The organism is Spirosoma flavus (genome assembly GCF_054778555.1).
In genome coordinates this window covers 1-56,651 of the sequence record NZ_BAAGZL010000009.1, presented here as the reverse complement: position 1 = coordinate 56,651, position 56,651 = coordinate 1, and the positions used below count along the sequence as shown (strand labels likewise).

Annotated in this window: 57 protein-coding genes (1 of these 57 running past the window's edge); 29 read left to right on the top strand and 28 right to left on the bottom strand. The window is 47.5% G+C overall.

The genetic code is table 11. The annotated features are described in order from the left end of the window. Positions 1-320, top strand: partial view of a serine hydrolase gene (locus ACYVF1_RS30045; RefSeq protein WP_461086015.1) — the end only. The gene continues 595 nt to the left of window position 1, outside the view; 320 of the gene's 915 nt are visible here — the last part of the coding sequence; the start codon falls outside the window, past its left edge; it ends in the stop codon at positions 318-320. A 76-nt stretch (positions 321-396) separates the two neighbouring features. Here ACYVF1_RS30045 and ACYVF1_RS30040 read toward each other — a convergent pair whose 3' ends face one another. Together ACYVF1_RS30040 and ACYVF1_RS30035 are read right to left on the bottom strand one after the other, a co-directional pair. After that, complete coding sequence (locus tag ACYVF1_RS30040) at positions 397-870, bottom strand: lipocalin/fatty acid-binding family protein (protein WP_461086013.1); 474 nt, start codon at positions 868-870, stop codon at positions 397-399. A gap of 28 nt (positions 871-898) precedes the next feature. After that, entirely contained in the window at positions 899-2,125 is a 1,227-nt protein-coding gene (locus ACYVF1_RS30035; RefSeq protein WP_461086011.1) for a DUF5009 domain-containing protein, read from the bottom strand. Positions 2,126-2,385: 260 nt separating this feature from the next. Between ACYVF1_RS30035 and ACYVF1_RS30030 the strand changes: the two genes are divergently transcribed. From ACYVF1_RS30030 to ACYVF1_RS30010, 5 genes are all read left to right on the top strand, one after another. Continuing rightward, a complete protein-coding gene (locus tag ACYVF1_RS30030; protein ID WP_461086009.1) occupies positions 2,386-2,745 on the top strand; it encodes a hypothetical protein in 360 nt (119 codons plus the stop codon). A 125-nt stretch (positions 2,746-2,870) separates the two neighbouring features. Then, positions 2,871-3,389, top strand: coding sequence for an RNA polymerase sigma factor (locus ACYVF1_RS30025; RefSeq protein WP_461086007.1), 519 nt, complete (start codon positions 2,871-2,873; stop codon positions 3,387-3,389). Next, complete coding sequence (locus ACYVF1_RS30020; RefSeq protein ID WP_461086005.1) at positions 3,373-4,158, top strand: HEAT repeat domain-containing protein; 786 nt, start codon at positions 3,373-3,375, stop codon at positions 4,156-4,158. Before ACYVF1_RS30025 ends, ACYVF1_RS30020 begins: the two co-directional genes overlap by 17 nt. A gap of 54 nt (positions 4,159-4,212) precedes the next feature. Next, positions 4,213-4,998: a DUF4097 family beta strand repeat-containing protein gene (locus tag ACYVF1_RS30015; RefSeq protein ID WP_461086003.1), complete on the top strand. Its 786-nt coding sequence runs from the start codon at positions 4,213-4,215 to the stop codon at positions 4,996-4,998. 18 nt (positions 4,999-5,016) lie between these two features. Further along, positions 5,017-5,718, top strand: a complete 702-nt coding sequence (locus ACYVF1_RS30010; RefSeq protein WP_461086001.1) for a DUF4097 family beta strand repeat-containing protein — start codon at positions 5,017-5,019, stop codon at positions 5,716-5,718. Positions 5,719-5,817: 99 nt separating this feature from the next. Here ACYVF1_RS30010 and ACYVF1_RS30005 read toward each other — a convergent pair whose 3' ends face one another. Then, positions 5,818-7,686, bottom strand: coding sequence for a beta strand repeat-containing protein (locus ACYVF1_RS30005; protein WP_461085999.1), 1,869 nt, complete (start codon positions 7,684-7,686; stop codon positions 5,818-5,820). A gap of 157 nt (positions 7,687-7,843) precedes the next feature. Next, positions 7,844-9,385 carry a M12 family metallo-peptidase gene (locus tag ACYVF1_RS30000; protein ID WP_461085997.1) on the bottom strand — a complete coding sequence of 514 codons (1,542 nt, stop codon included), beginning with the start codon at positions 9,383-9,385 and terminating at the stop codon, positions 7,844-7,846. A gap of 279 nt (positions 9,386-9,664) precedes the next feature. Between ACYVF1_RS30000 and ACYVF1_RS29995 the strand changes: the two genes are divergently transcribed. From ACYVF1_RS29995 to ACYVF1_RS29985, 3 genes are read left to right on the top strand one after another with little or no spacing between them, the layout of a single operon-like run. Further along, a complete protein-coding gene (locus ACYVF1_RS29995) occupies positions 9,665-10,981 on the top strand; it encodes a gluconate:H+ symporter (RefSeq protein ID WP_461085995.1) in 1,317 nt (438 codons plus the stop codon). Positions 10,982-11,010: 29 nt separating this feature from the next. Continuing rightward, on the top strand, positions 11,011-12,786 hold the full coding sequence (gene ggt, locus ACYVF1_RS29990) for a gamma-glutamyltransferase (protein WP_461085993.1): 1,776 nt from the start codon (positions 11,011-11,013) through the stop codon (positions 12,784-12,786). 45 nt (positions 12,787-12,831) lie between these two features. Then, positions 12,832-13,572, top strand: coding sequence for a hypothetical protein (locus tag ACYVF1_RS29985; protein ID WP_461085991.1), 741 nt, complete (start codon positions 12,832-12,834; stop codon positions 13,570-13,572). Positions 13,573-13,721: 149 nt separating this feature from the next. Here the strand turns inward: ACYVF1_RS29985 and ACYVF1_RS29980 are convergent, their stop codons facing one another. Both ACYVF1_RS29980 and ACYVF1_RS29975 read right to left on the bottom strand, forming a co-directional pair. Then, positions 13,722-18,830, bottom strand: a complete 5,109-nt coding sequence (locus tag ACYVF1_RS29980; RefSeq protein WP_461085989.1) for a putative Ig domain-containing protein — start codon at positions 18,828-18,830, stop codon at positions 13,722-13,724. Between the two features lie 335 nt (positions 18,831-19,165). After that, positions 19,166-19,534 carry a hypothetical protein gene (locus ACYVF1_RS29975; protein WP_461085987.1) on the bottom strand — a complete coding sequence of 123 codons (369 nt, stop codon included), beginning with the start codon at positions 19,532-19,534 and terminating at the stop codon, positions 19,166-19,168. A 369-nt stretch (positions 19,535-19,903) separates the two neighbouring features. Here ACYVF1_RS29975 and ACYVF1_RS29970 point away from each other — a divergent pair, with 369 nt between their 5' ends. Continuing rightward, on the top strand, positions 19,904-20,536 hold the full coding sequence (locus tag ACYVF1_RS29970) for a YciE/YciF ferroxidase family protein (RefSeq protein WP_461085985.1): 633 nt from the start codon (positions 19,904-19,906) through the stop codon (positions 20,534-20,536). Between the two features lie 163 nt (positions 20,537-20,699). Continuing rightward, a complete protein-coding gene (locus tag ACYVF1_RS29965) occupies positions 20,700-21,062 on the top strand; it encodes a hypothetical protein (RefSeq protein ID WP_461085983.1) in 363 nt (120 codons plus the stop codon). Between the two features lie 30 nt (positions 21,063-21,092). Here ACYVF1_RS29965 and ACYVF1_RS29960 read toward each other — a convergent pair whose 3' ends face one another. Continuing rightward, positions 21,093-21,473, bottom strand: coding sequence for a glycosyltransferase family 4 protein (locus ACYVF1_RS29960; RefSeq protein ID WP_461085981.1), 381 nt, complete (start codon positions 21,471-21,473; stop codon positions 21,093-21,095). Then, on the bottom strand, positions 21,466-21,705 hold the full coding sequence (locus ACYVF1_RS29955) for a hypothetical protein (RefSeq protein ID WP_461085979.1): 240 nt from the start codon (positions 21,703-21,705) through the stop codon (positions 21,466-21,468). The genes ACYVF1_RS29960 and ACYVF1_RS29955 overlap by 8 nt, the downstream gene beginning before the upstream one ends. A gap of 168 nt (positions 21,706-21,873) precedes the next feature. On the opposite strand from ACYVF1_RS29955, the gene ACYVF1_RS29950 reads away from it, so the two are divergent. Together ACYVF1_RS29950 and ACYVF1_RS29945 are read left to right on the top strand one after the other, a co-directional pair. Next, a complete protein-coding gene (locus ACYVF1_RS29950) occupies positions 21,874-22,422 on the top strand; it encodes a DinB family protein (RefSeq protein WP_461085977.1) in 549 nt (182 codons plus the stop codon). Between the two features lie 160 nt (positions 22,423-22,582). Beyond that, positions 22,583-22,990, top strand: a complete 408-nt coding sequence (locus ACYVF1_RS29945; RefSeq protein WP_461085975.1) for a RidA family protein — start codon at positions 22,583-22,585, stop codon at positions 22,988-22,990. A 28-nt stretch (positions 22,991-23,018) separates the two neighbouring features. Here ACYVF1_RS29945 and ACYVF1_RS29940 read toward each other — a convergent pair whose 3' ends face one another. Continuing rightward, positions 23,019-23,261, bottom strand: a complete 243-nt coding sequence (locus ACYVF1_RS29940; protein ID WP_223834022.1) for a DUF3820 family protein — start codon at positions 23,259-23,261, stop codon at positions 23,019-23,021. 29 nt (positions 23,262-23,290) lie between these two features. Beyond that, entirely contained in the window at positions 23,291-24,319 is a 1,029-nt protein-coding gene (locus ACYVF1_RS29935; RefSeq protein WP_461085973.1) for a S66 peptidase family protein, read from the bottom strand. A gap of 414 nt (positions 24,320-24,733) precedes the next feature. Here ACYVF1_RS29935 and ACYVF1_RS29930 point away from each other — a divergent pair, with 414 nt between their 5' ends. The 5 genes from ACYVF1_RS29930 (at position 24,734) to ACYVF1_RS29910 (ending at position 29,075) form a co-directional block, all read left to right on the top strand. Further along, positions 24,734-25,318, top strand: a complete 585-nt coding sequence (locus ACYVF1_RS29930; protein WP_461085971.1) for a glycine zipper domain-containing protein — start codon at positions 24,734-24,736, stop codon at positions 25,316-25,318. A 118-nt stretch (positions 25,319-25,436) separates the two neighbouring features. Next, positions 25,437-25,901 carry a YybH family protein gene (locus ACYVF1_RS29925; RefSeq protein WP_461085969.1) on the top strand — a complete coding sequence of 155 codons (465 nt, stop codon included), beginning with the start codon at positions 25,437-25,439 and terminating at the stop codon, positions 25,899-25,901. A gap of 149 nt (positions 25,902-26,050) precedes the next feature. Continuing rightward, positions 26,051-27,427, top strand: a complete 1,377-nt coding sequence (locus ACYVF1_RS29920) for a DUF4403 family protein (RefSeq protein ID WP_461085967.1) — start codon at positions 26,051-26,053, stop codon at positions 27,425-27,427. A gap of 235 nt (positions 27,428-27,662) precedes the next feature. Beyond that, positions 27,663-28,451, top strand: coding sequence for a 3-keto-disaccharide hydrolase (locus ACYVF1_RS29915; RefSeq protein ID WP_461085966.1), 789 nt, complete (start codon positions 27,663-27,665; stop codon positions 28,449-28,451). A gap of 117 nt (positions 28,452-28,568) precedes the next feature. Next, complete coding sequence (locus tag ACYVF1_RS29910; RefSeq protein ID WP_461085964.1) at positions 28,569-29,075, top strand: META domain-containing protein; 507 nt, start codon at positions 28,569-28,571, stop codon at positions 29,073-29,075. Between the two features lie 98 nt (positions 29,076-29,173). Here the strand turns inward: ACYVF1_RS29910 and ACYVF1_RS29905 are convergent, their stop codons facing one another. Then, complete coding sequence (locus tag ACYVF1_RS29905; protein ID WP_461085962.1) at positions 29,174-30,295, bottom strand: glycoside hydrolase family 18 protein; 1,122 nt, start codon at positions 30,293-30,295, stop codon at positions 29,174-29,176. Between the two features lie 237 nt (positions 30,296-30,532). Between ACYVF1_RS29905 and ACYVF1_RS29900 the strand changes: the two genes are divergently transcribed. Further along, a complete protein-coding gene (locus ACYVF1_RS29900) occupies positions 30,533-30,940 on the top strand; it encodes a VOC family protein (protein ID WP_461085960.1) in 408 nt (135 codons plus the stop codon). A gap of 72 nt (positions 30,941-31,012) precedes the next feature. Here the strand turns inward: ACYVF1_RS29900 and ACYVF1_RS29895 are convergent, their stop codons facing one another. After that, positions 31,013-31,234 carry a hypothetical protein gene (locus ACYVF1_RS29895; protein WP_461085958.1) on the bottom strand — a complete coding sequence of 74 codons (222 nt, stop codon included), beginning with the start codon at positions 31,232-31,234 and terminating at the stop codon, positions 31,013-31,015. 175 nt (positions 31,235-31,409) lie between these two features. Here ACYVF1_RS29895 and ACYVF1_RS29890 point away from each other — a divergent pair, with 175 nt between their 5' ends. Continuing rightward, the gene (locus ACYVF1_RS29890) at positions 31,410-32,741 is read left to right on the top strand and encodes an MFS transporter (RefSeq protein WP_461085956.1); all 1,332 of its coding nucleotides are present in this window, start codon (positions 31,410-31,412) and stop codon (positions 32,739-32,741) included. 100 nt (positions 32,742-32,841) lie between these two features. Here ACYVF1_RS29890 and ACYVF1_RS29885 read toward each other — a convergent pair whose 3' ends face one another. Further along, on the bottom strand, positions 32,842-33,258 hold the full coding sequence (locus ACYVF1_RS29885; protein WP_461085954.1) for a cupin domain-containing protein: 417 nt from the start codon (positions 33,256-33,258) through the stop codon (positions 32,842-32,844). A 100-nt stretch (positions 33,259-33,358) separates the two neighbouring features. Continuing rightward, the gene (locus tag ACYVF1_RS29880) at positions 33,359-34,684 is read right to left on the bottom strand and encodes a DEAD/DEAH box helicase (RefSeq protein ID WP_461085952.1); all 1,326 of its coding nucleotides are present in this window, start codon (positions 34,682-34,684) and stop codon (positions 33,359-33,361) included. Between the two features lie 120 nt (positions 34,685-34,804). Here ACYVF1_RS29880 and ACYVF1_RS29875 point away from each other — a divergent pair, with 120 nt between their 5' ends. From ACYVF1_RS29875 to ACYVF1_RS29855, 5 genes are all read left to right on the top strand, one after another. Continuing rightward, positions 34,805-36,133 (top strand): DEAD/DEAH box helicase, encoded by a 1,329-nt coding sequence (locus ACYVF1_RS29875; RefSeq protein ID WP_461085950.1) that lies wholly within the window; start codon positions 34,805-34,807, stop codon positions 36,131-36,133. Then, positions 36,099-37,277 (top strand): DEAD/DEAH box helicase, encoded by a 1,179-nt coding sequence (locus ACYVF1_RS29870; RefSeq protein WP_461085948.1) that lies wholly within the window; start codon positions 36,099-36,101, stop codon positions 37,275-37,277. The genes ACYVF1_RS29875 and ACYVF1_RS29870 overlap by 35 nt, the downstream gene beginning before the upstream one ends. 82 nt (positions 37,278-37,359) lie before the next feature. Next, complete coding sequence (locus ACYVF1_RS29865; RefSeq protein ID WP_461085947.1) at positions 37,360-37,569, top strand: hypothetical protein; 210 nt, start codon at positions 37,360-37,362, stop codon at positions 37,567-37,569. 6 nt (positions 37,570-37,575) lie between these two features. Continuing rightward, positions 37,576-37,728 carry a PIN domain-containing protein gene (locus ACYVF1_RS29860; protein WP_461085945.1) on the top strand — a complete coding sequence of 51 codons (153 nt, stop codon included), beginning with the start codon at positions 37,576-37,578 and terminating at the stop codon, positions 37,726-37,728. A 291-nt stretch (positions 37,729-38,019) separates the two neighbouring features. Beyond that, complete coding sequence (locus ACYVF1_RS29855) at positions 38,020-38,424, top strand: antitoxin YezG family protein (RefSeq protein ID WP_461085943.1); 405 nt, start codon at positions 38,020-38,022, stop codon at positions 38,422-38,424. A 1-nt stretch (position 38,425) separates the two neighbouring features. Here the strand turns inward: ACYVF1_RS29855 and ACYVF1_RS29850 are convergent, their stop codons facing one another. Next, the gene (locus tag ACYVF1_RS29850; protein WP_461085941.1) at positions 38,426-39,661 is read right to left on the bottom strand and encodes a multidrug effflux MFS transporter; all 1,236 of its coding nucleotides are present in this window, start codon (positions 39,659-39,661) and stop codon (positions 38,426-38,428) included. 157 nt (positions 39,662-39,818) lie between these two features. Further along, positions 39,819-41,189, bottom strand: coding sequence for an amidohydrolase family protein (locus ACYVF1_RS29845; RefSeq protein WP_461085939.1), 1,371 nt, complete (start codon positions 41,187-41,189; stop codon positions 39,819-39,821). Positions 41,190-41,301: 112 nt separating this feature from the next. Between ACYVF1_RS29845 and ACYVF1_RS29840 the strand changes: the two genes are divergently transcribed. Then, positions 41,302-41,961 (top strand): NAD-dependent epimerase/dehydratase family protein, encoded by a 660-nt coding sequence (locus tag ACYVF1_RS29840; protein WP_461085937.1) that lies wholly within the window; start codon positions 41,302-41,304, stop codon positions 41,959-41,961. Between the two features lie 2 nt (positions 41,962-41,963). Here the strand turns inward: ACYVF1_RS29840 and ACYVF1_RS29835 are convergent, their stop codons facing one another. Next, entirely contained in the window at positions 41,964-42,767 is an 804-nt protein-coding gene (locus tag ACYVF1_RS29835; RefSeq protein ID WP_461085935.1) for a hypothetical protein, read from the bottom strand. 121 nt (positions 42,768-42,888) lie between these two features. Here ACYVF1_RS29835 and ACYVF1_RS29830 point away from each other — a divergent pair, with 121 nt between their 5' ends. Next, the gene (locus tag ACYVF1_RS29830; RefSeq protein WP_461085933.1) at positions 42,889-44,760 is read left to right on the top strand and encodes a M1 family metallopeptidase; all 1,872 of its coding nucleotides are present in this window, start codon (positions 42,889-42,891) and stop codon (positions 44,758-44,760) included. A gap of 44 nt (positions 44,761-44,804) precedes the next feature. On the opposite strand, the gene ACYVF1_RS29825 is transcribed toward ACYVF1_RS29830, so the two are convergent. The 5 genes from ACYVF1_RS29825 to ACYVF1_RS29805 all read right to left on the bottom strand — a co-directional run bounded on the left by ACYVF1_RS29825 (position 44,805) and on the right by ACYVF1_RS29805 (position 48,415). Beyond that, positions 44,805-45,227, bottom strand: a complete 423-nt coding sequence (locus tag ACYVF1_RS29825) for an Hsp20/alpha crystallin family protein (protein WP_461085931.1) — start codon at positions 45,225-45,227, stop codon at positions 44,805-44,807. A 93-nt stretch (positions 45,228-45,320) separates the two neighbouring features. Next, the gene (locus ACYVF1_RS29820; RefSeq protein WP_461085929.1) at positions 45,321-45,545 is read right to left on the bottom strand and encodes a hypothetical protein; all 225 of its coding nucleotides are present in this window, start codon (positions 45,543-45,545) and stop codon (positions 45,321-45,323) included. Positions 45,546-45,549: 4 nt separating this feature from the next. Continuing rightward, the gene (locus ACYVF1_RS29815; protein WP_461085927.1) at positions 45,550-45,873 is read right to left on the bottom strand and encodes a hypothetical protein; all 324 of its coding nucleotides are present in this window, start codon (positions 45,871-45,873) and stop codon (positions 45,550-45,552) included. A gap of 165 nt (positions 45,874-46,038) precedes the next feature. Continuing rightward, positions 46,039-47,406: a histidine kinase gene (locus ACYVF1_RS29810; protein WP_461085925.1), complete on the bottom strand. Its 1,368-nt coding sequence runs from the start codon at positions 47,404-47,406 to the stop codon at positions 46,039-46,041. Between the two features lie 181 nt (positions 47,407-47,587). Beyond that, on the bottom strand, positions 47,588-48,415 hold the full coding sequence (locus tag ACYVF1_RS29805; protein ID WP_461085923.1) for a carboxypeptidase-like regulatory domain-containing protein: 828 nt from the start codon (positions 48,413-48,415) through the stop codon (positions 47,588-47,590). A gap of 443 nt (positions 48,416-48,858) precedes the next feature. Between ACYVF1_RS29805 and ACYVF1_RS29800 the strand changes: the two genes are divergently transcribed. Further along, positions 48,859-50,187, top strand: coding sequence for a hypothetical protein (locus ACYVF1_RS29800; RefSeq protein ID WP_461085922.1), 1,329 nt, complete (start codon positions 48,859-48,861; stop codon positions 50,185-50,187). A gap of 272 nt (positions 50,188-50,459) precedes the next feature. On the opposite strand, the gene ACYVF1_RS29795 is transcribed toward ACYVF1_RS29800, so the two are convergent. Genes ACYVF1_RS29795 through ACYVF1_RS29785 form a run of 3 tightly spaced genes read right to left on the bottom strand, consistent with a single transcriptional unit; the run spans position 50,460 to position 52,474 of the window. Further along, positions 50,460-50,807, bottom strand: coding sequence for a hypothetical protein (locus ACYVF1_RS29795; RefSeq protein WP_461085920.1), 348 nt, complete (start codon positions 50,805-50,807; stop codon positions 50,460-50,462). 20 nt (positions 50,808-50,827) lie between these two features. Then, the gene (locus tag ACYVF1_RS29790) at positions 50,828-51,382 is read right to left on the bottom strand and encodes an RNA polymerase sigma factor (protein ID WP_461085918.1); all 555 of its coding nucleotides are present in this window, start codon (positions 51,380-51,382) and stop codon (positions 50,828-50,830) included. Between the two features lie 9 nt (positions 51,383-51,391). Further along, the gene (locus tag ACYVF1_RS29785; RefSeq protein ID WP_461085916.1) at positions 51,392-52,474 is read right to left on the bottom strand and encodes a Gfo/Idh/MocA family protein; all 1,083 of its coding nucleotides are present in this window, start codon (positions 52,472-52,474) and stop codon (positions 51,392-51,394) included. Positions 52,475-52,913: 439 nt separating this feature from the next. Between ACYVF1_RS29785 and ACYVF1_RS29780 the strand changes: the two genes are divergently transcribed. Then, the gene (locus tag ACYVF1_RS29780) at positions 52,914-53,288 is read left to right on the top strand and encodes a DUF3244 domain-containing protein (RefSeq protein ID WP_461085914.1); all 375 of its coding nucleotides are present in this window, start codon (positions 52,914-52,916) and stop codon (positions 53,286-53,288) included. 110 nt (positions 53,289-53,398) lie between these two features. Here ACYVF1_RS29780 and ACYVF1_RS29775 read toward each other — a convergent pair whose 3' ends face one another. The 3 genes from ACYVF1_RS29775 to ACYVF1_RS29765 all read right to left on the bottom strand — a co-directional run bounded on the left by ACYVF1_RS29775 (position 53,399) and on the right by ACYVF1_RS29765 (position 56,430). Continuing rightward, complete coding sequence (locus tag ACYVF1_RS29775; RefSeq protein ID WP_461085912.1) at positions 53,399-53,695, bottom strand: antibiotic biosynthesis monooxygenase family protein; 297 nt, start codon at positions 53,693-53,695, stop codon at positions 53,399-53,401. A gap of 84 nt (positions 53,696-53,779) precedes the next feature. Beyond that, positions 53,780-55,936: a xanthine dehydrogenase family protein molybdopterin-binding subunit gene (locus ACYVF1_RS29770; RefSeq protein ID WP_461085910.1), complete on the bottom strand. Its 2,157-nt coding sequence runs from the start codon at positions 55,934-55,936 to the stop codon at positions 53,780-53,782. A 2-nt stretch (positions 55,937-55,938) separates the two neighbouring features. Next, entirely contained in the window at positions 55,939-56,430 is a 492-nt protein-coding gene (locus ACYVF1_RS29765; protein ID WP_461085908.1) for a (2Fe-2S)-binding protein, read from the bottom strand. Between the last annotated feature and the right edge of the window lie 221 nt (positions 56,431-56,651).

Sequence of the window (56,651 nt, the reverse complement as noted above, 5' to 3'; positions counted from 1 at the left end):
CCTACGACTTAATGGTCATTTTCGACAAAATAGCAAATGGGCAGGCCGTAAACCCCGAAGCGTCGCAGGGTATGATTACTACGTTGCTGGCCCAGAAACTGAACTCGGTCATACCGGCGAAAATCCCGAAAGACGTAAAAGTAGCGCACAAAACCGGCTCTATTACGGGCGTTCAGCATGATTCTGGTATCGTTTTCCTACCCGATGGCCGGAAATACGTATTGGTACTCATGTCAAAGAACGTCAAAGACGATGAGGCTATCGATGGTATTCTGGCTACTGTTTCGCAATGGATTTATGAGTACGTAACAGCACGATAACGTAGCGTTTATTTACGTTGGAGCCTTATAGAAAAGCGGCCTGCTTCTGCCATTTTGAACACCGACAAAAGCGTGATTAGTACCCGTTGTATAATTCGCGGATGGTATCGAGGTGTTTTGCCAGTCGGGGTTGTGCGGCCATTTGGACTTTGATATGCTTCAGGGTTTCGGAAGAGAGCTGCGGATTCCGGCTGATGATATCGACACCTTCGGGAGTAAAAAGCGTTTTTGAAAACCAGATTACCGCCCACTGGCCGTTTGGGTCGATCATCGCTACGTTCCATTTGCTACGTAGTAAACTCAGTAACCCTTTTCCCCGCCAGACGAAAGCCGTCGAATCAGACTCGTCCTGACAATCGTAACCCGTCAGCGTTTTCGTTTTGCCGTTTTTCAGGTATTTAACCTCGTCGAGTAATACGTTGCTATTAGCTTTTTTGTCTGTTCGCGAATACGTAAACGTCGGATTCAGTTTGTCGCCTTTGAGCCACATTGGAAAATTGGTGCTGAAAATAAACCACGTACCGAGTAAGGCAGGAATCAGATTGGTCATAAAAAGAAACGCTGAAGTGTACCGTTCTTTACAGTTTTAGTTTGATACGTAGCTTACCTAGCACCGCCGTAATCCCAATAATCACCATCGCAAAAAGCAGCGATTTAACCAAACCAATGGCACCAACTTTTAGGGAATCAGGCAGCGAAAAGCCCAATAACGAACCAACGCTGTAATAAACGTAGGGAATCAGGTAGCAGGTCAATGTACTGGTTCCTGCCGGTTTTATGAAATCAAATGTATGTGTTTTCCCCTGCAAATCGACCCACCAGTAAATAACGGCATAAACGATAAAGGCGATTCCGCAGCATAGGAAAACCCAGGTGGGGGTTGCCTGAATTTTTGAAATAATAAAATAATTTCGGGCCGCCACCCCCGCCAGCAAAAACACGATACCAATGCACACATAACGTAGCGGCAGCAGCTGGCGCTGATTTTTTTCAGATAAATACGTCAGCAGATACGTAGCAAGAACACCGGCAAACGTAAACGAACTAAACGCTCCGTTGCCAAGAATCCAGTCTTTCGGTCCGTCGGGCCAGATGGTTTTCAACCAGCCAGCGTGTCCGGCTAGGCAGACCAACGTAAAGACTCCCCAGGCCACAAACAGCAGCACAGGCGATTTGTGAATAAATAAGTAAACAATAGCACAGGTCAGGTACGTCCAGCCGATGAGCCCCAGAATACCCCACCACTGTGGCGTCATTCCTACCAACTGCCCGTTGGAATCACCTCGGTAACGTAGCGCCAGATAAATGAGCAGCGCAGCGCCAAGTACCTGTAAACCAAGGAATAACCACCGCATCCAGTCGCTACGTTTCGGATATTGATTCCAGATCAGGAAGAACGACAGTACCATCAGAATCTGAAACCAAGATTTACTCAACCCGGTCGCTGCTACATTCAGATCGGAAATATTAACGGTGAAAACGCCCATGATCAGCAGCGCAACCGAACGTAGCACGATATGGCCAATGAGCTGACCATACGTGTCGCCTTTGTCGAGCCGCTGCCGGATGGCGTACGGGATCGACATTCCTACGATGAACAGAAAACAGGGGAACACTACGTCGGAGAATCCCAGAAAATCCTGGTCGGCTTTGGAGTGTTCGAGCCAGTTCGGAATGCCGGTCAGCGTCCAGAAATCATTGACAAAAATCATCGTCAACATCGTCAAAGCCCGAAACACATCGATGGAAAATACCCGACTCGATGTGCGGTTCAACATACTGGTTTCTTTCTGTAGAGTTGTCATAACAGTAACGCGGACATGTTGTCCGCCAGTTAACATTGCGGACAACATGTCCGCGTTACGTTTGTCCGCTAGTGAACAAGGAATGTCCGGTTGCGTACACTTCTAAAAGCTGGCACAATCAATAATCCTTTGACAATCAAATAGTTAATTTTACTGGCACAATCGTTGGCATATAGTACTCGAACAGTAAACAACGCTACTTGAACGCAGTAAACAACGAACTTTCAACACTAAACACAAATACTACCATGTTACCTGTAATGACTAAATTCATCGGTTCGATTCTTCTGAGTGCTTCCATGCTAACGAACCCAACTACTCCCAAAGCACTCTCGTTCGAAGCCAGCGCTTTTGTGACGGTCAACAATCAAATTCGGGTTGCGGTCAATAAATCCCCCGAAAAAGCAGTTGCCGTTTTTCTCCGCAACAAAGAAGGTCAGATTCTTTTTCAGGACCATATCCGTAAGGCCGACGTGAATTATGCCGTGAAAATGAATGTAGATGAGTTGACCGATGGTGACTATGAACTGGAAATCAAATCGGCTGAAGGCAGCATCGTCAAACAAATTACGCTGGCTACCAAATCTAAAGCTACTAATCGGGTAGTTGCTCTGCAATAATTTTTAGTACGAATACAACCTGAAATCGGGTTTTTTGCCAGCAACATAGCAGTTGCAGCAAAAAACCCGAATTTTTTTTATGGACGCTGTAATGTTTTTCCCACTCAGTCGTCTATGCTATTGACATGGATGTACAAGCTTTCAAACAACGAATTCTGCCAGTTCAGGGGCGCCTTTTTCGGGTAGCGCAACTCTTTCTGCGTAACCGCGAAGAAGCCGAAGATGCCTTGCAGGATGTGATGTTACGGCTCTGGAGCAACCGCCAGCAACTGGAAACGTATCAGAGTCTGGAAGCACTGGCCGTACAGATGACCCGTAATCTGTGTCTCGACAAATTGAAGGCGCACAGTCGGCAGAAGATGGCCACCGACGGCGATTTACCTGAAGTACAGGCCTCAACCGCAACGCCTTATCAGCAACTCGAAGCCGCCGACAGTAACGAGCTGATTCATCGGTTGATGGAAGATCTGCCCGACCAGCAACGGTTCATTCTGCACCTGCGCGACGTTGAGGAATATTCATTCGAGGAAATCGAGCAACTTACTGGACTCAGTGTCAACAATATCCGGGTAATCTTGTCGCGGGCCCGGCAACGACTCCGCGACAGTTACACAAAAGCCAACGATTATGAAGCCGACTATTGAGAAGTTATTGGAAAAATATTACGACGGCGAAACCACGCTGGACGAAGAAAAAGAACTGCGGGCCTATTTTCAGCAGGACAACATTCCGGCGCATCTGCAAAGTCACGCCCCTCAGTTCCGCTACTTCGCCAATGCACGCAGCGAGCATCCGTCGCTTAAATCGATCAATGCGTTAGCCAACCGACTGAATGCCCCCGAACCGAATTGGGTCGTTCGGGCCGGGTCGTGGGGCGTGCGACTGGCCGCCAGCATCGGACTTTTGATCTTAGGATTTGGTGGAGGATTGGTATACAACCAATTGCGTCCATCAGCCGGAAAGGGCGCTAATTTCTCTTTCGCGTCAGAAACGGCTCCCGCCAAGAGTCTGAAACAAACGCTGGCTTTTGAGCAACTCGCCAAAACGTCGGCCAGCGAACGTATCGACGCCATTAACCAGAGCTACGAAATCACCCAGGCCGATCAGGAAATTACCCAGTTGCTGCTCAATACGTTGAATTTTGATGCCAATGTGAACGTGCGGCTGGCGGCCTGTCAGGCACTGGCGCGTTTCGAACGGGAACCCAGCGTGCGTGATGGCCTGATTCAGTCGCTGAAAGTGCAGACCGATCCGAACGTACAGATTACGCTTATCGACGTACTGGTGAGCATCAAGGAACGACGGGCCGTCGAAGAGATGCAGCGACTGGCCCAGAATCAGGAAGCGCTGGACGCTGTACGACTGAAAGCGGAAGAAGGAATCCATACACTGAACGAAAATTCACCATCGTAAAAAAACCATTCACCACTAAATATTTCATAACCAATTAATTACCAACAAATACTAATGAAAAAATCAATTTTATTGAGTGCCAGTTTACTCGTGGGTATCATCACGGCCCAGGCGCAGGGCAACGAGTACAAGACCAAACTGGCCAATGCTAAAGACCGAAAAGTGACCATTGAGATGGACGCTGCAAATCTCAAAATCGAAGGCCACAACAGCGATGAGGTGATTATTCAGGCCTCGTCGGGTTACGAAGCTCCTCCCGAACGAGCTAAAGGACTGAAACCCATTTATAACACGGCTACTGACAATACCGGTATTGGCCTATCGGTGACGCCGGAAGGGAATGGTCTCAAAATTGAAAAAGCGGCTCGAAAGCAAATCAAATACACGATTAAGCTCCCCCGTAAAGTGGCCATCCTGTATCAGGAAGTCAATTGGCATGGATCGGGTATTAACATCAGCAACATGGACGGCGATCTGGAAATACGTACTAACAACTCGCAGATTGACCTCAACAACGTAACGGGTCCGGTGGTAGCCAACACCATAAACGGCGAAGTAAACGTAACGTTTTCATCATTGAGTCAGGATAAACCGACGGCTATTTCGACCATCAATGGCCCTATCGACATTACGTTACCCGCAACTGCCAAGTCCGACCTGAAATTACGGTCTATTCAGGGCGAAATGTACACGGATTTTGATCTGGGCGTGAAAATGAACAAAGACGGCATGAACCGGGTGGGCGGTGGACGTAACATCGATGGGTCGACCAACGGCGGGGGTGTTGAGATGCAGCTCAAGACCATCAACAGTAATATCTACATCCGGAAACAGAAATAAACCCCTCCGTCTACTGTGATGAAAAATCTACTATTCCTCCTTCTAACGGCTACGTTGGCGTTGCCTTCTTTGGCCCAGCGTATTGTCCAGAAAACGCTGCCCGTTAGTAAAGACCAGATCGTGAATCTGAACCTGAAATTTGCGGATAGCATTCAGGTTCGCTACTGGGACAAGTCCGAATTATCAGTACGCATCGCCGTGACGATCAACGGTGGTAAACTTGATGATGCTTTGGTCGTAACCACTAACTCAATAGCTGGTGAAGTAAGTCTGAAGACCGATTACGATAAAGAGCTTATTAAGAAAGGCAAACCTGAAGACTGCCCCGACCAGAAATACTCGACCTGGAGCAATGACCGCGACGGAACACGTACCGTCGTGTGCAGCGATATAAATTACGTTGTATATCTGCCCCGGCAGGCGCAGCTCAAACTCGAAACCATCAACGGGAATATCGACATTCAGGGAGCAACGGCACCGGTTATGGCCAAATCCATCAGTGGGTTTGTCGACATGAGTTGGCCTAAATCGAAAGGTGCCAATGTGGAGATGAAAACCATTACGGGCGAGGTATACTCCAATCTGGATATCGCCTTTAAGGGTAAAAAAGAGAGACATTCGCACGTAGGTTATCTGCTGGAAGGCACCGTACAGGGCGGTGGTCCAATGGTACGTCTCGAATCCATCAGCAACGACGTATTTCTGCGAGAGCAGAAATGAGTGATGAGAGATGATAGCTAAACGGTCCGCCGTAGCGGCTTGCCGACGCACTCAATAAAAACTTGCGTCGGCAAACCGCTACGGCGGACCGTTTAGCTATCATCGTTTAATTTTCAACTCCTGCTCGATACGTAGCAATCTCTGGTCGTAGTGCTCCCGCATAGCCTGGATTTCTGCTTTCTGTTTCTGGTTTTCTTTTTCAAGCTGAATGCTGTAGAGGGTCAATTCCTCAATCTTTTTGAGCAACGTAGCATCCATCTTCGCTACGTCGATACCCTGCTTTACTACGTCCTCAGCCGCCGGTACGTCCGGTAAATGTTTGTGCTGGTGAACGTAACGCGCTACCTCCGATAATTCTTTGAGCTGATACGTATCGTCAAAAACGTAGTCGCTCCATTCACTACTATTTTTGATAGCCACCTTCACCTTTTCGGTCAGAATTCCTCCTTCCACAAACAGTTTGTAGCCTGCTGGAATGCGTGCTACGTTAGTTCCAATGATGACCGCGTCGTTCTGAGTACTCTGCAAAAAACCACCGTTACGTTGCCAGAATGACTCCACCACACCTTCCCGCGCCGAGCCGTTCAGACTGCCCAGCACTACGTCCCCTTGACCGTTCACCGTCAGAAACTTGGTCTGATTCACCACACTTGCCGGTGAACCACTCGTCAGATTTGTCAGCCGCAAGCCCGACTGGTTAGCACTGCCTTTGGTAATTTCCAAGGTATTAGCCGGGGCCGAATTACCAATGCCTACGGTAGAGCCCGGTGCTCCCAGAATTACGGAGTTGCTGGTGGTAACGATGGCGTTCACCCCGATGGCGGTCGAGTTGTTGACCGTAGGGCCGCCGGTGCCAGCCTGGAAACCAATGAAGGTGTTCTGCGTGCCAGCTCCGTTGCCCGCATAGTTAGCGGCCCGTCCGATGTAGGTGTTGTTCTGTCCCGTCGCGTTGCCATAGCCGGAGCCATCACCAATAAACGTATTGCCTAGCCCAGAGGTGTTGTTGTAGCCTGAGCCATTGCCAATGAACAGGTTATAGGAACCGTTGCTCTGATAACCTGCCAACTGGCCCATAAACAGGTTGGCGATACCAGTAGTATTGGAGTAGCCTGTCTGAGAGCCGATAAATACATTGGCATTGGCCGTGGTGTTGTTATAACCCGCCCGGTTGCCTACAAACACATTGCCTGCCCCGCTGGTATTATTGACTCCAGTCCCATAGCCGGTAAAGGTGTTCTGATTACCGGTATTATTTCGGTTACCAGAATTGGAGCCAATGAAGGTATTATCGGTGCCAGAGGTGTTGCTTTTCCCAGCGAAAGAGCCCAGAAAGGCGTTGGATATTCCAGTGGTATTTTCACGACCAGCCTGAAAACCGACAAAGGCGTTGGACGTACCGGTTGTGTTGGTATAGCCTGATTCTGAACCAATAAATGTATTTTGCAAAGCCGACGTATTGGAGTAACCCGCCCTGTAGCCGATAAATGTGTTATTATCACCGGAAGTAAGTGCGCGGCCAGCATTACTTCCTAAAAAAGCATTGTACCGCCCGGTAGAACCAGTCTGAATATTACCCGTACCAGCTCCATTTCCTACAAACGTATTTTCCATACCTGAGAAGAAATACGCGCCTGCTGATATCCCCAGATAGGTATTATTGGTACCAGTTGTGTTAAAATAACCGGCACCACTTCCTACAAACGTATTATTACTCGCGGTGTTAATTATCCCCGCTGAATAACCGATAAATGTATTATTATCGCCTGTTTTCGTATCATTACCGGCCGTATAGCCAATCATTGTGTTATACCTTCCTTCGGTCATGTCGTACCCGGCACCCGGCCCCAGCAATGTATTAAATAGACCCGGAGCCGAAGAATTTCCCAGGTTGACAATATAATTATTGAAACCGTATTGGGCCATAGCAGGCGTACTTCCTAGCAGGAATAACAGATAAATGACTCGCATAAGGCTTGTTGGCTTAGATTAACTTATTGATTAGTAGCAACTAAAGTAGGTATAGCCTAACCAAATATCAACCTGAGCAATGCCTATTTAGGCTACGGTAAAGCGCGTACTTAACGATGAGTACTTTTGTAGTGAACGACCAATCATCGTTCATTACTTAATTCGACTGCGTTTGACCGATTCGGATAACTGTTCCGGGAGAAGACAGATTAAGCGTGCCCTGAATGGTGAGCGTTTTGGCGTTTCCGGTTGAATTGAGCTGCACCCGATGCCCAGGACTGATGGTAGCATTGTAGAGTACACTAGGTGTTAAGCCACAGGTCCAGGTAGCGCTGGCAGTCCAGCCGCCGGAATTTACGGATTCTACGCGCCCATCGGAGGTGGTAACTGGAAGCTGGACGCTGGCAATTTTATTGCGAATCTGATTGCCCGGCAACGGACCAAAGCCATTCGCAAAGTTGACACCCCGGTTCGTGTTGTAGCAATAGCTCATAATAGTACCTCCGTTTACCGGCGCGGGACCAGCCGTACAGGGACCATTTTCGGGATAGGCGCAGTTGTCTATCGGACCGCCCGGCCAGCCGCACCAGTGCGTATGATGCGAACTAAAGTTGTGGCCTAGCTCGTGCGCTATCGCATTCACTTCCCAGGAAAAAGTCGGATAAGGCGCAGCGAAGGCAGGATTGAGTCCTCCGTTGAGCGAATACGCAGTCGATTTATCGGAAAGACCATTATAGCCATCCGCCAGACCACCTCCAAGGTTTCGGCTGCTCATTAGATGCGCTATCTGGCCCGGAAAGCCATTCCCAAAATTACTCCAGTGACTTTTAAAAGCCGCTAAAGTTGCTGCGGACGTAGTGGCGGTACTGTAGGGGTCGGTTGTGTTCCAGATATACAGTTGTGCCAATTGCACGTAAACATTTTCGTTGCGGTATAACGTAGTGACCTGATTGAATACAAAGAGTATATCCTCGGTCAAATCTGCTACGTTGCCGCCATAAGATTGGTAAAGTGCATAATCAGCTTCGAGATAGATACCCACGTATTTTACGCAGACATTGGATTTCGTCATCTTTTCGCCGGGAGACGCCAGTAACACTGACGTGCCTTCATCCGCTACGTTACAGGCAAATGGGCGAACTTTCGTTTGTACAGCCTGCTCATTGTACAGCACGTAATCGGTTAGCAAATCCGCTCTTTTTCGTTGCTTCGTCAGAACCCGGTTGCCGGTGCTGTCGGAAATTAACCCTACTACGTTTTCATCCGAAAAAGCCAGGGCCACCACCGAGCGGGGATTATTTTTAATCATGCCCTGATAATACGTAACGTGGCTGGCTTCAAACCGAAACGTAGTGTCAGGCGAGTGGGTCACTACGTTGAAGCCGGGTGCAAAAAGATTTACAGGCACTAGTTCCAGCTCCAGACTACCCTGAGTAGTTGGGAGTGATATTTCCAGCAATGCCCGTTTCTGACTGCGAATGAATTTTAATACATTGATATTGAGCGTTAACCTGTCGATGCGTTGGGTTGTATCCAGGGCGTTCGTGAGGGCTTTGGTGGTTCCGTTAGCCGTAAATAGATTCGTGAACGTATCGGTTTTACCCATCGTTCGGGCCTGTGCGATGGCTTTTTCGAGTGGTCTTTCCTGCGCCCATCCCACGGCCGACATCAACCACAAACACAACAGCACAACGCGCATAAATTTCTGAAGTAACAAGTTAACCATCAACCGAACGCAACTACCAGGGCTTTTTCATATCTACTGCAAAACACAACAATTTACCATACTTTTCCGGCATATCAACGGAAGATTTAGGGAATGGGTAGACGTAGTGAATCAATGGGTCTATTCTTAAGACTTGATTAACCGATGAGGTAACATGACCCTTCCTTCGCCTTGCCCCCGCCCTAGGCTTTTCGCTGGCATAGTAGATATTCCAAGAATTGCCATTTGCCAGATAGGTTGTCTTTGTTTTCCATGTCGTTACTGATTACGTTTCTCGGCATTCTAGCGCTGATTGTGCTCATTTCTATTGTCCGATTGCACACATTTCTGGCTTTTCTGGCGGTGTCTATCAGCGTTGGTCTCGCGTTGGGGCTCAAGCCACTGGCGATTGTGGATGCCATTCAGAAAGGCATTGGCGGTACGTTAGGGTCGATTACAGCCATTATCGCACTGGGAGCTATGTTGGGCAAACTTGTAGCGCAAAGTGGTGCAGCCCAACGTATTGCCGTGGCAATTATGGATATAGTCGGAACCCGTCACGCCCGTTGGGCTTTTCTGGTTACGGGCTTTATTGTCGGATTGCCGCTGTTTTATTCGGTGGGATTTATGCTGCTGGCTCCGCTGGTCATTACGGTAGCTTACCGTTACAAACTTCCGGCGTTGTATATCGGCTTACCGATGTTGGCCTCGCTATCCGTGACGCAGGGTTATCTGCCGCCCCACCCGGCTCCACTGGCTATTCTCAAACAGTTCAATGCCAGCATGGGGCTCACCCTTTTCTACGGCATTCTGGTTTCAATTCCAGCCATTCTGGTTTCAGGAGCCCTGTTCGGCGCTACGTTGAAACGCTACACGACATTGCCAAATCCAGCATTTATCGCCCCCGATCTCAGCGACGAACAGATGCCTTCCACGGGCGTGAGTTTTCTAACGGTGCTGTTTCCGATTCTGCTCATCGGCCTAAGTGCGCTCATCAGCCCGTTTCTCCCTGCCGATTCTGTAAGTCAGCAGATACTGCTTTTTTTGGGTGAACCGATTGTAAGTATGTTTTGCGCGGTTGTGCTGGCCATGTTTACGTTAGGACTCTGGGGTGGCAAAACTACGACTGAAGTTACTACGTTACTGGGCGATGCGGTTAAAGATGTTGCCTTGCTTTTTCTTATTTTTGGTGGGGCCGGTGCACTGAAGCAGGTACTTACCGACGGTGGTGTTAATCAGGCAGTTGCCGACCTCATGCACGGCTCGTCGTTGCACCCCTACGTACTGGCCTGGGGCATGGCGGCCCTTATCCGTGTCAGCGTGGGTTCATCGACTGTTTCGGGCATCACAACGGCGGGTTTCATGGCTCCCCTGCTTACGGTGTCGGGGGTAGAACCGAATCTGATGGTGCTGAGTATCGGTGCGGGGAGTATGATGTTTTCGCACGTGAACGATACGGGTTTCTGGCTATTTCGGGAGTATTTTCAACTGTCGATGGTCGATACGCTCAAAACCTGGTCGGTTATGGAAACGCTAGTTTCAGTGTCGGGATTGTTGGGTGTGCTGGTGGTGGATTGGGTTATTCGCTAACCCGGTTAGGTAAAGTCACCCCGAACATAATGAATACAATGAAAAAAGAAGCTTGCTACTACGTGTCAACCCGTTCCTTACGTCTGCCTTTTCTTTTATTGTTATGGGTTGCTACGTGCGCTTACGGGCAAACGACCGGCAAAGGCGACCGGATCAGCGGGGCTAATTTCGCTACACGCAGCCCAATTCTGGGTCGTCATGGGATGGTTGCCACCAGTCACCCGCTGGCGACGCAAATTGGGCTCGATATACTGAAACAGGGCGGCACAGCCGTTGATGCGGCTATTGCGGCTAACGCTGCATTGGGTGTCGTGGAGCCGAACAATGGCGGGATTGGTGGCGATTTATTTGCCATTGTCTGGTCGGCAAAAGACAAGAAATTATACGGACTGAACGCCAGCGGACGCTCACCCAAAGGACTCTCCTATGATTCACTACGTTCAATGCTGGGCACTCGCCAGTTGCTGCCCCTCTACGGTCCATTGTCGGTTTCGGTACCGGGTGCGGTTGATGGGTGGTTTCAGCTTCACCAACGCTTTGGCAAGTTACCCATAGCAAGTCTACTGAAGCCGAGTATTCAGTACGCCCGCGAAGGGGTGCCCGTTCCGCAGGTGATTGCCTTTTCCTGGCAGGTAGCTGCTCGCCGACTGGCTGAAAGTCAGGCCATTGTCGGCGAGTTCGGCAATTTCCAAAAGACATTTCTCATTGACGGCAAAGCGCCCGTCGAAGGCCAGCTCTTTCGAAATCCTGACCTGGCTGCTACGTACCAGAAAATTGCTACGGGCGGACGTAACGCTTTTTACACGGGCGCCATTGCCGATACCATCGATCGCTACGCTCGTCGGGCGGGGTTATTTCTACGAAAAGTTGATTTAGTTGCCCACCGCAGTACGTGGATTGAACCCGTTTCGGTCAATTATCGGGGTTATGACGTATTCGAGTTACCCCCAAACGGACAGGGGATTTCGGTGCTGCAAATGCTGACTATTCTGGAAGGATTTGACCTGAAAAAACTAGGCCATAACTCTGCCGATTACCTGCATTTGTTGGTTGAAGCTAAAAAATTAGCGTTTGAAGACCGCGCCCGTTATTACGCCGATCCGGATTTTGCCAAAGCCTCAACCCAATGGCTGCTATCGAAAGAATATGCCGCCCAACGCCGTAAATTAATTGACCCAACCAAGGCTTCGGAACGTATCGATGCTGGCGAACCCGCCCTTCGTGCTGGCGACACGGTGTACCTGACCGTAGCCGACCAGGAAGGCAATATGGTATCGCTGATTCAAAGCAACATGCTGGAATTTGGCAGTGGCATGGTACCAAATGGCCTAGGTTTCGTATTTCAAAACCGGGGTACCAGCTTCTGCATGACGCCCAAGCACGCCAATGTTTATGCGCCGGGGAAACGTCCCTTTACGACCATCATTCCCGGCTTCGTTCTGAAAAATGGAGAGCCGTTTTTAAGCTTTGGCGTGATGGGTGGCGCTATGCAACCACAGGGCCATTTACAGGTTTTGTGCAATATTATCGACTTCAATATGAATGTGCAGGAAGCTGGCGATGCCGCTCGATTCAGCCACTCTGGCAGCAGCGAACCTACCGGCACACTCATGACGGATGGCGGTAAACTAGCTTTAGAAAGCGGCATCGCGCCAATGATACGTACTGAACTCGAAAAACGCGGTCACCATCTGACTCCAACCGATTTTTTTGGTGGTTATCAGGCCATTCAATGGGATTCTCAAAACCGCATTTACTGGGGCGCTACCGAAATGCGAAAAGATGGCCAGGCGGCTGGCTATTAGCCAATACATCATTTCTGTAACTTACCGGCTGATTAATCCGAACAAATGGCGAAAAAACCTACGTCTCCAGCCTCAGCAACAAAACCTGTCAGTAGTTTTGGGAAAGTGTATGATCTGCTTCGTGAAAAGTGGCCGGAATACGTAATAGAAATCCTGGTTATTATTTTCAGTATTACCATCTCGTTTGCATTTGACGAGTGGAAAGATGGACGGCAGAAAAGAGAAACCGAGCAAACGTATTTGAAAGGTCTTTACACTGACATTCAGACGGATATGAACCAGCTAAACGAAGTGATGGACGAAACACGGCAGGTCATACAAAGAGCCAAAAATCTCACCGAGTTCAATATACAGCGGCCAGATGCTACGTATAAGCAGTTGACCGATGACGTTCGGTTTGTGTTTAAACGTCCTCGTTTCATTGCCGAAGACGCTACGTTCGCCGATCTGAAGAGCACCGGCAATATGCAGGTAATCAGCAGTCTACCTCTCAAGAAAGCCCTCTTCGATTATTATAAACAGTATGAAACCATTATTCGGGTCGAAACTGCGGAGTTAGAAACTACGAATGCAATCGTTGGCCCTTATATCCTGAATCGGATTTCACTGGGCAAACCAGCAGATAATACATCCAAAACAGCCTTGGCGTTAATCACGAACGACGTAGCGTTTCAGAATACAATATTGGTTCGGCGCACCACGCGTGAAGAGTTACTCCATGATTATCAGGAAACTGCTACATTAGGCAAGCAAATTTTAGCGTTAATCAAAGCTAAACTGGAGTAGCGTTAATACAGTCTCACTACGTTCATAGGAAATAAACGTACCATTCAATTATCTAAAAAAACCTATCCCCGCTCAGACTGAATTTAGCCAAGCGGGGATAGCTTTTTTAATCAGGCGTTTAGCCCTCAAATCACAAACACAAAATCTGTTTACGGTTTGATGATCTTCACAGTTTTCACCTGATTTTCTGAACGAACCTGCAAAATCAGCACATTCTGACGCGTGTTGAGCGGCACACTCACCTGTTCTACAGCGCCTGCCTGCTCAATTACGTTCTGGTGCAACAAACGCCCTTGCGTATCGACCAATCCAAGCTGCACCCGTTGGCCAGCAACACCCCGAATTTCGACCTGAGCCGAGTGTCCGGTAACCGGATTTTCCAGCACCGTCACCATCAGACCTGTCCCCTCTTCGGCAATGCCCGAGCGTGTGCTTGCGTTACAGGCTGCTAACCAGTTATACGCATAACTTGTCTGTGCATTACCCTGCTGAGCGCGCAACTGAATCGTCGCATTGTCGGTATAGAGTTGCAACTGATAAGGCCCCGACGCGGTTGTAGGCAACATCTCATTCACTACCGAGAAACTTACCGGATTTCCGTTCAATCCATTGTATTGGGGATTGAAGGTAATCGAACGACGGTTTGCGCTTATGGTCACACAACTCAGCGTCTGCACGCCAGAGATGAAGAAACCGCTAGGCGCATTGGCCGGATTGACCGTCAGCGAGAAAGTCGCGCTTACACTCAATCCTTGCGGGTCGGTGGCTGTCACGGTCACGTTGCTCACACCCGTCAGGCTAGGTACACCGCCAATCTGATTGGGTTGCGTGAAATTTAGGCCGGCTGGTAATCCACTCACACTCAGCACCAGACTATTTGGCGTCTCGTTATCAGTGAAGGTATTTTGCGGAATGGTATAGCCAAAACCCTGACCAACTACTGCCACCTGATTCGTCAGCGGCTGATTGACGCGAGGGGCCGTATTCGGCATCGGATTGGAGCAGGCTGCCAACCAATTGTAGCTGTAGCTCACTTCACTTGGCGTATTGTTCTGCTTAGCTTTTAATACGATCACCGGATTGTCGTTGTACAACTGCAACGAATATGGTCCCGGCTCGGTAGTTGGGAACAACTCGTTGACTACCGAGAAACTGATGGGTTGCCCGTTGGTACCACTATAAACTGGTGTGAAGCTGATAGCGTAACGGTTAGCCGAAATCTGCTGACAATTGTTGGTCGTTACCGACGTAATTGTGAAAGAGCCAGTAACCGGGGGCGACAGAATCGATATGAGGAAATCCGTACTGGCCGATAGCCCACCAGGGTCAGTAGCCGTCAGAGTTACGGTAGTAGCACCCGTTTGAGAGGGCGTTCCCGAGATTACACCATTCGCCAGCGTCAGTCCAGCCGGTAAGACACTGCTGGTGAGCGTAAGAGAATTAGGTGTCTGGGCATCAGTGAATACCGCACTCACACTCAGATTGAAAGGTTCACCTTGGTAACCCTTGAAATTACCAGGTGGATTAGCTACAGTTGGGGGCGTATTGGCAGTGGATGGAGCAATTACGCTTAACGAGAAAATACTGATCGCACTTAGTCCTTGTGGATCAGTGGCCGTTACGGTTACTGAGCTCACCCCTATCAGACTAGGTACACCACCTATCTGATTGGGTTGAGTAAAGTTCAAGCCCGCCGGTAACCCGCTAACACTCAACACCAGACTGTTAGGCGACTCATTATCCGTGAAGGTAGTCTGCGGAATGGTGTAGCCAAAAGCCTCGCCAACTTTGGCGATCTGATTACTCAAAGGCTGGTTGACCCGTGGCGGTGTGTTCGGCATGGGGTTAGAGCAGGCTGCCAGCCAGTTATAGCTGTAACTAGCCTCGCCCGGTGTACTCCCCTGCTGGGCTTTTAACGTAATGACAGGGTTATCGGTATACAGTTGCAACGTATACGGCCCCGGTGCGGTAGTTGGAAATAACTCATTGACCACCGAGAAGCTAATGGGCTGTCCGTTCGTGCCGACGTATTGGGGAGTGAAGTCGATGACGTAGCGATTCGCCGAAATCTGCTGACAGTTATTGGTCGTTACCGACGTAATAGAGAAAGGACCAGCAGGACTTGTCTGCACGACCGTTATGGAAGCTACGCCCTGACAACCACCGGTAGTTCCTGTAACAGAGACTACTCCAGGCGTATTGACCACAATCGGGTTGGTACCAGACCCGGTTGACCACAAATAGGTTGTTGCCCCGCTAGCGGTCAGCGTAGCACTTTGGCCGGCACCGATGGTTAGCGAAGGGTTAGCTGTGATCGTTACTGTTGGCACTGAGCTATCCTGCACAACCTGCGCTGAAGTTGTCGTCGTACATCCATTCCCCGATGTTAACGTAACGGAGTAGTTCCCTGCCGCTGTAGCTGAGATTGAGGAGGTAGTGGCTCCGGTATTCCACAGATACGTTCCCGTACCGGTAGCACTCAGGCTCACCGACGACGTAGCGCAGCTTAACGTAGCACTGGTAGGCGAAATACTCACCATGGGCACCGAGTTGTCCTGCACAACCTGCGCTGAAGTTGTCGTCGTACATCCATTCCCCGATGTTAACGTAACGGAGTAGTTCCCTGCCGCTGTAGCTGAGATTGAGGAGGTAGTAGCTCCGGTATTCCACAGATACGTTCCCGTACCAACTGCGCTTAGACTTACTGACGACGTAGCGCAGCTCAACGTAGCACTAGTGGGTGAAATACTCACCGTGGGCACCATGTTATCCTGAAAGACTTGGGCCGAGGTTGTTGCCGTGCAACCGTTACTGCCCGTCAAAGTAACAGAGTAGTTGCCCGCGGCTGTGGCGGAGATGACGGACGTAGTGGCACCCGTGTTCCACAGATACGTCCCCGTACCGGTAGCACTCAGGCTCACCGACGACGTAGCGCAGCTCAACGTAGCACTAGTGGGCGAAATGCCCACTATGGGCACTGAGTTGCCCTGAATAACCTGAGCGGAGGCAGTAGCGGTACAATTGTTGCCTGTTGTCAACGTAACCGTATAAGTGCCCGCTGCCGTGGCCGAAATGGAAGGCGTAGTAGCTCCGGTGTTCCATAGATACGTTCCCGTACCGGTAGCACTCAGGCTCACCGACGACGTCGTGCAAGTTAACGTCGTACTACTTGGCGAAATACTCACGGTGGGTACTGTATTATCTTGGAGAACCTGGGCCGAGGCCGTCGCTGTGCAACCGCTACCCGTCGTTAACGTGACAGAATAGGTATTGGCCGCTGTAACGGAGATGGTTTGCGTGATGTCTCCCGTACTCCAGCGGTACGTTCCCGTACCGGTAGCACTCAGGCTTACCGACGACGTAGCACAACTCAACGTAGCACTACTTGGGGTAATGCTCACGGAAGCTACCGTGCTGGTTTGTGTCACCTCAACGGATGCCGTATTCGAGCAGCCGCCCGAGCTGGTAACCGTCACGCTATAAAGGCCAGGTGAGTTCACGGTGGCGGTGTTACCCGTACTTCCGCCAATCTGAATAGCCCCGTTACTAAATGCGTAAGTATCTCCGGAAGATCCGCCACTCGCCGTTAACGTAACGCTTGTTGCGGAGCAGGAAAGCGGGCTGCTGGCCGACAGAGAAGCACTGAGTGCACAGGGAATGACGACATTGAATTCCCGGCTGAACTGAATTGGATAGCTCTGCCCGGCATTGACCGAAAATGTTATGGTTAATGAATTGGCATTACTTACGGCCACAATGTTGGCCACGTTTCCTGTTCCCGAGGTCGTCGATATCGCGCTCGTCGGGCCAGCAACGCTCCAGGAAACTATAGAAGATGTACCTGCATTGAGCGAGAATGACCCCGAGTTCGTTACAACGTTCTGACCATCAACTATCGGTTTTACGCTATTCGTAGTAATGTTACCCACGTTAGTAGGATCCAGCCAGTTGCTCAACCGGGTCGATGCCGTACCTCCACCTGTCCAGGATGTAAAGAAACGGCCATAATAATCAGATCGGTTCGCACCCGTCGCACTACAAGTAGAAGGTCCGCCATAAAGCTGGCCAACAACACGCCGGTTACCATCAAACAGAGGAGAGCCAGACGAGCCTGGTTCTGTAACGCCCTTATCATTCCAGTACGCATGTAAGCAGCTAGCTCCTCCATAGGTAGCGATTTCAGTATCGGCATTCGTAAACGATATCTTTTTAACATCGCCTGAAGGATGATGTATACCGAATGAATTGCTGACATTTCCACTGGCCCGGTTCCAGCCGAGATACGTCCCACTCGCGTTGGCAGGAATCTGCTGCTTTAGCTCCCTCAGCGCTACATCTGAACCACCATAACTTGACAGGATATCTACACCATTCATGGTAACCACCTGAGCAGGTGCCGATGTTGGTGTACAATTTGGACTTTGGTATTTGAATCGAACCAACGTATTAACACCAATTTGGCAGTGATTAGCTGACAACAGAAATGAACGAAAACTCTGACGGCTATCATTCAGGATCGACCCAGTACAAAACGCACTAGCATCCTGAGCAAGGAGAATAACGACTCCATCTCCAGAAGGTTGATAGTCAGGGAAGCAAGCCATATTGACATTACAACTGCCCGATTCATTAAGATTTGCCTGAACTTTGAATACGTCTCTGTACCCATGGACCACGCTACGCAGGTGTATCTGACTGGCCGATGGCGCATTGAGCGGCTCACGGAGTTCCAGAATCATGCGATCACCCTGAATCAGATCAGTCCAGAACTCGCTACCCTGAGCATTTTGCTGCTGGGTAATCGGCCCGATTCGCATCGTTACCTTAGGGTCGTAGAGATAAAGTTCTGCTCCTGGTATTAATTGAAACTGATCAAAAATCAGGTTAATTGAATACGCTCCTTTCCCGTAAATCTCATAGCGATAGATCCGGTTTGTTGATGTTATGCTCACACCAGCCACCTGGAGTAGGTTGATATTGACGGGGATGTTGGCACCAAATCGGTAGGGGCCATCTGCTTTGCTTCGTTGAATATCGGCTGCCAGGTAGCTGGCAACGTCTACGTCTGGCAGGGAAAAAGAATTAATTGGGCTGGTCGGTATCAGCTGACTACCCGGCGCAAATCGCTGCGTAATTATCTGCGCTTGTGTTAACTGAAGCGCGCTCACCAGGGTCAATAGCAAGCCAGTCAAAAAAAGACGGGTCGTTGACCGTTGAGAAATTTTGGAAATGAAAGTAATCGGTACATCCTGTTTCATGGGCGAATAAGTTCAAAATGTAATCACTAAAAGCTAACTGCTTTTCAGTTAGCCACTGAGTTAAAAGAAGCTGATTATTAAACTAGTAAATGAATATTCACTAATTTTTGAAAAGAGTAAATATGAAGGTATTTACTTTTCTTAATGATACAAAAATATCCAGAAAAACTGGCAGAATTAGCTTTTCTGGATATTATGAAATCATTACCCTGATAAAGGTGCATAGAAATAGCCCACAACCTTTCAAGATAGAAGGCTGACAAAAAAAATTCAGCAGCTACGTATTATTGATTGAGTTGGGGTTTCGACAGTGTTCGTCTAAAGCCCCAACTCCCTTAGGTGAGAGAAATTTGCCGACTCAGTCGTCGGTTATACAGATCGAGTTGCTCGTCGCTACCGCTATTTTCGCTGTTTTCTAAAGCTGCCAACGCTACTTTAGAACGGTCGCGCTCGGCAGCCGCCTGCGCTTCAAAGGCCATTTCCTGACGTAGATAATCGACCGTTTCCCGATACTGATTTGTTTCATCGACGAGCAATAGTGTCAATTCACGCGCGTATGTTTCGTTGTCGGACGACACCAGCAAGTTATTGAATTGCCGGGCAAAATCGCCGTAGGTATACGGCTCTGTTCCCTTATCGACTGATATCTGAATCTGTCGGTACGACTGGGATACAAAATATAAAACCTGATTTGCATTACTCATTATTGACAAATTCGCTGTGGTTGGCTGCTGTACCAAATAAAAAAAGGCCTGCTAGTTACGTATTTATCAATTACAGGCAAAGCCAAAAGAATGTTCGCTGAACGTAGCGTTTTCTATCAAAATGGAGATAATACGTTCAGCGCTGCTACGTATTGCAGGCATGACAAGTGAAAAACTGCTACACAATTTGTAGAGAAAAGTAAACAGAAACTCAAGCATTACTACGTTAAAACACTCACTATCAGAGCTTGGCACGGATTTGGCTCCGTAAAATAGCATCACGCTACTGCCTATACTACGTCCCATCCCATCTTTCTACCAACGTAGCGTTTCAGATTTCTTAGTTCTCAGTTAAAAACAACAAACATCATGACAACTTTGGCAGAACGAATTTCAAGCTTCTTCAGCGGAAACGATTCCACGACTGACGAAGGCTTACGTGACTTGTTTATCAGTGAATTAAAAACTGCCTACTACCTTGAAAAACGTGCCGTTCATGCTCTAGCCGAGCAGGCCCAGGCCAGCACCACCAGTGAGGTGGGTAACCTCTTTCGCCAGCACCAGACCGAAAGCGAAACACAGGTAGAACGGCTGGAGGAGATTTTTAAAATCATCGGTATCAAAACCGAAGAGCACACGTCTGATGCTATCGACGGTTTGATAAACGACGCCCGACACGTTATATCCATTACGCCCAAAGGGTCGCTTACGCGCGATGCCGGACTAATTATTGCCGCTCAAAAGGTTGAACATCTGGAAATTGCTACGTATGGGTCGCTGGTAACGCTAGCCCGTGTGCTCGATTTCACACAATCGACTGAATTACTGGAGAAAACACTTCAGGAAGAAAAAGAAGCTGACAAAAAACTAACGATGATAGCTGAGTCTTTCATAAACGACCGATCGAAAGCAGAAGAAGACCAACATGCTGGTAGTCATCATGCTAGTCGTCATGAAAGCCATACTCCCGACGTTACGTCAGGCGGCCCGTTAGGAGTTTGATACGTTCCAATTTGCTTCTATCGATAAACCCAGCTACCGATGACGTGGCTGGGTTTATTGGTTTGATACGTTTCGTTGCCCATCGCCGTCCAGTAAGAAAATCATACGCTTCCCTATTGTGTGCTGCTACTTTTACGGCCATAACTAAAACACACAACTACTAATGGCAAACGAAAAAACAGTTCTTGATGAATGGGCGGTAAAAGATCTGGAAGACGGCTCTTCGCTAAAAGTTACCGTTGTTAGCTGCACCGAACTGGGCAACCAGTCGCTGCCCGGCCTTCAGGTATATTACATGGGCCAGATCATTAATTATGAACCACTTGCGGTTGAGCGATTAGCTTATCAGGCATCAAAGAAAGGTGTTACTGATTATCTGCTCGAAGATTATTCCTGGATGTTTCATAATGATCAGTTCATCAAAAATTACCTGGTGATTGATTCTCCTTTAAAAATAAAAGTAGAAGTAAAAACGCGCTCATCGAAGGTTATCAGCAAAACCTACGATCTTCCTTTTGACGTCTAGCACCCTCTAAGCTTATAGCTGCTTTTCTGACTAAGCGGCCTGTCCTCGAGTCGCAACACTCGACAAAAATTGCTCGATTCGGTCAACGGAATGATTGACATCCCAGTGCTCACGAACCATTTTTCGGCCATTAGCCGGTAAGCGTTGAGCCAACTTCGGATATGTAAGAATTTTTTCCAGCGCCTGAGCAATTTCGCCCGTGTCGCGGCTGGTGAGCAGGCCGTTATAATTATTACGTACCATTTCACGCACCCCGCCTTCTCCAACCAACACCACGGGCAACCCGCAGGAGTTTGCCTCCAGCGGAGCGTAGCCAAATGGCTCTAGTGCAGATGTATACAACAGGCAGGTGGCCGTATCGAGCAATTGTATCAATTCTTCGTGCGGAACGTACTGATGCAGCTCAAACAAACACTACAACCAGCTCTTTGCTTAATGCATGAAGCGCTTCCTGGTAGCCTTTTCGGGCAATATTGCCCACCCAGAACAGCGGGGGCCGCAGGACTTCTGGAATTCGTGCGATGGCCCGGATGGCCAGATCCGGTTGTTTGGGCGGGTTAAATGAACCCAAACCCATCACAAATGGCTGACGAGGCTGATCGAACCAGGGAAACATGGTCTGGTCAATACCTATATAGGTCAAAATCCAGAAACAATTAGCGCTCCAGATGCTTTAACAATCATATTATGTTACTAATTTCAGTTATAAATTTACAAATTTTATTGATTTTACTTTTCGTCAACACTAAAATCAGAACGTAGTAGCTTTAGTAGTCTTTTTTCTTTAGTCTGCAAACAAACTACTATCAGGATGACCACTACGTTACGTTTCCGATTCATGTCTGCTCTCCTGGCCCTATTCTGGGCCCTGTCAACGGCTCAGGCGGCTGGCCCCATGACTACCGTGTCGCAGCTAACTGCCGACTGGCAACGAGCCAAAGACTACACTAAAGAGTATCTGGATGCGATGTCTGAAGATGGTGTTAACTACAAGCCAACACCCGAAATCCGGAGTTTCGCCGATCAGATGCTGCACCTGGCTAATGCGAACTACAATTTTGCAGCTGCTGCCAGTGGCAAAACCAATCCTTTTCAGGGCAAGAAGATGGAAGAAATGAGCGAGCTTAAAACGAAAGCCGCGCTCACAAAAGCCGTTATGGACAGCTATGATTTTATGATTGACGCCGTCAAAGGCATGACCGATGCGCAATTGGCCGAAAACGTGAAAATGGGCCAGCGCGAAATGACCCGCGAGGTAATCCTGGCTAAAGCATTTGAACACCAGACGCATCACCGCGGTCAGACTACCATTTACATTCGCATGAAGGGCATTAAGCCTCCCAACGAAAAGCTGTTCTAAGAATTCTCGACGAAAATGGGCGTTTGTCTTATTCGCTGATAAGGATAATACAAACGCCCATTTTTCATTACGTAGCATTTCGCCTTAACAAGACCAAAATATTGGTTGTTAAACAAGTATCTGTTAATCAGTATCCTGCTTAAAACTAACCTCTACGACTATGAACGCAAACTTGGAATTTCTAAACCCGGACGAATTACTGAAAAATCCTGCTTTCTCTCAGGCTGTCATTACGAAAGGAAATGGGCGTACAATTTATATTGGCGGGCAAAATTCCATAACTAAAGACCTGGAAATTATTGGCAAAGGAGATATTACATTACAGACCGAGCACGTGTTAAAAAACATTGAAACAGCTTTAACCGCCTGCGGTGCTACGTTAGATGATTTGTTTAAGTTGACCATCTATATTGTACAAGGTCAGGATATTCGGAAGGGTTTTGAAGGCGCTCAGAGCTTCTTGAAAAAATTAAGTAATCCGCCCATTATTTCTGGAATTATTGTGGCAGGTTTAGCCAACCCGGATTATTTAGTTGAAATTGAAGCTGTTGCTTATAAAAGTGAGTAATGAAGAACGAGCTTTTTACTACGTAGCGTTATCGCTTTTCAATACGTTGTAATTCATCCAGCAAATATTCCAGCCCATTCAACCGGATTTCGTACATGGTTTGGAGCAGCATACCAAGCTTGCCCGCCGGAAATCCTTTTTGCACGAACCACTCCAGATACGATACCGGCAAATACCGAATCAACTGTCCCTTGTGTTTCCCAAACGGCATCTGATAACGTAGCAACTCCTTCAGCAACTGCGGGTTGCCCATCTGTTGATCTTCATTCATAAGTCAATTTTGTTAACGTAGCAGACCGATTATCCAACGGCTGATTCCAGCAGACGGATCGTGCCCGACGTAGCGTCGATTTCGGTATCGATGCCCAGTGGAACGGTAAATTTATCCTTGATGTGACCAATCATAGCACCCGAAAAAGCGGGTTTGCCCAGCGGTACGATATGCTCCGTTATAATATCTTCCATAGTTAGCGAGCCATACCCTCCGCCCGTAGGTTCGCAGTCAGTACATTTCCCGAACACAAAACCGGCTATTTGGTCAAGGATTCCCGCCAGCTTGAGGTGCGTCAGCATCCGGTCCATCCGGTACACTTCTTCGTGTGTATCTTCCACAAACAGAATCGTATTTTTCCAATCGGGCAGGTACTGCGACCCAATCAGATGACTCAGCACCGTTAAGTTACCTCCTACCAATCGTCCGCGGGCCAGTCCTGCTTTGATGGTCGTAATACGATCCTGCGTTTGCGTAAGATTATCGCCCTTGTTTACTGGATTTCGCATCGTTACCTGCTCTCCTTCCATCAACGTCCGCTTAAACCAGTCGACAGTAAAGGCGTTGAACGTAGCAGAACCGACGGGGCCGTGCACAGTTACCAGTCCAGTTTTAGCGTAAATAGCCAGCAGTAACGCGGTGATGTCGCTATAGCCAATCAGTAGTTTTGGATTGCGTTGAATTAACGAATAATCGAGCAGCGGCAGCAGCCGAGCGCACCCCCACCCACCGTGAATGGCCATTACTGCTTTCACACTACGGTCATCGAAAAACGCGTGCAGATCAGCCACTCGGTCGGCATCCCGCCCGGCCAGATACCCGTAGCGGTCATAAATATGCGGCCCCAGTTTAGTCTGAAAACCCAGCGCCTGTAGCGATTCCTGTGCAATCAACACGGTTTCGCGACTGAAAGCCGGTGCCGCCGGACAAAATAAACCAATGGTATCGCCCTGCCGAAGTCGGTCGGGTTTAATGACAGGCGGAGGAGTTTGACTGGCAGCCAGCGACACCAAAGGCGACAGGCTGGCAACCTGCAAAAACGAACGACGTGAAGGCATCAGGCAAGTAACGTATCAATCATGGATGCAGAAATATAGCCGAAAACAACCGATTGGACAAACAGCCAGTGATACGTTGCGTGCCAGTTTAGGTTGTCGCTGTGAGATTTTATGTGACTCCGCAACGGTAAATTTCATTACGTTGAAAAAAATCTATTGTCCTAATTCCTCGACCGTTACTAAACGAAGAGCATGCAAAGCGCCTAGCCATTTTAACGGTTTTTGCTTGTGCTTAACCGTTAAAATGACCACTTTATTCTATAAAAGTAATGCGCTGATGATTGACAATTTAGAAGACAATCCGCCCATTTTTCGGCGATAGCAAGCCATACAAGCACTTTTCAACTAAACCTTTCTGGCTAAACGTTGTCTTATTATCGTTAATGCAAGTTTTAACCTAACTGAAAAAAGACGATGAAAACGTTCCATTCTTTTGCCGCACTTCTGGTGTTGACGGGCTTCATCATTGGCTTTTCAACTGAAGTTCAGGCCCAACGTGGCTGGAGTCCACAAGCTAAAGGGGCTGTTATCGGGGGCGCAGCCGGTGGTGCCGCAGGTGCCATTATTAACAAACGAAATCGTGTGGTGGGTGGCGTGATTGGCGGTGTCGTAGGTGGTGCCGCTGGATACGCTATTGGAAAACATAAAGACAACAAAAACAAAGAAGCCGCTCGTGTAGCTGCCGCCCGCGCTGCTGCCGAACGGGAACGCGAAGCTGCAATCGCCCGACGTGCACGAGAACGGGAGGATGCAGTTGCCGAGAAAGACCGGGCTGTTGCAGCCGCCGTTGAACGCGAACGTGCGCTCCATGCCAAAGCCAATGCACCGGTAGCTGCGGTTGCCGCCGTAAAACCAGCAACGGCCAGTGCTACGTCGGCTGTACCTTCAATGCTGGCCACCAGTACGTTATCGCTTGATGCGCCATTCCTGCCAAATGCTACCTACGGTGATCAAAACACGGCTTATCCCTCGTCGGAATACAGACGGAAAAGCTGGTAATACGTGAGACCCCGACAGGCTCTGGCTGTCGGATTAGCGCCAGCAACTTATCGACTAACTACAATCTATCCGGCAGCTAGAGCCTGTCGGGGCCACTAACCACTGTCCAACTTTTGTCATGAAAACCACGAAACTCATCCTATATACCTTGCTGTCGACGGCTCTGTTTACGGGCTGCACGAAACAGGAAGAAGCTGTTAATATTCAAGCGTTGAATCAACAGTTTATTGGCGCCTGGAACAGTAAAAACGCCGATCAGATTATTTCATTTCTGGCCGAAGACGTACATTTTCTCCAAGGAGAAACGCACTTCAACGGAAAATCAGAAGTAGCCGAAAAATGGGTGCGCGCTACGTTACCCAGTCTGAACGACCTGAAAACGAACGTAGTAAGTTCCGCTACGGACAATCAGACGGCTTACGAAGCCGGTACGTTCTCCGTTGATGTACTTCCTGAAACGGGTCAGCAAACGCGCGGTTATGGTGAAGGCAACTTTATTCTTCTCTGGAAAAAAGGGACTGATAATGCCTGGAAACTCAGCTACGCCCAACTGGAAGACCTGCCAGTACATATTAAACAGTAACTATCTGACTACCAATACGTATCGCCCCGTAACCAGCGCTGGTTACGGGGCTTTTTTTTGTAAAAGACTGGTAACGTATCAATCGATGAAACATACGTGGGTTAACGAGAGTTAGGCCATGTATACCATTCATTGCGACACTTTTTTTCATGAAACGATTGCTATTACCTGTGTTAACTGGTCTGTCATTGCTGTTGCTTCAATGTCAGAAAAAAGAACCTCGCGCCCCCGCAGCCACTGGATTTGACCCGCCAATTCAGGAGCGAGTTTCCTACGTAGCTGGCTCTATTACGTTCCAGTTGAAAGAATTGCAGGATAAAATCAACCGCGAACTCGACCCGGTTCTGATTGGAAAAAGTAACGAAAAAGGCGAGAATAAAGGCATTCTCTCCTTTCGGGTAAAACGCCTTGGCCCCGTTAAGGTACAATACGCTGACAATCAGATAAGTTTGTCGGCACCGCTGCAAATGTGGCTGACGAAGCCGTTTAGTAAGGATACTACTCCCCCCAAGAAGCAGTTCAGCGCCTTACACGTCAATTTTAAATCGCCAATTTCTGTAACGCCCAATTGGCGGCTCGCCAGTCGAACCAAATTCGCTGAATATCGCTGGATCAAGGAACCCGATATCCGGTTGCTGGGTAAGAATATTTCGCTGACGAACATGGCGCAGAAAATCCTTGAAAAATACCAGTCATCTATTGAAACTGCCATTGATTCAGCGCTTTACAAAGATTTGCGACTCGACCGGATGGTCCGTCCCATTTGGCACGATTTACAGAAACCGTTACTCATTGACAAAGACTTTGGATTATGGCTTCTGCCGACGCCCATTAGTGTTGCAGCCAGTAACGTAACGGGTAATGCCAAGTCGTTAACTACACATTTGCGAATTGCTTTCAATACTAAAACTGAAATAAAGCCAAAGACGCCGTCGCATCCGGAAACGCCGTTACCACAGTTACAGAAACGGGAAAAAGTTGACTCAACGTCAGAATTATACGTACTAAGTTCGATTCCGTACGCCGATATCAACCGGATGCTAGCCATCCATATTGGCCGGGAGCCCCAAAAAATGGCTTTAGGTACTGTTACGTTGAAAGGAGCCACTGTTTACGGCGGTCAACGCGCGCTGATTATCAAAGCTCAAGTTGATGGGCTTCTTAATGGCACGGTATATCTGAAAGGTCGCCCGATGTTTGATACAGCCAGCAATACGCTACGTATCAACAATCTTGATTTTGACGCCGAGACAGGAAGTTTACTGTCAAAAGACACGGGCGCAATCTGGCACGAAGGTCTTCGTAAGATCCTGGGTGAATTAGTAACAATCTCTTTGGGTGATGAGATTAAGCAGCTTCCGCAAATGATTGATAAAGCGTTTGAAAAAGGTAAGCCCGGACAAAAAACTGATCTGGGAATTCGGACCTTTAAATTTACACCCGAGAACGTAGCAATACGGCCTGAGGTGATTCAGGTAATGATTCGGGTACAAACGAAAGTAGGGATTCAGGTAAATAAATTATAAGGTACGTTAGCTGCGCTTTTTTCGAATTGCTACCATACGTTTTCGCGTGTAGCCAACTGTATTTTCGGTGGGAGTTTTCTACGTCAAATTGTTAACATACTACGTCTCGTGACGTGGCTAAAAACCGAATAACGTAGTGATTTATTGCTACACGAAGCAACCTTCATAGGTAAATGAAACGACTCAGTGGCTTATTGGGGCGTACTTTATTGAATTTTTCAAACGCTGTTTCAGAATGTCTTATATCCCCAAATCTACCTCTCTGTTCCGCGCTTTTTTGCCCGTTGCGCTGGGTATTGCTACGCTTACCCAGACCGTTGCTCAAGTGGGCGTCGGTACCAAACCAGCAAAAGGCGCCGAAGTACTGTTCGATGGCTCGCGCAAAATGCTCGACGAAAAATGGACCTACTGGCAAGGACCGCGGCTGGCTGCTACGTTGCCGATCAAGTGGCAGATTGAAAAAGACCCCGCCGGTTCCGGCACGGTTATGAACACCAACGACCCTGCGGCTGCGGGCGGCAAATACGGCTCGGCTGATATTGTAACGAAAGAAGCCTTTCGAGATTTCCGGCTGCACATCGAATTTTACATCAGCAAACCCGGCGGTAATAGTGGCGTTTACCTACAAAATCGCTATGAAATTCAGGTACTTGATGGCGATAGTACAACGCACGGCCTGGCTGCGGTTATTAACGAAACGCCCTCGCCCTATTATGCTTACAATGGTGTCGGTAAATGGAATGCTTACGATATTCTGTTTCGGGCTGCCCGCTTCAAGGATGGAAAGCGCGTTGAACCGGCTATGGTAACGATGTATTTCAACGGCAAGAAGGTTCACAAAAACCATAAAATCAGCCAGGTTTGGGGCGGGCCTAACTCTGGTATTGATGGCGGGAATGATGGTGGCAAAGGCATCACCGACACGCCCGGCGGTCTGAAACTGCAAGCCGAAGGTCACGATGTTCTTTACCGCAACATCTGGATTCAGAAGCAGGATATCAAGGAGGCCAATACTGATTTTTAATAAATAATATTCGCTTTAGGCTTAAGTGCCCACTTTTTTGCCTGTACGTTCCAACTCTTGCCAGATAGATACGGTCATTATACTGTCAACATAGTCAATCACTAAACAGAAAAAACTATGAACATGGTAAAAATGACCGGTCGATTAGTCCTGACCGCTGCCCTTGGCCTGAGTCTGTTCGCTTGTAATCAGTCGAATGTTCAGCCTGATCAAACATCGCCAGCACCGACTATACAGGCGATGCGTGCAAGTATGAGTTCACTGGAAGGAAATTGGGTCTTAACCAACTACAAAAACGATCCACTGGCCTCGGCCCAGCAAAACCGCGCTACGTTAAGCTTTCAGAATCAGACGGGCGATGAAATGCAGATAGGTGGCCGAAGTTTCATTAATCATTACGGTGGTACGTTTGAAGTTGATGAACAGAAGGGCCTGATTGTCTCGACCGATGATATTATTTCGACGTTAATGGGTGGTTCTGAAGCCGATATGAACGCCGAAAATAAATACCTGGACCGCTTGTCGAAAGCTAAATTTTTTGAGTTGTCAGGTACGAATCAGTTGACGTTATACGTCGGCACGAAAGATAGCCCTACCGAGGTTATGTATTTCACGCGCAAATAATGAACGTTTGATAACTAATTATCCCCGGATCGACTGCTTACGCTACGTATCCGGGGATATGTGTTTCGGCTACTTTTCGATTGCCACTCTGTTATCGTTTACCGCAGATCGCGGTTTATTTCATTGAGCAGATACGTATTGGGGTCGTTGAAATACTCCCAGAACATAACACCCGCCATGTCTTTCTTTTTAACGTAGCGGCATTTTTCTTTCACCGATTGCTCATCATCGTACGAAACAAAGCGTTTCAGGCTGGCATTATACAGATAAGGCGCCCGTGCATGTAGATCCCAGTAACGTTTATAGGCTGGATTAGTGAGCAAACTGTCTCTGATAAACGTGTATCCCCCACCCCGTTCAACTTTCGCAATTGTCCGTGGAAGGAGTTCAGGATCATCATTTTGCAGTTGCCAGGCCCGCCCGTAGAACGCAATTCCCAAAACTAGCTTTTCGGCTGGTACACCTGCTTTCTTGTACAGCTTCACAGCATTATCGCCCGAAGACTCATTCTCAATTTTACCCGTCGGGTACAGATTTGTGTGATGCCCCGCCAATGGCCCACCGGTAAAATGGTCGTAGGACATGACGTTTATGTAATCGAGATACTGTTGCGCCTGCCCCATCTGGGTGTGCGTAAAAATTTCGGCGAAACCAGGCAGGGCGGTTGTCACTACGTATTCTTTGTTCGTTTGCTGCTTGAGGATGTTCAGTTGCTCACGTAACGACTTGAACAGTAGCGTAAAGTTTTCGCGGTCTTCGGGTCTGAATACGTTGTCTTCGCCTTTCATACCCGGATATTCCCAGTCTATGTCAACCCCGTCGAGTTGGTATTGCCGAACAATATCGACCGCTGAAGCCGCAAAAGCTACTCGTGCCGTATCGCTCAACACGGCATCAGAAAAGTTCTCGCTCCAAGCCCATCCGCCAATGGAAATCAGGATTTTAAGATCAGGATTTCGGGTCTTGAGATTATACAGATTTTTCAGATTGGTTGTGTCGGTAGCCAGGTTATGCAGCCACGCACGATTCTTTCTGACATCGACAAAAGCGTAATTGATATGCGTCAGTTTTTCCACCGCAATTAAATCTGTGTTTATCAGACCCCGGAAACCACCTACATAAGCGATAACAACCGGTTTAGTTTTCGGATCGGGTTTAAAGCCAGCGATCAGCCCGAACGTAACAAATACAATGCTGAGGAGAACAGATAATCGAATCATCAAACGAAAAGGTTTAGACAAAAAATAGCCGTTACATAAAGCAAAAATCGGCTTAAAAATAGCGTCAGAAATCAGAACGATACGTATCAATTTGACCATTCAGGCGCGTTTCACTACGTCATTTTTATCCCACAAAAAAGTTGTCGGAATACTCCTCCTTATTGTCGCAATTGGCCATCTGCCGATTGATAGAGCAGTTGTACCTTTGTCATGTAAACAACTAAACAACAATTACTTATGGCAACCAAAATCTTTTTAAACCTGCCCGTTAAAGACCTTAATCAATCTGTTGAATTCTTCACTAAACTCGGCTATTCGTTCAATCAGCAGTTCACCGATGAGAAGGCTACATGCATGATTATCAGCGACGATATCTACGTAATGCTGCTGGTGCAGCCCTTCTTCAACAGTTTTACCAAGAAGGAGACTGCTGATACGTCAAAAGTCTCGGAAGCAATCATTTGTTTATCCGTCGAAAGCCGTGAAGCTGTTGATGAAGTAGTTCGTAAAGCCGTTGCGGCTGGAGGATCAACAATCGAAGAAGCTGACGACCAAGGTTTTATGTACAGTCACGGGTATCAGGATCTGGATGGACATCTCTGGAACATACTTTATATGGAACCAGCAGCGGTAAATCCGGCCTAATCAAAAATACATGACGTAGGATGTATGATGTATAATCGCTGTAGTTATACATCATACATCCTACGTCATGTATTATTGATTACGAATAGTGAGCTTGTCTACTTCCAGCTCACCAATCCGTAGTTTGCCAATATATCCTCGCCCTAGACGCAACTGTCCGATAGCCAGTGCGCCAATTGCAACAGCACCCATCGCTACGGCACCAACAGCCAGCGCGCCAACCGCCCATCGACCAACAGCTACCTGCCCAATGGCCCGTTTTCCTAACCGGAGTGGAAATTTGAATCGTTTCATAGCTTTTTTAAGGGAAAACTTATCCTTCACGGGTAAGGTTTTATAGTTTTATTGTGTGGCCGAATAAATTCCTGCTTACTGAAATTCAGTACGTTTAGTCAATCTCATCCACCTAGGCTGCTACGTTTTGACGTAACAGTTTTTCTGTATTCGGGTGGAGACAAACCCCAGGTCAATGAAAACCTTTTATGCTATTCTGGCCAATTCGCTGGCCGCATCGCTAACGAATAACTTTGTCTGGTTTGCCGTTACGTTCTGGGTGTATCTGGAAACCAAATCGGTGGTTGCTACGTCGATTATGGCCGGTATTTACTCAGGAACAGTGGCGCTTTCTGGTTTCTTTTTAGGCTCACTTGTAGACCGTTACAAGAAAAAAATAGCGATGATGGTATCCAGTATCGGCTCGCTTGTTTTGTATGGTGTAGCCTATATTATTTACGTTACCACTCCCGAAAAGATATTCTCCAATCCATCCAGTCCGATTTTGTGGACTTTTGTCGTCTTATCGCTCATCGGTGCGATTATCGGCAACATTCGATCAATTGCTTTATCTACGCTTGTTACAGTATTGATTCCCGAAGGCGAACGGGACAAGGCCAACGGCATGGTGGGCACCACAAATGGCGTTTCGTTCCTGATTTCGTCGATATTCAGCGGACTTGGTATTGGTTTTCTGGGAATGTCGTGGACGCTGGTAGTAGCAATCGGCTTGACAGTGCTGACGCTGGTACATCTATGGCTGTTGGCAATTCCCGAGAAAGGCATCGTTCATGTTGAAGGACAAACCAATCACATCGACATTAAGGGAACGATACGTGCTCTAAACGGCATGCCCGGCTTATTTGCGCTCATCTTTTTTAATACGTTCAACAACTTTCTGGGGGGCGTTTTCATGTCGCTTATGGACGCTTATGGATTATCGCTGGTGACGGTGCAAACGTGGGGTATTTTATGGGGCGTATTGAGCCTGGGGTTCATCATCGGCGGGCTGATTGTCGCGAAAAAAGGGTTGGGTGCACAGCCGCTACGTACCCTTTTTCTGGCCAACATCGTGATGTGGACCATCTGTGTTTTCTTCACCATTCAGGCATCGATTGTCCTGTTGGCGATAGGCATGTTTACATATCTCTGTTTGATTCCGGTAGTCGAATCGGCTGAGCAGACGATTGTTCAAAAACTGATTCCGCCCGAGCGTCAGGGCCGCGTTTTTGGCTTTGCGCAAAGTATTGAACAGGCTGCTTCGCCCATAACCGCCTTTGTGATTGGTCCCATTGCACAGTACATTTTCATTCCCTTTATGACAACCGGAGCAGGCGTAGCACTCATTGGCGATTGGTTCGGCACCGGAAAAGACAGAGGTCTTGCTCTTCTGTTTACGGTTACCGGCATCATTGGGCTCATCGTTACGTTGCTGGCGATGAAATCGGACGCCTATAAAACCCTGTTAACCAACTACCAAAACGCCAATAGTGACGAGCCACAGCCTGAAACGCTGAAGATGACTTAAAAATGTTATAGAGTTGTAAGGTTATAGGATTGTAAAGTAGGGGGCACATCCCATAAAACTTTACAACCCTATAACCTTACAACTCTATAACATTTTTAAGCTATTTCTCAAGAACTGACGTCGGCTTACCAGGTTCGGCCACGAAGAAGACTAGTAATTTGGCGGGATTTGTTGGGTGCGTATTCCGGGCTGAACTGTGCAGGCCATTGGTGAATTCATAAAACGTATCACCTTTCTTGTATATATGGGTTTTCCCCTCGAAAACTGATTCAAGTTCACCCTCCAGAATGTAGCCAAACGTTGGGCAGGGGTGGCGGTGCGAAGGCGACGCACTATTGGGCGGATAATCAACAATAAGCATCTGCACTTCCCGATTGTCGATGCCTTTTTCATTCAGCAATTGCTGAAGAATAATATTTCTGCTCACTTTCGACGGAGCCGAAGCCGCACTATGATCATGTTGTGCAAAGAGCAGTGTGCAGGGAGTTAAAAACAGGACAATAAGTAATGTTTTCATCTGAAATAAGGAGGAATAGGTAGTATAGACAGAAAAAGGTTTTATCTGGCAATAATAACGTAACAACCGCCTGATTACAAATCGAGTAACATTACTTAACCTACCGAGCTACGTCGATTTTATACTTCTTACCCTTCATTTTTTCGTCCTTTATCCGGTTGAGCAACGTAGTGACTTTTTCGGTTTTCACAGCGGCAAACGAGATGAAATCCTTTACTTCAATTAACCCCAGATCACCTTTCTCGAGCTGCCCTTTCTGACTGAAAAAACCGACGATATCGACTTTATTGAGCTTGTTCTTTTTGCCACCACTGATGTACAACGTAGCAAAATCCGGTGGTTTAGGTAGCGTTAAATTATTAGTTGGGAGTTCCAGAATTTCAACCGAATTATCCAGATAAGACGGGCGCGGTTCATCCTGATGCAGAATTACGTAAGCCGTTCCTGACGCCTGCATGCGGGCTGTCCGGCCGTTGCGATGAATAAACTCATGCGGATGTGCGGGCAAGTGATAATGTATTACGTGTTTCATCTCCGGAATATCCAGCCCACGCGCGCCTAAATCCGTCGTGACCAGATACCGGACGCTGCCGTTCCGAAACCGGATCAGGGCCCGTTCGCGGTCGTCCTGTTCCATACCACCGTGGTAGAACGTAGCATAAATACCTTTTTCGGTCAGCAACGTACTGGTACGTTCGGCCGCTTCGCGATGGTTGCAGAAAATTAGTGCCGCTTCCGAATTCAATGAGCAAAGCAACCGAAACAACGTATCGATTTTGTCCTTCGCTTCCGAATAAATCAACTTGACAGCTAACTGGGACGGTACGTCTTTTTCGGGCGTAAATGTCAACGTAGCCGGATTATTGAGCCGGATAAACGGCGGAATACTAATACCCGACGTAGCAGAAACCAGCACCTGTTTTCTGAGATTCGGCACGTTTCGGATTATGAACTCCATTTCATCCTGAAAGCCCAGTTCCAGTGATTTATCGAACTCATCAAGCACGAGCGTTTGTATCCCCTCCGTCGAAAAAGTGTTACGTGAAATATGGTCCGTAATACGTCCGGGCGTACCGATGAGCAAGGCGGGTGGACTGCTCAGATTCTTTATCTCAGTCTCCATCGGATGCCCTCCGTAGCACACATTGACTTTATAACCTGTCGCCATCTTTCTCCAGACCTGCTCAATTTGCATGGCCAGTTCACGAGTTGGTGTCAGGACAAGGCATTGCACCGACGTAGCAGCGGGCTTAAGAAGTTGGAGAACAGGCAGGAGGAACCCGATGGTTTTGCCGGAGCCCGTTGGGGCTATCAGGAACGTATCATTGTTCTGGTCAATGGCTTTCTGAGCGGCCTCCTGCATTGGGTTCAGAACCGAAATGCCCAGGTTTGCCAGAATTTGTGCTTGCTGCTGTTGGGATATCATGCCCTAAAAGTAAGGCGTTACGTTCATTTCTGGTTAGTAAAGAATTAGCTGAAGCAGGTTTTAAGAAACGAGTTCGTGGAATAGCCGTACCTTCGTAACTTGGTAAAAACAAGAGAGGCCATGACGTTTGAGGAGTTGAACCTGAATAAACCGTTGATCAATGCGCTGAATGATCTGGGATATACTACCCCCACAACCATTCAGCAGAACGTATTTTCGGTGGTGATGTCGGGGCGCGACGTTTGCGGACTGGCACAAACGGGTACCGGAAAAACGCTGGCGTATCTGCTTCCCTGCCTGCGCCAGCTTCAATTTTCGAAAGAGAAACTGCCGCAATTGCTCATCATTGTGCCTACGCGTGAGCTCGTGGTGCAGGTGCTGGAAACGGTAACTCAGCTAACTACTTACATGAATCTGGTGGCCGTGGGCGTTTATGGGGGCGTCAATTTGAAACCGCAGGTGGCCGAGGTGCAAAAAGGCATGGATATACTGGTGGCAACGCCCGGCCGGCTAGTCGATTTATTGGCGAACGGATTGTTAAAGACCAAAGCCATCAAAAAGCTGGTTATTGATGAAGTTGACGAAATGTTGAACCTCGGGTTTCGAACGCAACTAAAAACGATTCTCGACCTGTTGCCGCCAAAACGACAAAACCTGCTTTTCTCCGCAACGCTTACGACCGACGTAGAGCAACTGATTGATACGTTCTTCAACAATCCGGTTCGGGTTGAAGCCGCGCCCGTTGGTACGCCCCTCGACAATATCGCCCAAACGGCATACCCAGTTCCGAATTTTTACACGAAGGTTAATCTGCTGGCGCTGTTGCTCAATCAGAATAGCGACATGACCAAAGTGCTGGTGTTCGTCGCTACCAAAGAGCTGGCCAATCAGCTATTCGATCAGATCGACGCTACGTTCCCCAATCAGGTGGGCGTGATTCATTCGAATAAAGCGCAGAATCAGCGTTTTGAAGCGGTCGAAAAATTCAAGAACGGTACGTACCGCATCCTGATTGCCACCGATATTATCGCCCGTGGACTGGACGTAGCAGAAGTGTCGCACGTAGTGAATTTCGATATGCCCGACGTACCGGAGAGCTATATTCATCGCATTGGCCGAACGGGTCGCGCCGATCAACAAGGTATTGCTATTACGTTCGTAACGCCCGCCGACGATGAACGTCAGGAGGCTATCGAAACGTTAATGAATTACCAGATACCAAGGCTCGAATTGCCGTCAAATCTGGTTATTTCCGATGAGCTGACCGAGGACGAACAACCGAAGGTATACATGAAATTGCCTGAGGTGAAAGTTCCTAAGCGTGAAGACGTTGGCCCGGCTTTCCATGAGAAAATCGCAAAAAATAAGAAAGTAAATGTTCGGCGCGATTACGCAGCCGAGAAAATGCTAAAATATGGTCGACCCATTAAGCGAAGCGGAAAAAAGTAAACTGACATTCAAAGCTCTTGGTTTATCGGAGCCATTACTCGAAGCCATTGCAGATCAGCAATATGCTCGCCCCTACCCCATCCAGCAGGATGCCATTCCGCCCATTTTGCGCGGGAAAGATATTCTGGGCATCGCCAAAACCGGATCGGGGAAAACGGCCAGTTTTGTGCTGCCCATTCTGGAATTATTTCACCGGACCAAAAACGTCAGTAGCCGGTTTGCTAACGTACTGGTGCTGGTTCCCACGCGCGAACTCGCCGGGCAGGTAGCCAATGTGTTTCAGACGTTGGGAAGTCATCTGTTTCCGAAAGTGAAAACCGTGGCGGTTTATGGGGGCGTATCCATCAACCCGCAGATGCAGGCCGTACACGGAGCGGATATTATTGTCGCCACGCCCGGTCGGTTACTGGATTTGCTGGCTCAGAATGCGTTACGTCTGTCGGATGTTGAAATTCTGGTGCTCGACGAAGCCGACAAAATGCTTGAACTCGGTTTTGCCGACGAGATGGATCAACTCTTCGATCTGCTTCCTGATAAACGCCAGACGATTCTGTTTTCGGCTACTTTAGGCGATGCGATTCAGCACATTAACACTACGTTGCTTCGGAATCCAGTTAAAATTGAAGTTGTTGAGGAAACTACTAATCTCGAATTGATTGAGCAACTGGCTTACAAAGTCGACCCGGAGCGCAAGGGGCCGCTGCTACGTTATCTAATCAAAACGGAGGAAATGAAGCAGGTTTTGGTATTTGTGTCCTCTACCCGAACGGCGGATAATCTGGTTATCAAGCTCAACAAAAACGGCATTCAGGCGGCTGCCATCCACGGACAGAAAGGCCAGCAAATACGAACGGACGTGCTTCACCAGTTCAAATCGGGCAGACTGCGGGTTATGGTTGCTACAGATTTGCTGGCGCGTGGCATTGATATTCAGCTACTTCCTTACGTCATTAACTTCGACCTGCCCCGTTCACCGAAAGACTACGTTCACCGCATTGGACGTACCGGTCGAGCCGAAGCAACGGGAAAAGCCTTTTCGCTAATTACGCCTGACGACGAGCATCACTTTAAAATAATCCAGAAAAAAATGGGCAAGCGAGTCGAGCAGGTAGACACTGCGGAGTTGGACTTGAAAGGGTTTTGATTCCCTCAACACTTCTTCCTCTATCACAGGGAATGAATCGTTTTTTAAAGAAGTGCGTTACATTTGAAAAAATAGTTACGCCATGGTAACGTCTGGAAAATTATCGAACCTGCAACAAGAGTTATTAAAATTATATGCTCAACAGGTCAGCGACACCGATCTGGAAAATATTCGCGTACTCATCGGCCAATATTTTGCCAACCGACTTACTGATTTAGCCGATAATGCATGGCAGAAGCAAGGGTGGTCGCAACAAACGATGCATGATTGGTTAAACGATGAGAATCAGTAAGCAGTGATGAATGTCGTACTCGATACAAACGTATTGCTTGTTTCTTTACCTTCTCATTCACCCTTTCATCCAATCTATCGGGCTATGGTTGAAGGACGTATCACACTTTTCGTTACTAACGAAATCCTAGTAGAATATGAAGAGCAAATAAGCGTATGATTTAGTATCGAACGTACCGATGTGCAACTTCGTGAACTACTCAATTTGCCGAATGTGGTATTAATTGATGTTTATTTTAATTGGTATGCAATCGAGCTTGATCCGGATGACAACAAATTTGTGGATTGTTCAGTAGCTTGTGGAGCTGATTATTTGGTCACAAATGATCGGCATTTTAATGTATTGAGCAATATAGACTTCCCCAAAGTAATCACTATCAGAGCGGAAGATTTTCTACTTGTTCTGAATTCGACAATTAGTTAGTAGCCCGCTACACAGGGTTCAGTAAATATGACAACGAATGAAATTTACGACGTACTGACCGATGCCATTAGCTCGGTTATTCCCAGCAACTGGACCATTGCCCGACTCAATGTCAGCTTTTTCTCGGATGGACAGGAAGTTGAATTTGATGGAGTATATCTGAATCCAGAAGGTGAAGCCGAACCCTTACTGACCGATTTTCCCGAAGAAGTGACCGAAGCGGTTCAGCAGCTGTATGCACAGCGAAAAAATGAAGGGCAATCACAAACGAATCGGCTACAAATCGACCTGACTGTTGATGGGCGATTTACAACCGATTTCAGTTGGGATCAGGAAATTCAGGATGAAGACGAGCATTTCAGCAACGGCGGTACCGCTCGTGAGTGGATGGCCATTCGGGAAGCTAAATACGGAACGAAACCGGCGGAATAGCTTATAACGCCACTTCCGCCATTGATTCGCCAATCGTTTTATGCGCCCGCTGATACGCAATAACTCGCTGACTAACAAGAAGAATGAATAGAGCCAGAAAAACACAGCTCGTCATAACGCCCACCATCGGCATCGATGTATTGTTGTGAAAAACACTCACAGCCGCCGATACACAAGCTCCAAAACCCATTCGGAAACTACCCATCAGCGCAGCCGCACTACCCGCATGACGCGCAAATGGAGCCAATGACAATGCCGACGCATTAGGGCCCGTTATGCCCTGTCCGCAGAGGAACAGGAACAGCATAGTAATCAGGCCATAGACGCCAAACCAACCTGCCCAGGTACCCACTACCATCAGCAAACCCACTACCGACTGATACGCTAACGTAGTGAAAATGATTTGTTCGCTGGTGAAACGCTTCAGGAGAAAGCGGTTTAATTGTGTAGGCGCAATAACGGCGATAGACAGAAAGGCGAAAATCCACCCATATTCCTGAGCACTCACGTGGTAGATATTCATGAATACGTCGGAGGAGCCCGCCAGATAAGCAAACGGAGCCGACGTAGCAATACCGCCAACCAGCGAATAGGTCAGAAATTGTGGCTGTTTGATAACCGTAAAAAAGCTACCCAGTACAGCCGCCGGACGTAGCGACAGTGTTATGTCCGGTTGTTTTCCGTCTGGTAAGGCTACATAGATGCCTAGTATAATCAGGCCAGTTATGGCGGCCAGAATAATAAACATTGAATGCCAGCCAAAAGCGAGCGTAGCGTAACCACCCACCGTTGGAGCGATCATTGGCGAAACCGCAACAACCAGAATTAACAGGGAAAGAACCTGTGCAATCTGATCGACGGGAAACAAGTCACGGACCAACGCCTGAGCCGCAACTAGCCCAACACAGCCACCAAGTGCCTGCAAGAGCCGCATGCCAATCAGCATTTCGATGGATGACGAAAAGGCACATCCAACCGAAGCCGCTATGTAGATAAGCAGGCCAGCATACAATGGAATCTTGCGGCCAAAGCGGTCCAGGAGAGGGCCGTATATAAGCTGACTTACAGAAATACCAATCAGATAAGCGGTTAACGAAAGCTGCACCTGATCGATAGTTGTGTGCAGATCTTTAGCAATAGCCGGAAATCCCGGTAGATACATATCTATCGAGAAAGGGCTGATGGTGGAAAGCGTTCCTAAAATCAGGATAACGACAAAGTATTGTCGACGCGTCATGAAAATAAGTGATGGTAGTACTATAGATACGTTTGGCCACAAACGATTGTTCCATCAAAACAACAACAATTGGATTTTTCTTATTTTTTCACATTTTCACAACAGTCTCCTCATACTACTATATTTGCTACACAACACTAATTATCAATGCATTACACTATTGTTTCTCCAATTTTTTAAGCGTAGCCTGAATATATTCTTTTGAGAGCCACTTATTTCCCATCATTACGCCTTCGATGTTACGCGTTTGGCCAATGTCTTTCAACGGGTTACCATTTAAAAGGACCAAATCTGATACGTTACCAACCTTGATCGTGCCCCAATCCGGATGGTTGAGATAAGATGCTACGTTGACCGTGCCCGAACGTAACACTTCATAAGGTGTCAGGCCAGCATCGACCATGTATTTCATTTCGTGATGAATCGAAAAACCCGGTACGTTGAAAACCTGTGGCGCATCGGAGCCTAATAGCAATTCGACACCGTTTTTCTGACAAGCAAGAATTAGTTTACGACGAATCTCGATCAGCTTTTGGGCGTGGTCTTTCGAGAATTGCGGATTATTGGTGTAGTTATTCTTGGCGTTTGTCCAGTTCTGAATATCAGAAGCTTTCATGTATTTCATCTCCGGCGCTTTGGTGTAGGTTTCGGCGGGCATCGGCGATAGCCACCGTTCGGCCAGCGCCTGTGTGGGCACCACCCGAATTTTATGCTCGCGAAGACCATTCACCAGTTTTGGAATGCGTGATTCATCGGTCCGATACGCAATCCAGGCACCGAACTGCCCCGTTTCACGCTCCACCAACGTATCAGAACCGGGTGTAATGGCTTCGATAAAACCATCTAAATGGTCAATCGAGGAATAATTGGCATTGATAGCCATCCAAACGCCCACATTGAACGATACATGTCCCACAAAGGGAATCCCGACTTCGTGAGCCGTTTTAGCGATGGCTGGGAACGTTTCTTTCGTCAGGCCGGGGTGAAGTTTCAGGAAATCGTAACCAGCGGCTTTCTGTTCACGTACCATTTCGGCACCACGTTCGGCCGTCTTTACGGTTTGTCCATTGAATGACGGTCCGGTTGCGTAGAAGTGCGGCCCCAAAATTTCGCCACTGTTAATTTTATCACGTAGCTCCAGGTGCTTGGGATGACCCAGCATGCCCCGAATGGTGGTGATGCCGTTTGTCAGATATAAAAGCAACACCTCTTTCATCGGCTCAATATCGTCGATAGGCGGTACGTGAGCGTGAATTTCGGCCCATCCCGGCGTCAGGTATTTCCCTTTAGCATCTACCACCAACGCATCTTTTCCGAACTTAACGCTACCCTCATTTCCCATTGCCGTTATATGACCGTTTTTCACGACAACCATCTGGTTTTCAAGTACGCGCTCCCGATCCATCGGAATAACATTGACCGAGCGAAAAACAATTTCGCGTTGCTGATTACTGGTTAATTCCTGAGCGGTGAGCAACGAGCAGGAGACCAGGAGCAGGCTGAATAGGGTTAGAATGAGGACTCGCATAGTTTAAAAAGGGATTAAAGAAATGGCAATAATTTACGGAATAGGCTAACTTGGCTGTTGTAAATTTATTTAATTCACCCAACAAACTACATCATTTGCACCTTTCAATGGCATGGCTATAAACGTAATTATTACCGGAGCTACGGGCATGGTGGGGGAAGGCGTATTGCTCGAATGTCTCTCACATCCTGATGTCGCTGAAATTCTGCTTATTAACCGAAAGCCAACCGGCGTATCGCACCCGAAAGTACGTGAAATCATTCATACCGATTTCTTCGACCTGACGCCAGTTGAACAACAACTCAAGGGCTACGACGCCTGTTTTTTCTGTTTGGGCGTCTCATCGGTTGGGATGAGTAAGGAAGATTACAAGCGTATGACGTATGACCTCACGATGCACATGGCCAATATATTAGCCAAAATCAACCCGGATCTGACGTTCTGCTACGTATCGGGCAGCGGCACCGACAGCACCGAACAAGGCCGAGTGGGCTGGGCGCGCGTGAAAGGAGCTACCGAAAATGCCATCATGCGACTCTTCAAAAACGCGTGCATGTTCAGGCCGGGCTTCATGAAGGCTACACCCGGTCAGAAAAACGTACTCAGTGCCTACAAATACATCAGCTGGCTCTACCCGATTGGCCGCGCTCTTTTTCCGGGCGGTTTCTGTACGCTGGCAGAAGTCGGTCAGGCTATGATTAACGTAGCCACGAAAGGAGCACCCAAACACATCCTGGAAGTCAGGGACATCGTGGAGGTCGCTAGAGCCTGAAGTCACTCCACCACCGACACCACTACGTAATTATCCTTGCGGGTAATGCCATACAACACAAGTTTATCTCTACGACTTCGGTCGATGGCGAAGGCTTGCCCCTCACTGACGGTTGGAATGGTTTTAACGTATTGCAACGTAGAGCCCCGCTCGGGGAGTTTCAGTACGTAAAGTTCGGGTTTATCGTGGCCGGTGCAGTAGATCAGGCCATCAAGGCCCCAGGTGCCGCCGGACGTACTTTTTGGCGCAAATGCCTGTAATACGTTGTCGGGGAAATTCCAGGCTTCAAGCTGTTGCCAATTTTCGTTAAACTTCACTAACGTAGTCCAGCGATTATCGCGTCCTTCAGCGGATGCTTTGTCTGAATAATTGGCAAACGCCACCCACCAATAGCCTTTGTAAAAATCGGCCCAGGTGACCGAACCAGGAAATAGCCCAAAACTGTGAGTACCAATATGACGTAGCGTCGACGTATCGAAGATTTCGATAGAACTCGCCATTGGTACGTTCGGGTAATTTGAGTGCGTACAATAAAGCTTTTGTCCGATCACTACGCCACTATTCAAGTGCTTCAGCAAACCCGTCGTATCCTCCCAGGCAGCTACCTGTTTCCCATCCGTTTTGGTGTGTTTCGTCAGCGAATGGTTATTCACTACGTAGAAATAGGTTTGATCAACGGCCACGCCCTGCTGAACCAGCTTCGGCTGAAAACGCCTGATTTCTTGCGCTTTCTGACCAGAACAAAGCGTATTGCTCACTATCAGCAAAGCCAGAGTTACTCGCATCAACCAACAAAAATTCTGCATATTTTCTGTAATTTCTGTTTCGTTAGTTTACCGTTTATCCTATTCTCTCAAACACATCAACGGGTTTTCGCGTAGTTTAGCTGTTTGTCATAAACCTATCTAAGACAGCCATAATATCCCTATGAAAAAACTTATTTTCTTTTGCTTACTACTCTCAGCGGTCTTAACACAGGCACAATCGCTGTATATGCCTCGAAATGTAAAGAAAGCGTATCAGAAAGGAACGCGCTCGATGGATGGCAAACCCGGTAAAAATTACTGGCAAAATACGGCCCGCTACGCTATTTCCGTCACAGCCGCCCCGCCGAACCGCACCATTCGCGGAACAGAGCAGATTACGTACATAAATAATAGTCCGGATACGCTGAGGTATCTTGTATTCAAGTTGTTTATGAACGCTCACAAACCGGGCGCAGTCCGCCAGGGGCAGGTGTCAGACGATTACCTGACTTCGGGTATTCACATCGATAAATACACGGAAAATGACGTAGCACGCCAGTGGCCGAGCCAGGGGGTTGGCACAGTGCTCCGGATGCAGCTCACCAAGCCCATAATGCCGCACGATTCAACGAAGCTGGCGTTCGATTGGCATTATGACGTATCGATTGAGAGCGGTCGCGAAGGCGTACTTGATTCCACGACCTTTTTCCTGGCTTACTTTTACCCGCGTGTAGCCGTTCGCGACGATTATTATGGCTGGGATCAGACGCCGTTCACCGAAGCACAGGAATTTTATAATGACTTCAACGATTATACGCTGAACGTAACGGTTCCAAAAGATTACCTCGTCTGGGCAACGGGTAACTTATTGAACGCCAATGAAGTTTTACAACCTACCTTCGCCAAGCGCCTGGACGAATCCATGAAAACTGATTCACTGATTCACGTAGCAACGGCTCAGGACGTAGCAGCCCGGAACGTAACAGCGCAGCAGGCTACAAACACCTGGCGCTGGAAAGGCGACTACGTATCGGATATGGCTTTGTGCATTAGTAATCAATATGTTTGGGATGCATCAAGCGTAGTGGTTGACAAAGCTACCGGTCGACGGGCAAGTGTGCAGGCCGCCTTTAAAGATAATGCCGCCGACTTTCATCAGATGGTGAGTTTTGGTCGGCATTCGCTCAACTGGTTTTCAAACAACTGGCCTGGTATACCTTATCCCTACCCCAAAACGACGCTTGTGCAGGGTTTTGCCGACATGGAATATCCAATGATGGTGAACGACAGCAGCACACCCGATCTGAATTTTTCGCGGTTTGTAGCCGAGCACGAAATCGCGCACACATACTTCCCTTTTTACATGGGTATCAACGAAACGTGCTACGGATTTATGGATGAAGGCTGGACAACCGCTTTCGAATACCTGATTGGCCAGTCGGATTTGGGCAATGAAAAGGCTTCTCAGAACTTCAAGATGTTTCGGGTCAATTCCTGGGCTAATGATCCGTCGGCGGAGGAGGATTTACCGATTATTATACCAACCAACGTACTGAGTGGCGTAGCGATGGGCAATAATGAATATGGCAAAGCTGCCATTGGCTATCTGGCGCTCAAAGAGTTACTGGGCGACGTAGTGTTTAAAAAGTCGCTTCACGAATTCATCAATCGCTGGCACGGCAAACACCCCTCGCCCTGGGATATGTTTCTGACATTCAACAATGCGTCAGGCAAAGACCTCAACTGGTTCTGGAACAACTGGTTTTTCAGTAATAATTACATCGATTTCGGTATTCAGAACGTAGCAGCATCCGGTTCACAAACGACCGTTACGTTACAGAACATCGGCGGATACGTAGCACCGGTCGATATTATCGCTACGTTCGCCGATGGCACCACACAGACGTATCATCAAACGCCTTCCATCTGGCAAGCCAATCAGAAACAGGCCGTTGTTAAACTGGCAACCAATAAAAAAGTCCAGTCGATTAAACTGGACGGAGGTATTTTTATGGATGCAGATATGAGTAATAATAATTGGAAAGCGAAGTAATATGGATACGTAGCGTGGGTGGCCACCCACGCTACGTATCCATATTACATTACCTCAATCGTTACACCGGGGGCGCTGGATTTTTTGGGCAACGTAACAACCAATACGCCGTTTTCCTGTTTGGCAGAGATAGTTGCCACGTCGATTTTATCGTTCAATTGCACCACTCGCTCAAACGATTTGATCGGATATTCCTGCCGTAAAAATGTTGGCTTCTGGGTTTCGTCGATAGTACGTGTACCACCAATAGTTAATAAGTCGTCCGAAACCGAAACAGTAATGTTCTCTTTATGGAAGCCAAGTGCATAAACGTGGACCTCAAAATACGTATCGTGGTCAATAATATTGATAGGAACATTGTATTTGGGTCGGCGGAAAGAAGTGGCTCCTTTGAATCGATCGAAAAAATGTGCACCGGGATGGTGTCCTCGGGCGAATCGTTGCCCGGCATGGTTATGATTAAACATAGGTCGTGTCTGTTAGATAGTAGTGGGGAATTTATGATATAGGGTGTATGACTTGATACCAAATGCATCATACACCCTATATCATACGTCAAATTATAGATCTAGTGAATCAGGATGAGTTTGATCCTGTTGACCTTTCTCGTGGCGCCAGTTACCGCAGTTACCATCGTGGCCGTAACCGCGGTCAAACCCTCGATAGTAGCCGTAGTGGCCCCAATACCGATGTCCATACGAACGGGGACCGACAAAAGCCATCAGGCTTCCGAAGGTAACGGCAGCCGTTAGTACGACTACCCAGGGATTCATTCGTTGTCTCATGTTTTTAATTGTTTTCAGGTGTTTGGTTCTCTTTATTTTCTTTCGGCGCGTCATACCCGTAGTAATTGCCCGAGTAGCGTTGTTTGAATTGGTTATATTCTTCATCGCTCATCTGCCGGATTCGGTCAGCGAAGGCAGGCATCGGACCGGGGCCATATCCCCAACCACGACCCCAGCCCCGGCGGTAACGCCCCCGACCGAAGAGCCTGAATAAGAGACCAATAATGAAAATGAAGATAAAGAACCGTAGCAGGAAGAACGGCATAATAAATAGGGCCGCTCCAATGAGTAATCCGGCCAGTATTGATTTTAACAGGGTGTTGTTCATCGTCTTTGTTTACGTTTAGTATTGTGTTCAAAGAGGATGACGGGCTACGCTGCGAAATACTTTAAACGCTGTTAGAAATTTTATCAATTATTTTTTACCAGCTAAAAAAAAGCCCTGTAGAATCACTCTACAGGGCTTTTTAGGTATTCGTAAAATCAATAAATGCTACGTAGCAACCTCAGCCTCAATTGTTGGCACGATAAGCGGCAGGCGAATACTAAACTGACCTTCGGCTTCGCTTATTTCAGGAGCGGGTTGTCTGAGCTGATGATATTGGTGAATAATGGCGGTCAACCCAACTCCGTTCGACAACACCCGCGTTTTTTTGCGTTGCAGGTTATTTCGTACAATCAATTGACCGTCGGCATCGGTATAGATATCAACAAATAGCGGGCGACTGGCTGACACTACGTTATGTTTGACGGCGTTTTCAACCAGCAATTGCAGCGATAGAGGTGGCAGTAAATAGGCGTTAACATCAGGATCAACTGCCACATTCAACGTCAGACTGGTGCCATACCGCGTTTTTAACAGATGATAATAAGCCTGAATGAAAGCCAATTCGTTGGCCAATGTGGTCAGTTGCTGGTCATTGGCTTTTAATAAATAACGATAAACCACACTGAGTTCGTCAACAAATTGGCCTGCCCTTGGCGGATCGTCTTCAATGAGCGCAGACAGTGAATTGAGGCTATTAAATAAAAAGTGAGGATTAACCTGCGCCTGTAAAGCCCGAAGCTGAACATCCGTTTTTTCCTGCTCCAAGCGCTGACGAGCTAGTTCAGCTTCCAGCGATTCGCGCAGTCGCTGCCCGCGTTCATGAACGAGCTGTTCCTCTACACGCGTCTGCTCAACGGCTTGCTTAACGGCCAGTTGGCGTTGCCAGAACAGAAAACACAGTGAAAAACAAAGCAATTCCAGGATAATAATTATCTCCATTGGAATCAGCAACCAGTTTTTAGTTGCTGTAGGAGAATCGGGCTGAGCTTCCCATAGTAATCCGCTAAACGAAATGACGGCCCGTGTTTCATCGAGAAACATCAGAAAACTTCCTAATAAAAACAGCCGCCCAACAATATCCCGACGCTGAGCTGCTACCCACATGCTGATCAGGCAGATACCTACAAAAAACAGTCCCGTCAGGATGGTTGCAAACCATAAAAATCCATTCGTCGAGCGATTCGTTTGCGAGAAATCGATGCCAATGTCAACCACCATCTGAACCGCCAGCAGTATCTGGAAACTACGAAACCATTGGTGCAGACGCGGCTCTCGTTGCCTGAGGTCAAAAAAGCGATCGACCAGCGCTACGTAGCAAATATGAGCAATACCCAGCGTTACGTCGTAGGTCAGGGTACGTTCCAGCTTCGTCAGCTCTAAACTGAATATGGTCGCATTTACTAGCGAAGGCAGTATGTGTAAGGTAAACAGGGCGTAAATCAGGTTGCGGGAAAGGCCCCACTGCACGGCATTGATGATGACAATTGAGCCAACTGCTCCTAAATAACAAAACATTACATCTTCACCCGACATACCCGCAAATTGCCATTTAAATACGCATACTAAAGATACACAACTTCATCTTTTGTTGTATGCCCTATCGCGACAAGCGCTATAGTTTCGGCCTGATAAATAGCCAAGCCAGCACGGTATTGAAACCATGCTGGCGAATTAGCGGCTATAACCGACAGCCAGAGCCTGTCGGGCACTCAAACTACTGATTCGTGTACCCGATGCCCATCATGTTGGAACGGGTAGCTGATTCACGACCGGTAAAATCAACGGTGATGGACGTAGCATATTCACCACTTTCGTAAACGTCACGTACTTTCAACGCTTTTCCCGTTGGCTTATAGACAGCCGTCACTACGTATCGACCGATTGCTACGTCCTTGATAAAGGAATCGTACCGCTTTTTGCTACGTAGTGTTAGTGTTTTACCCGTAGAGCCATCGATTAGCGGTCCAACCGGTTTGAACGTAAACTCGATGTTTTCGTTATCGCGAAGATCGTCTGCGTTCAGATCGCGGAACGTCTCAACGGTACCACCGTAGTACAAATCCAGACTGAGGTCGGGCGTGTGCCCGGTTAGTTTCCATTGAAAATTACGGATGGGTTTTTCGTCTTCCGTAAACGAGTCAGGATTTTCGGCCTCCAGGTTAATTTTATAAACCCGGTCATTGTATTGCTTCAAAATATAACCTTTGGCAATCCATTGTCCCAGATCTTTCACCAACTGCACCTGATACGTACCGTTTGTTGCTGTGTTTACTTCAGAACCACGTCCCTTAAATACAGTATTGTCGGTGAAGATCGTAGCGCGGGACAGGGGTTTACCTTGAGGATCGGTAACGGTTCCAATCAAATAGCCAGCTTTTCCATCGGTTTTACCGTTGTCCGTATTACCGCCGTCGGTTGGCTTGGTTGTACTGTTATCAGGATCTACACCTGGTTTAGTTTCGCAGGCAGTAAGTGTTAATAAACTGCTTACCGTTAACAAAACGGCGCCAGCAATGATACGTTTGGACAGAAGATTCATCATGATGTTGTTTACAGCTTGTTTGGTTTAAAAAAGAGGTTGATTGTAGGCAGCTCCAGCCCCAACGATGCAAAACTGCTGTTCGGAAAATAGCCGATCAACGCGCTAGGGTATCAAATGATTTATTTGAGTGGCCAACTGAGAACAATTGAGCATGAATTGTGAAGAACAGTTGATGAGCAGAATCTTACTTTTTCTGTAAAAGCAGCAGCTATTTTCTACCAGATCAGTCAGTCTCCGGAAAACCCAAACCGATTCTAATACTTCTCATTTTCAGCCCATACGAATCGAGTTCAATCGACGGATGGCCATTATTCTGTAGCAATTGATACGTTACTTCTAACAATTCAGCTTGGTTTCAGTGGGAGCAGCGCGGCCAGTCAAAGCACCTTTGTGTCATAAAAGCGGTACAACAACCCGCTAATGAACACTAATAACGTAGTATTATGAAAGTACACCATTATCTTTTTTGCGGTTTGGGACTAGTCCTCTCACTAACAGCCTGTAAACACGATGTAGACAAGAATCCACAGCCTTTGCCTGTTCCACCAGGCGTTGAGCAATCGGGCACGGTTACCGAAGTAGGACAACCGCAGGGAGCATTAGTAAGCAAAGTTATTGGGCCGGAAGGGGGTACTATCAGCACAGCCGATGGCAGCGCGCAATTACGAATACCGGCCGGTGCACTCACGAAGGCAACGGATATTACGATTCAGCCCATTACCAATAAAAATCCGAACGGTCTGGCGCAGGCGTTCCGGTTTTCGCCTGAAGGACTAACGTTTCGCCAAGCCGCTACGTTGACGTTTCAGTATGACGAAAAGAAGTTATCGAGCAAAGACGTTGAGAATCTGGGAATTGCTTACCAACGTAGTAACGGCATCTGGTACGACGTAGCAGGGGCCAGTGTTAACGTCAGCAAGCACGAAATCAACGTACCCATGCACCATTTCAGCGACTGGACGCCTTATGAACTGGCTCAGCTGGAATTTGCGGCTATCGGTTCATCGAATACAAATGGCACGGAATACGTTCCTTGTGGCAAATCCGTTGATCTATACGCAGGACTTCTCACATCGAGTCCGGATTATCCAAAAGACAGCACCGAAAAGCCCTTGAAGGCAAAAACTGGCTTTGGCTCGAACTGGAAGTTATTTGGCGAAGGCCAGTTAACGGTAGATCCAAAAGCATCGGGTGCCAAATACACCGCTCCCGGCCAGCCCCCCGCCCAGAATCCGGTTCAGGTAACGGCTGATCTGGAGTTTGAGGGTAAGAAGTTCAAAATCACGCTTTTCTGCCAGATTTATGTAGGTGACGGAACATTTTTTACACTGACCGCTGATAATAACACCAGGGGTTCCAGCAGTTTTTCCTGCGCACGCATAGCCGATCGTGTAATTTTAGAAGGTAGTGTTGGCTCGTACGTTATGATGCTGGAAGTCAATGCCAATGATTTACATGAAGGCTATTATACCTATTCTAAGTGTGGAGACGAGAAACCAAACACTATGCAGGCCGTCTATTCGTCTGTTACCCAAAATGGCGAGATTCCCGACGCCTATATTAGTTTCTATGACGGCGATTGCGATGGATTGTGCCACCCTTCTCCCAACGGGCTTACCATTGATCTTATCGAATCAATTAATGGCGTTCGCTACGTAACAGGCTCGTTCGCTGGCATTTGCTATCGCCGAACGGGAGTTTGTAACAAAAACTTTAAGTTAGAGAAAGTTTCTCTGAAAGGCACTTTTCGAATGCCAGTCATGAAGTTGTAATTGCTGCTGGATGCAATTCGGAACTACGAATGCGAGTACCCTCCTGCTGTCGCTACGTATCCTTTGAGCTGACTATAAAGTTGGCTCAAAGGATACACCCAAAACAAAAAAGCGAATCCGCAGGGCGAATCCGCTTTACTTTTCTATCCATTAATCGAAAATCAAAATTGGCTACAATAGCCTGGATGAAAAAATCAACTAGACAACAGCCGGATAAACATAGATGGATTGCCTGAATTTGTCGATGATACCAACGTAGCAAAACCTTTTTGTCAGCTCTCCTCGCTTTCGCTTTTTCCCCAGGGGCCACGTCGTCGCCACTCATTTTTAAATTTTGCCCTTTCTTCCTCGCTCATGTTTCGCCACTTATCACGCCAGTGAGCTGGTCCACCATTAAACGAACGGCCACCCGGCGGACCAAATCTAAAGCCGCCCAGTAGTATTCGGAATAAAATTAGCAAACCCATTGCCTGCCAATACGTTACCGCTTTCACAGGTATTACGTTTATCAATACGTTGTTCCACAGTCCATACACCACGCCGGTAAGCGCCATAAAGGCGAACAGGAAAAAGAACGGGAAGAAAATACGTCGGGGACGTTTCGAGCGACGGGATTCCATACGTTTCGGGTTCTTGTCAGCTATAAATTATCCAGTTCGTCATACAAGGATTGCAGTCGTTTGCGAAGGTGCTGCACCGCGTAACGTTTCCGGGAAATAATGGTTTTTAGATTCTCGTTGGTTTGATCAGCTATCTCTTGCAACGTCTTGTCTTCCAACTCATTCCATACAAATACGTTACGTTGATTTTCGGGAAGTTCGTCGAGCGCGCGCATGAGTTCTTCCCAGAAGATATCTTTAAAAAACTGGTCTTCCGGCGTTTGGGCGTCCGACAATAAAATATCCCGAAAACGGAAGTTTTCACTATCCTCATCATCGACAGTCAAATCGCTCAACGAGTCCTCTTTTCTCCGGCGATACGTATCGACAATCCGGTTGCGGGCTACCTGATAAAGCCACCCGCTCATGCTACCAATCTCTTCAAGATCAACTACTTTACTCAGTTGATACCAGACATCTTGTAGAATATCCTCGGCATCTTCATCCGAACGTACCTGACCACGAATAAACCGTAACAGTTTGTTGCCATACTGCTTAACGGTTGTTCCGATAGTACGTTTGGGTGCGTCGGACATGCTACGTAGTTACAACATCACCGGTTGCCCAGTCCGAACCGATTCATCGCAGGCAAACGCAATCCGAAGGCTATTAACAGCATCCTGCATATGTTCGGTCAGGTCGATATCTTCCTGAATTGCTTTTAGAAAATAGCGTTGTTCGCGGTTGCAAAGCTCCTGATGATCAGGCTCGTCTTGCATATCAATCCACGTATCTTCTTCTGTGAACTGGTCTTCGTTGTTGAGATTGGCACGGTGTACACGTAACGATTCGGTTTTAGTATGCGAATCTACGTTATCGGATTTTCCAGTACCTCCGGCGTTTTTGGCGACGATGGACACACAGCCTTCCGGCCCAATTACGTCTTTTACAAAAAAGGCTGTTTCGCTCATCATAGGGCCCCAACCCGCTTCGTACCAGCCCACTGAGCCGTCTTCAAAGCGGATCTGCAACTGGCCGTAATTGTAGTTATTAGCTGGAATATCGTTGGTCAATCTGGCACCAATGGCGTTCACCTGCACAGGTTTCGAGCGGGTCATCTGGCACATGACATCAATATAGTGTACCCCGCAATCGACAATCGGACTGAGACTTTTCATCAGATTTCGATGAACCGTCCACATCGTGCCATGGCTCTGCTGGTTGAGGTTCATACGCATTACCAGCGGCTTACCCATTTCTCGGGCGATCTCCACGAATTTTTCCCAGGAAGGATGGTGGCGTAGGATATAACCTACTACCAACTTTTTATCGGCTTTCTGAGCGGCTTCCATTACCCGTTCGGCCCCTTCAACTGTATCCGCAATAGGTTTTTCAATAAAAACATGGCATCCCTGCTCAAACGCCATCAGAGCAAAGCGCTCGTGTGTATCGGGATAGGTTGAAATGCAAACGGCATCGGGTTTTGTTTCGGCTAGTGCATTCGCGTAATCATCAAACAGTGGGTAACCTCCTCCCAGTCGTTCGTTAAGTACAACTTTACTATTTCCGGTCGATACAATACCACAGATTTCAAAGCCGCCAATGGTTTTATAAGCAATAGCGTGTGATGAACCCATATTGCCGCAACCGACAACAAGCACACGCAGGAGTTTAGATGACGTTGACATAATTGAATTTACAAATAGAAGATAGACCCCTTTTGGGGATCCGTAAAAATACCGGGTTGGGTTGAAACAATAGCAACGTATCAACTGATACGTCCATTTTGAATTGCCGCGCTATCCAAAGAACAACATCGATTTACTACGTCATTTAGTCTGATATCCAATTAGTTTATAAAATTCATTACCATTTAAACTTTCGTTTTATTCAGTTCACTAGGCAAAACAAACGGCTCATTACATTAATCGTTTCTGCCCTTAAACTCATCAGGTAATTTTGTCCGCAAGTGAACGAAACTTGTCCGCCAACGGACAGTAATTCATATGGCACAAACAGCCAAATCACTGACTATCAAACATATAAAATAGTTGGCACAAGCTTTGGCTTACATAGAGTAATCAGATAAACAACAAATTTTACAACCTCTTTAAACATTACACTACCATGTTAACACTAATGAGCAAAGTAGCCGTTTCTCTTATGTTGAGTGCCGCTACGTTTATGAATCCTACTACGCCTAACGCCCTGTCGTTTGAGGCTAGCGCTTATGTAACGACTAATAATCAGATCCGCGTAGTCGTACAGAAAGAAGCAGATGCGGTAGTTACGATTTTGTTACGTAACAAAAATCAGGAAGTGCTTTATCGGCAGAATATTGGCAAGAAAGAATCAGCCTACGCTGTAAAACTGGACGTTGACGCTTTGGTTGACGGTATGTATGAATTGGAATTCAAATCAGAAAAAGGCAGCATCCGTAAGCAGCTCAACTTGACGACGCCACCGGTGCAAAAGCCCGTACGTACCATTGCGATGCAATAGGACGTAACACTCTAACATTACTAAGCCCCTAAGAACAAGCAAAAGGCTGTTTTTAGGGGCTTATTGTTTTCAATTGTCATTATATAGAAACGGCATGTTTACTTTCTGATTTAGGCTACCTGTACATTTACTTCATAATAATCAACAGTTGGCGGACCAGCAAAGTAGCTTTTCATTTGCTTCAGTACGTCTTGAAGGAACCCGCTGTTTTCGGCGGCCTGTCGATGTTCTTCAGTCTCCCAAATTGTTACCATGAGCCCTTTGTTTGTCTCAGGATTTGTTAATATTCTACCATTCTTAAAGCCATCAATCTTTTTCAATTCGGGCCCAACCGATTCGCGAAAATAATTAACCGCTTCGGTCATAGTTTCCGGCTTCATGGAAAATTGGATTACACGAGCAAACATAAATCTATTGGGAAAAGTGAAGATTGAGAATTTTTACGTAGGCTATATGATGTATAAATTTTATACATCATATAGCCTACGTAACTATGACACGCCTTTAAATTCGTCCTGCTCGATAAAGGGCTGGCTGCGAAGTCGTTTGCCTGTTGCTTTAAAGATAGCGTTGGCAACAGCTGCTCCAGCAGGTGGTAGAGAGGGTTCTCCTAATCCGGTTGGTTCGATGTTGTTTTCAACAAAATGTACTTCGACTTCTGGAACTTCGGCTAGACGAATTAGTCGGAACTCGTTGAAGTTTTTCTGTTCGGGCATGCCATCTTTAAATGTAATTTTTCCGTACATCGCGTGGCCAATTCCATCGACCACGCAACCACGTACCTGCTGCTGAGCTCCACTCTGATTTACGACAATACCACAATCGGCAGCTGAATACACTTTCTGAAGTACGGGTTTACCCTTTTGCACGACGACTTCACCCACCTGTGCTACGTAGGAGCGGTGCGAGAAATAGACGCTGAAGCCCTGAGCTAATGGTTTCCCATCGGCTCCTTTCTTTTTACCCCAGCCTGATTTTTCAGCAGCCAGTTCAATAACACCTATCATTCGGTCGATATCGTACTTAATGGCACCCGTAGGTTTCTGTTTTGCTTTATTCAACAGTTCCAGCCGAAATTGAACAGGATCTTTACCAGCCGCTTGTGCTACTTCATCCAAAAATGATTGCTCGGCAAATGCCAGGAAGTTTGTGATCGGCGCCCGCCAGGGACCCGTCGTGATTGGCGATTTATGGTCAATGCTGTCGATCAATAAATTATCAACCGCTCCTGATGGGAAATTGTCTTCGCGAGTTGCGTTACCGGCATTAATACTAGCTCCACGCAGTTTGTAGCCAATCATCATGCCTTGTGCATCCAGCGCGGCTTCGAAGCGATAACGTACCGCCGGACGGTAGCTTCCACCAGTCATATCGTCTTCTCGCGTCCATATCAATTTTACAGGCGCATTTACCAGTTTCGATACGTTCACGGCTTCCAGTACGTAATCAGCTTTCAGTCGACGACCAAAACCACCTCCCATACGTGTGAGTTGTACCGTTACTTTTTCCGGTGCGATTCCCAACAGCTTAGCGGTTTCGTTACGTGCCAGTTCAGGGGTTTGTGTAGGCCCAACTAGTTCTGCTCCGTCGGCACGTACGTGGGCGAAAAAATTCATCGGCTCCAATGGATTATGCGGTAGAAACGGGCATTGATATTCCGATTTAACAACCTTTGCCGCATTTTTAAATGCTGTTTCTACATCGCCATCTTTCCGACGAACGGTTGCTTCCGAACTGTCGAGCATTTCCTTAAACAATCGATTATGATCGGCTGTACTTTCCAGTGCATCCGCTTTTTCCCATTCGATCTTTAAGGCATCCTTGGCCTTTTTCACTTGCCAGGTCGATTTTCCAACAACGGCTACGTTATTGTCGAACGTAACGACGTTGGTGATACCTGGCATTGCTTTTACCGCTTCTGTGTTTACCGATTTAAGTTTATAGCCAAATGCAGGACGTTGCAGCATGGCAAAAAGCATTCCTTCCCGGTAAAAATCAAGCCCAAATAACGGCTTCCCTGTGATGATTTTAGGGTTATCTACATTCTTGACCGTAGTACCAATCAGGGTATAATCTTTCTTCTCTTTCAGGGGGACATCCGTCGGTACTGGAATTTTGGCGGCTTCGGTTGCCAGTTCACCGTAACTCAATCGGCGATTGCTAGACTGATGGGTAACGAAGCCTTTGCTGGTTTTGCACTCAGATGTTGGAACAGACCAGCGTTTCGCAGCCGCTTCTATCAGCATTAAACGAGCCGTTGCTCCAGCGACGCGCAGCCGTTTCCATGAATGTGGGATTGAACCACTACCGCCAGCTACCTGACGCTCAAACTTCTTGGTATCGAGTGGAGCCTGCTCTACGACAACTTTGGTCCAGTCAGCATCCAATTCTTCAGCAACAATAATTGGAAACGCAGTTTTTATACCTTGCCCGACTTCGGGATTAGGTGATAAAATAGTAATGACTCCCTGAGGATCAATAGATAAAAAGCTGTTAAAATCAACTCCTGCTGTGGAAGATACTACCCCAGATGCAGTTGACATCGCAGCTTCAGAATCACTCCAGTTGAACCCTAAGAGAAGTCCACCACCAGCAGCCGCAGCCACCTTAAGAAAGCTTCTTCGACTTGAATTCTCGAATGTCGACATAGCTATTTCGTTTTGGAGGTTTTAGTTGACGTAGTAGCGGACATATTAGAGGCAGTTTTCACAGCCTCACGGATACGGTGATACGTCCCGCACCGACATAAGTTTCCCGTCATGGTTTCGTCAATTTCAGTTAAAGTTGGCTTAGGATTACGTTTCAACAGAGCGGCAGCCGTCATAATCTGACCAGCCTGACAATAGCCACATTGTGCTACGTCTATTTTGTCCCAAGCTTGTTGAACAGGGTGTGAACCATCAGCCGAGAGACCTTCAATGGTAGTAACTTTCGATTTTCCAATAGATGATACAGGTAAAACACAAGAGCGCGTTGCTTCGCCATTTAGATGCACCGTACAGGCGCCACACTGCGCAATACCGCAACCATACTTTGTACCGAGCAGTCCAAGAGAGTCTCGTAAGACCCAAAGTAGAGGGGTATCAGGATCAACATCAGCCTGATAGCTACGATTATTAACTTGAAGTTTGAAGATAGCCATTGATTAGTAGAGAATTTACTGAGAGACAGCAATACAACGAAAATACAAAAAACTATCTTCTCTACTTAGCATAAAGTCTATAAAAACAGAAAAGGTCGCTGACGGCTGTCAACGACCTTCTTCTGTTAGATCAACGGTGGCACCTACCTACTCTCCCACCTTTGACAGCAGTACCATCGGCAGTACGGGGCTTAACGGCTCTGTTCGACATGGAAGAGGTG

Bases quoted from the DNA above. Each gene is read 5' to 3' on its own strand.
- ggt (WP_461085993.1), top strand. From the start codon at position 11,011: ATGAATACAATGAAAAAAGAAGCTTGCTACTACGTGTCAACCCGTTCC.
- ACYVF1_RS30020 (WP_461086005.1), top strand. From the start codon at position 3,373: ATGAAGCCGACTATTGAGAAGTTATTGGAAAAATATTACGACGGCGAA.
- ACYVF1_RS29865 (WP_461085947.1), top strand. From the start codon at position 37,360: ATGGTAACGTCTGGAAAATTATCGAACCTGCAACAAGAGTTATTAAAA.
- ACYVF1_RS30010 (WP_461086001.1), top strand. From the start codon at position 5,017: ATGAAAAATCTACTATTCCTCCTTCTAACGGCTACGTTGGCGTTGCCT.
- ACYVF1_RS29920 (WP_461085967.1), top strand. From the start codon at position 26,051: ATGAAACGATTGCTATTACCTGTGTTAACTGGTCTGTCATTGCTGTTG.
- ACYVF1_RS30035 (WP_461086011.1), bottom strand. From the start codon at position 2,125: ATGACAACTCTACAGAAAGAAACCAGTATGTTGAACCGCACATCGAGT.
- ACYVF1_RS29860 (WP_461085945.1), top strand. From the start codon at position 37,576: ATGAATGTCGTACTCGATACAAACGTATTGCTTGTTTCTTTACCTTCT.
- ACYVF1_RS30015 (WP_461086003.1), top strand. From the start codon at position 4,213: ATGAAAAAATCAATTTTATTGAGTGCCAGTTTACTCGTGGGTATCATC.
- ACYVF1_RS29815 (WP_461085927.1), bottom strand. From the start codon at position 45,873: ATGAACAACACCCTGTTAAAATCAATACTGGCCGGATTACTCATTGGA.
- ACYVF1_RS29925 (WP_461085969.1), top strand. From the start codon at position 25,437: ATGAAAACCACGAAACTCATCCTATATACCTTGCTGTCGACGGCTCTG.
- ACYVF1_RS29935 (WP_461085973.1), bottom strand. From the start codon at position 24,319: ATGCCTTCACGTCGTTCGTTTTTGCAGGTTGCCAGCCTGTCGCCTTTG.
- ACYVF1_RS29805 (WP_461085923.1), bottom strand. From the start codon at position 48,415: ATGATGAATCTTCTGTCCAAACGTATCATTGCTGGCGCCGTTTTGTTA.
- ACYVF1_RS29840 (WP_461085937.1), top strand. From the start codon at position 41,302: ATGGCTATAAACGTAATTATTACCGGAGCTACGGGCATGGTGGGGGAA.
- ACYVF1_RS29785 (WP_461085916.1), bottom strand. From the start codon at position 52,474: ATGTCAACGTCATCTAAACTCCTGCGTGTGCTTGTTGTCGGTTGCGGC.
- ACYVF1_RS29770 (WP_461085910.1), bottom strand. From the start codon at position 55,936: ATGTCGACATTCGAGAATTCAAGTCGAAGAAGCTTTCTTAAGGTGGCT.
- ACYVF1_RS30000 (WP_461085997.1), bottom strand. From the start codon at position 9,385: ATGCGCGTTGTGCTGTTGTGTTTGTGGTTGATGTCGGCCGTGGGATGG.
- ACYVF1_RS29825 (WP_461085931.1), bottom strand. From the start codon at position 45,227: ATGTTTAATCATAACCATGCCGGGCAACGATTCGCCCGAGGACACCAT.
- ACYVF1_RS29915 (WP_461085966.1), top strand. From the start codon at position 27,663: ATGTCTTATATCCCCAAATCTACCTCTCTGTTCCGCGCTTTTTTGCCC.
- ACYVF1_RS29880 (WP_461085952.1), bottom strand. From the start codon at position 34,684: ATGATATCCCAACAGCAGCAAGCACAAATTCTGGCAAACCTGGGCATT.
- ACYVF1_RS30025 (WP_461086007.1), top strand. From the start codon at position 2,871: ATGGATGTACAAGCTTTCAAACAACGAATTCTGCCAGTTCAGGGGCGC.
- ACYVF1_RS29885 (WP_461085954.1), bottom strand. From the start codon at position 33,258: ATGAAAACATTACTTATTGTCCTGTTTTTAACTCCCTGCACACTGCTC.
- ACYVF1_RS29830 (WP_461085933.1), top strand. From the start codon at position 42,889: ATGAAAAAACTTATTTTCTTTTGCTTACTACTCTCAGCGGTCTTAACA.
- ACYVF1_RS29855 (WP_461085943.1), top strand. From the start codon at position 38,020: ATGACAACGAATGAAATTTACGACGTACTGACCGATGCCATTAGCTCG.
- ACYVF1_RS29975 (WP_461085987.1), bottom strand. From the start codon at position 19,534: ATGAGTAATGCAAATCAGGTTTTATATTTTGTATCCCAGTCGTACCGA.
- ACYVF1_RS29765 (WP_461085908.1), bottom strand. From the start codon at position 56,430: ATGGCTATCTTCAAACTTCAAGTTAATAATCGTAGCTATCAGGCTGAT.
- ACYVF1_RS29905 (WP_461085962.1), bottom strand. From the start codon at position 30,295: ATGATTCGATTATCTGTTCTCCTCAGCATTGTATTTGTTACGTTCGGG.
- ACYVF1_RS29775 (WP_461085912.1), bottom strand. From the start codon at position 53,695: ATGTTTGCTCGTGTAATCCAATTTTCCATGAAGCCGGAAACTATGACC.
- ACYVF1_RS29780 (WP_461085914.1), top strand. From the start codon at position 52,914: ATGTTAACACTAATGAGCAAAGTAGCCGTTTCTCTTATGTTGAGTGCC.
- ACYVF1_RS30005 (WP_461085999.1), bottom strand. From the start codon at position 7,686: ATGCGAGTCATTTATCTGTTATTCCTGCTAGGAAGTACGCCTGCTATG.
- ACYVF1_RS29795 (WP_461085920.1), bottom strand. From the start codon at position 50,807: ATGGAATCCCGTCGCTCGAAACGTCCCCGACGTATTTTCTTCCCGTTC.
- ACYVF1_RS29930 (WP_461085971.1), top strand. From the start codon at position 24,734: ATGAAAACGTTCCATTCTTTTGCCGCACTTCTGGTGTTGACGGGCTTC.
- ACYVF1_RS29940 (WP_223834022.1), bottom strand. From the start codon at position 23,261: ATGAATGAAGATCAACAGATGGGCAACCCGCAGTTGCTGAAGGAGTTG.
- ACYVF1_RS29835 (WP_461085935.1), bottom strand. From the start codon at position 42,767: ATGCAGAATTTTTGTTGGTTGATGCGAGTAACTCTGGCTTTGCTGATA.
- ACYVF1_RS29945 (WP_461085975.1), top strand. From the start codon at position 22,583: ATGAACGCAAACTTGGAATTTCTAAACCCGGACGAATTACTGAAAAAT.
- ACYVF1_RS29985 (WP_461085991.1), top strand. From the start codon at position 12,832: ATGGCGAAAAAACCTACGTCTCCAGCCTCAGCAACAAAACCTGTCAGT.
- ACYVF1_RS29995 (WP_461085995.1), top strand. From the start codon at position 9,665: ATGTCGTTACTGATTACGTTTCTCGGCATTCTAGCGCTGATTGTGCTC.
- ACYVF1_RS29870 (WP_461085948.1), top strand. From the start codon at position 36,099: ATGGTCGACCCATTAAGCGAAGCGGAAAAAAGTAAACTGACATTCAAA.
- ACYVF1_RS29890 (WP_461085956.1), top strand. From the start codon at position 31,410: ATGAAAACCTTTTATGCTATTCTGGCCAATTCGCTGGCCGCATCGCTA.
- ACYVF1_RS29950 (WP_461085977.1), top strand. From the start codon at position 21,874: ATGACCACTACGTTACGTTTCCGATTCATGTCTGCTCTCCTGGCCCTA.
- ACYVF1_RS29820 (WP_461085929.1), bottom strand. From the start codon at position 45,545: ATGAGACAACGAATGAATCCCTGGGTAGTCGTACTAACGGCTGCCGTT.
- ACYVF1_RS30040 (WP_461086013.1), bottom strand. From the start codon at position 870: ATGACCAATCTGATTCCTGCCTTACTCGGTACGTGGTTTATTTTCAGC.
- ACYVF1_RS29970 (WP_461085985.1), top strand. From the start codon at position 19,904: ATGACAACTTTGGCAGAACGAATTTCAAGCTTCTTCAGCGGAAACGAT.
- ACYVF1_RS29810 (WP_461085925.1), bottom strand. From the start codon at position 47,406: ATGTCGGGTGAAGATGTAATGTTTTGTTATTTAGGAGCAGTTGGCTCA.
- ACYVF1_RS29800 (WP_461085922.1), top strand. From the start codon at position 48,859: ATGAAAGTACACCATTATCTTTTTTGCGGTTTGGGACTAGTCCTCTCA.
- ACYVF1_RS29965 (WP_461085983.1), top strand. From the start codon at position 20,700: ATGGCAAACGAAAAAACAGTTCTTGATGAATGGGCGGTAAAAGATCTG.
- ACYVF1_RS29845 (WP_461085939.1), bottom strand. From the start codon at position 41,189: ATGCGAGTCCTCATTCTAACCCTATTCAGCCTGCTCCTGGTCTCCTGC.
- ACYVF1_RS30030 (WP_461086009.1), top strand. From the start codon at position 2,386: ATGACTAAATTCATCGGTTCGATTCTTCTGAGTGCTTCCATGCTAACG.
- ACYVF1_RS29790 (WP_461085918.1), bottom strand. From the start codon at position 51,382: ATGTCCGACGCACCCAAACGTACTATCGGAACAACCGTTAAGCAGTAT.
- ACYVF1_RS29850 (WP_461085941.1), bottom strand. From the start codon at position 39,661: ATGACGCGTCGACAATACTTTGTCGTTATCCTGATTTTAGGAACGCTT.
- ACYVF1_RS29980 (WP_461085989.1), bottom strand. From the start codon at position 18,830: ATGAAACAGGATGTACCGATTACTTTCATTTCCAAAATTTCTCAACGG.
- ACYVF1_RS29900 (WP_461085960.1), top strand. From the start codon at position 30,533: ATGGCAACCAAAATCTTTTTAAACCTGCCCGTTAAAGACCTTAATCAA.
- ACYVF1_RS29895 (WP_461085958.1), bottom strand. From the start codon at position 31,234: ATGAAACGATTCAAATTTCCACTCCGGTTAGGAAAACGGGCCATTGGG.
- ACYVF1_RS29875 (WP_461085950.1), top strand. From the start codon at position 34,805: ATGACGTTTGAGGAGTTGAACCTGAATAAACCGTTGATCAATGCGCTG.
- ACYVF1_RS29910 (WP_461085964.1), top strand. From the start codon at position 28,569: ATGAACATGGTAAAAATGACCGGTCGATTAGTCCTGACCGCTGCCCTT.